The organism is Gracilibacillus sp. JCM 18966 (assembly GCF_055392695.1).
Map to the genome: position 1 here is coordinate 57,672 of NZ_AP043883.1, position 57,671 is coordinate 115,342.

Here is a 57,671-nt window from a genome sequence, read left to right on the forward strand (position 1 = left end):
GAACATCCCCTCCCGCTAATACGTGGGCCAATTTATTGGCAATTAACTGGTCATGGTCACTGATATAACCTGCCAGTTTCATTTGATAAGCACCTAGCTGCATCAATGCCTTCCCTTCACTACCGACGACACGAATATCCTCTTCTGGCTTCGTGGCATTGTCCTCTTGAACCAATCTTAGGGCAGCTTGCTTTGCTTCGAATAGAAGATGATCCTGATGGACAACAACAGTATCCTGCTCACGCAAATAGCCTAGCTTTTTCGCATCGAGAGCACTTGTTGATACCTTTGCCATACCGAGCGTTTCAAAAATTTTATTGACATATGGTTGTAAATCCACCTCTGGATTCGTAACAGTGAGGCTAAGACGAGAGATCAGCTCCTTACACCCTCCGCCTGCTGGAATTAAGCCAACACCAGCTTCGACTAATCCGTAGTAAGTTTCGGCTGAAGCAACAACCCGATCGGCAGGCAGACAAACCTCCACTCCTCCACCTAAAGTCATACGATGTGGGGCTGCAATAACCGGCTTTTCAAACCGCTTTAAGTGATACATCGTATTCTGGAACAAGCGGATAATATGCTCGACTTCGTCCCACTCTTCGTCCTGTGCTTCCATTAAGAGCATCATTAAGTTGGCACCGACACAAAAATTCCTTCCTTGATTGGCAATAACGAGCCCATCGTAATTGCTACGGACTTCCTTGATGCTTTCTTCAATCATCATTAAAATATCTGCACCGATCGCATTGTTGGGGGAATGAAATTCAAGACATGCGATTCCATCTTCCAGATCGATCAGACTTGCTCCGCTATTCGCTTTTATTACCTTGTTCTGCTCTTTTAGTGTACGTAGGGAGATCACTTTAGGGTTTGGCTCTAGCTGTTTGTAAGCATCATTTGAAACGAAATATGTCGTACCTTCCTTCCTTTTGTAAAAGGATGTATTCCCTGCCTCAATCCAATCTTTCACCCATTGCGGAACACTTGATCCTTCTTTTTCCATCCGATGGACTGATTTTTCCAATCCAATTGCATCCCATGTCTCAAATGGACCAAGCTCCCAATTAAAGCCCCATTTCATTGCTTCATCAATTTCCACGATCGAATCGGCAATTTCTCCTACCTTTTCGGCAGAATAAAGGAGGACTTCTTTTAGCGTATTCCAGGCTAGTTCCGCGTAACGATCCTCTGTACTAAAGAGCGCTCTAAGCTTCTGCTTCGCTCCTTTTGCCATTTTGGCAGCTTCCAAGGATGCCCCGGCTATTTTCTTTTGTGGTTCATATTCCATTGTTTGAACATTAAGAGAGAGAATCTTCTTCCCTTTTTCGTTCTTCACCTTTTTATAAAAGCCCTGCTCTGCCTTTTCACCAATCCAACCTTTATCAACCATCTGCTGTAAAATTTCCGGGACCTTAAACACCTTTTTCTCTGCTTCATCGCTTACTTTTTCATACATATTGTTAGCAATATGCACAAACGTATCGAGTCCTACTATGTCTAATGTTCGAAATGTCGCACTTTTCGGACGCCCGATTGCCGGTCCAGTACATGCATCGATCTCCTCAATCGTATAACCCTTTGCTAGCATTTCATTTAGGGTGACATGCATACTGTATGCTCCGATTCGGTTAGCGATAAAGTTCGGGGTATCCTTTGCGATCACGACACCTTTGCCGAGCTTATTCTCACAAAATGGACGCATCACATCAACGATTTCTGTTAGTGTCTCATCACCTGGAATAATTTCTAATAGCTTCATATAACGAGGTGGATTAAAAAAATGTGTGCCTAGAAAATGCTGTTTAAATTCCGTACTACGCCCGTCGACCATTGCATTGATGGAAATGCCCGATGTGTTGGAGCTAACAATTATCCCTTTTTCCCACACTTTTTCCACACGCTCAAACAGCTGCTTCTTGATGGAAAGATTTTCGACAATCACCTCCACCACCCAATCGACTTCCTTTATTCGTTCCAGATCATCCTCGATATTGCCAGGGGTTATAAGTGATGCCAAATCCTCATCATACAGCGGGGCTGGCTTATTTTTTTTCAGTTTTTTTATTGCATTTACCGCTAAACGATTATGGACTTCGCTACTATCTAGAGTCAGTCCCTTTTTTTTCTCCTCGTCTGTCAATTGACTAGGAACGATATCGAGCAAGAGACAAGGAATCCCCACGTTTGCTAAGTGGGCGGCAATACTCGCTCCCATAACACCCGAACCGATTACAGCTGCACGTCGAATTTGTCTTTCCATACGATTACCCTCCTGTTCTAGATCATCCTGTAAGTTTGCTAGACTCGCCAAAGACAGCTTGCGCTAAGATTTCGGCAATATCCTTTGCCTCCACCTGCTCCTCTACCTCCATTGCCTTCGTGCCATCATCAAGCATGGTTAGGCAATACGGACATGCACTACTAATCACCGTTGGATTCACGTCAAGCGCCTGCTCCGTACGAGCGATATTCACCCGCTTTCCGGCCGTTTCCTCCATCCACATCATCCCGCCTCCAGCGCCACAGCACATGCCATTCTCCCGGCTACGATCCATCTCCACTAACTCCACTCCTTTAATCGAACGGAGAATATTTCGAGGCTGTTCATACACATTGTTGTAGCGCCCGAGATAGCAGGAATCATGATACGTAATCCGTTCGTTCAATTCATACATTGGTGTTAACCGGCCCTCTTTCACTAGCTGATCGAGAAGCTCGGTATGATGAAGGATCTCCACCCCTTCTAAGCCAAACTCAGGGTATTCATTTTTCAGTGTATTAAATGTATGCGGACAGGCAGTCACGATTTTTTTCACCTGGTATTTCTGCAATGTCGCGATATTTTCCATGCACAGCTCTTGGAAAAGTAATTCATTACCCATTCTTCTTGGCGTATCTCCAGAGTTTTTCTCCTCATTTCCGAGAATCGCAAAGTTGACACCTGCTTCATGTAGCAATCTTACCAATGCTTTAGACACTTTGCGGCTACGATTATCGTAAGATCCCATCGAACCGACAAAGTAAAGCACATCAAAATCAGGGTTTTCCTTTACTGTCGGCACCGGAATCCCCTCAATATCTTCGGTCCACTTCGCCCGATCTTTTCGATTAATTCCCCATGGATTCCCTTGGCGTTCAATGTTTTGCATCGCACGCTGGCCTTCATGAGGAACCCGTCCTTCCATAAGAAGCAAATGTCTCCGCAAGTCCACGATTTTATCCACATGTTCATTGCCGACTGGACATTGATCCTCACAATTCCGACAGGTCGTACATGCCCAAATCTCCTCCTCTGTCATCACATCACCAACAAGATTTAGCTCCTCTACCTTCCTATCTGTTGTCGACCACATCTGCTCTTGGAGCGTCATCGTCGGTTGAATCGTTGTTCCTTTTCCCCACTCGGCCTGTACTCCATCCACCTCTTGGAAACTGTGTATTCCATAGGAAAGCTTTGGTACCCAAGGAGACTTTGAGGTAATGGCTGCACCCTTTTCTGTAAGGTGGTCTCGCATTTTTGCAATAAGGTGCATTGGGGAAAGAACCTTGCCCGTATTAGAAGCAGGACACGCATCCGTACAGCGCCCACATTCCACACAGGAATAGAAGTCGAGCATTTGCTGCTGGGTGAAATCTTCTATTTTTCCCACACCAAACGATTCGGCATTTTCATCCTCCAAGTCAAGGCTTCTCAATTGGCCAACTGGCTCTGTTCGCCTGAAAAAAATATTAATCGGAGCAACCATCAGATGAAAATGTTTCGACTGCGGAACATACACTAAAAACGCGAGTAAAATCAACAAATGTGCCCACCAAAACGTGTAATAGAGAATAATTGCAGTGATCTCATTCAGTGACATGAATCCTGCTGCAATCACCGAGGAAATCGGAGCATACCAAGAAAAGGCCAGATCATGAATCACCCGCTCCAACCCTAGTGTGAGTAAAATAGATAACATTAAGGAAAAAATGAAATAAATCACGATACTAGGCTTCTTTCCTCTTTTTAACCGCGATAGCTTCTCCCCATAACGGCGATAGGCAGCATAGCCAACGGCAAGAAAAATGAGAAAAACCGTCATTTCCTGAAAGAGGTTAAAGACGTGATAGCCTGGAACCGGAAGTCTATCAGCCCCTAGACCTTTCACAATGATATCCAAGGCACCAAACTGTAGAATGATAAACCCATAGAAAATAATCACATGCATGATCCCGCTTTTTTTGTCCTTTAACAATTTCGTTTGACCAAATACTTGCAAGACGAGCGTCTTTAAGCGTTCATCTAGCTTTTTTTCTATTTCCACCTGCTTTCCTAGCTTCATATAAATGTAGCGATGATAGACGACTTTTCCAAACAAATACAAGCCGTAACCAGTTACGAAAAGAAATGCTAGAAATTGCATCCATTGCCAAGCCACAATGATCGCTCCCTTCCTGATACATGGAGTTTTTGGACCATTTTTTCATTGCAAGAAACACACATGAAAATGTAAAGGCTCTCATACAAATATGGATATGAACCTGTTTAGAAGAAAATGCTAACCATTTGTGTTGGAAAGGAGAATGATGAATGGATATTTATGTGATCCTGAAACAAACCTTTGACACCGAGGAAAAAATTATCATAGAAGATGGTCAAGTTACCGAAGACGGTGTGCAATATGTCATCAATCCATATGATGAATACGCCGTGGAAGAAGCGATTCAAAAAAGAGAGGAGCTTGGAGGGAACGTTTTTGTTATTGCGGTAGGTCCTGAGCGGACATCAGAATCCCTCCGTACCGCTTTGGCAATGGGAGCCGATGAAGCCATATTAATAGCGGATGAAAGAATTTGCTCAGACGAAAATACTGTATCCAAGGTATTAGCTTCCTACTTAGGCAGCCAAAAGGTTGATTTGATTCTAGGGGGTTATTTTTCCGTTGATAATGGCGCTGGTCAAGTCGCCATTCGATTAGCACAGCTCTTAGACATCCCACATGTCGGCTCGATTACGAAGCTCGATATTCGTGATGACAAAGCGATAGCAGATCGGGATGCAGAAGGTGACCTCGAACAAGTGGAAGTAACACTTCCTGCTGTTTTCACTGCACAGCAAGGGTTAAATGAACCACGTTACCCTAGCCTCCCCGGCATTATGAAAGCGAAGAGGAAACCTTTTAAGCAATTAACTTTGGATGATCTTGATATAGACGAAACCGAGCTAGCTCCAAAAACAGAGAGAATAGCACTTTCTCTCCCTCCCCAGAAAGAAGCAGGGCAAATTCTAAAGGGCGATACGGCTGAGCAGGTGAAAGAGATTGTGGAAAAACTGCGTCATGAGACAAAACTATTATAATAAGGAGGCATTCCTATGAGTAAAACCATTCTAGTCGTTGCGGAACACCTCGATGGAGCATTGCGTCAGGTCACCTATGAAGCAATGCAGGCAGCAAGATTGTCCTCAACAAATAACGATAAGCTCCATATTGCCTTGATTGGGCATCAAGTAGAAGACTTAATAGAATCACTTTCCTATGTGGCCTGTGAAAAAATATACGTGATCGACCACCCAGATTTAGAGCAGTACAATCCAGAATCCTATTCGAATGCATTAAAACAAGTGATCGATATCTCGAATCCAGACGGTATCATTTTTGGACATACAGCGATCGGCCGTGATCTCGCTCCGAAAATTTCAGCAAAGCTTGATGCCGGACAAATTTCAGATGTAACTAGCATCGAGAACCTCGACGATCATGTGGTGTTCACCCGGCCAATCTATGCGGGAAAAGCCTTTGAGAAAAAGGTTTTCCAAAGCTCTCCTTGGGTGGTCACCATTCGACCAAATAATATTCCAGCAGCTGATTTAAGGGGAGAAAAAGCGGAAATGGAACAGATCGAATACGCTAAGCCAGCATCTTTACGAACAGTGATCAAAGACGTCGTCCGAAAAACATCTGGAAAAGTCGATTTATCAGAAGCTAAAATTGTTGTCTCAGGCGGGCGCGGAGTGAAAAGTGCGGAGGGCTTTAAGCCTTTAGATGAGCTAGCCGATGTCCTCGGTGGAGCAGTCGGTGCCTCAAGGGGGGCTTGTGATGCTGATTATTGTGACTATTCCTTGCAAATTGGGCAAACCGGCAAAGTTGTTACACCAGAGGTCTACATTGCCTGCGGGATTAGTGGTGCGATACAACACGTCGCTGGAATGAGTCAGTCGAAGATTATTGTTGCCATTAACAAAGATCCGGAAGCCCCAATCTTCCAAATTGCTGATTATGGCATTGTCGGAGACCTGTTTGAGGTCGTACCTTTACTAACGGAGGAATTTAAAAAGGTGGTAGATTAATAGAAGGTGTCTCCCTGAGACCCTTCTTTATTTTTCAAAATAGATCCAGCGATGCTCTCCTCTCTTGTCATAATACTGTTCTAATATTCGAAAAATCCGTCTCTTGGATACCAATTTACCACACCAATGATAAATAGCCGATGAAGTTATTTTTCGTTCAGGGAAGAGAAATTGATGCTCCTTACAAACTCTTATAATCGCATCACTACCTTTTTCGATATAATTACATAATCGACATTCGATGCTTTGTTTTTTTGGATGTGTATTCATTTCACCACACTGATCACAAGGAATCCCTTTCTGTAATTCTTCATATGGATAGGTTGGAAATGGGTTAAATGGAGGTTGCTCGATGTGATTTGTTAGAAGTTTTTCCGAAGCTTGTTTTTCCTGAGAGGTGATTTTAGCAGTGGCTGGAAAATGCATGATAAAGCGTTTGATTTGTGTTGGTAAGATCAATTGTTTATCTAGTGGAGCTTGAAAGATGGAACACTCGGGGTTTACAAATATGACATAGGATAGTAAGGGAAGATTTATGTTTAATGACTGAAGTAAGCGGCGGAGTATGGAATGCGCTCGATCACGCTGCGCTATCGGATTATCGATTTCCACATCGTTTACCAGCCATAATTTATCCTCATGCCAATAATATTCCCCTTGGAAGTTTTTTATCTCAAACAAGAAGATCTTTCCGTTTTTCAATAAAATAGTATCGATTTGACAATATTTACTATGGTGTAGGAATAAGTCTTTTAAGATGATATGCTCTCCCTTTAGCTTATCCAAGTATGTATCAAACATCACCTCCCCCTCAAAACCTTTCGCTAAACTTCGGTACCGTTTTTTCTCTTCTTCGGTTAGTGGCTTGCGTTTAGACAAATACTCGTAAGCGATTAATTCATTAGGTTTTTTTCTAGGTTTTGCAATCATCAGGTATACCTCCTTTTATGACATATGATAACATAAATTAGCTGAGATAAGAATAAGTGCGAAATGAAGGGCATGAGAGTTCATTTTGGCGCTTAGGGCCGGGTTTTAAGTGCCAAATGAGACTCATTATTTTTATTTTTGGTACTTAGGCGAGGTTTAAGTGCCAAATGAGACTCATTATTTTTATTTTTGGTACTTAGGCGAGGTTTAAATGCCAAGTGAGACTCATTATTTTTATTTTTGGTACTTAGGCGAGGTTTAAATGCCAAGTGAGACTCATTATTTTTATTTTTGATACTTAGGCGAGGTTTAAGTGCCAAATGAGACTCATTATTTTTATTTTCGGTACTTAGGCGAGGTTTAAGTGCCAAATGAGACTCATTATTTTTATTTTTGGTACTTAGGCGAGGTTTAAATGCCAAGTGAGACTCATTATTTTTATTTTTGATACTTAGGCGAGGTTTAAGTGCCAAATGAGACTCATTATTTTTATTTTCGGTACTTAGGCGAGGTTTAAGTGCCAAATGAGACTCATTATTTTTATTTTTGGTACTTAGGCGAGGTTTAAGTGCCAAATGAGACTCATTATTTTTATTTTCGGTACTTAGGCAAGGTTTAAGTGCCAAATGAGACTCATTATTTTTATTTTTGGTACTTAGGCGAGGTTTAAGTGCCAAGTGAGACTCATTATTTTTATTTTTGGTACTTAGGCGAGGTTTAAATGCCAAGTGAGACTCATTATTTTTATTTTTGGTACTTAGGCGAGGTTTAAATGCCAAGTGAGACTCATTATTTTTATTTTTGATACTTAGGCGAGGTTTAAGTGCCAAATGAGACTCATTATTTTTATTTTCGGTACTTAGGCGAGGTTTAAGTGCCAAATGAGACTCATTATTTTTATTTTTGGTACTTAGGCGAGGTTTAAGTGCCAAATGAGACTCATTATTTTTATTTTTGGTACTTAGGCGAGGTTTAAGTGCCAAATGAGACTCATTATTTTTATTTTTGGTACTTAGGCGGGGTTTAAGTGCCAAATGAGACTCATTATTTTTATTTTTGGTACTTAGGCGAGGTTTTAAATGCCTTTTTGAATTTTAGCTCTTAGAAGAAATTCTTAGATAATATCCGTCTGGATCGATAATTCTAAAATCATCCAGCCCCCATGGCCTACTTGTCAGTTCCGTTTCGATGGGATGCCCACTTGTGACTACTTTTTGATAAATATCTTTCACTTCTTCTACTTCTAAAACGATTTCTACGCCTAAACCAAATGGCTGTCCCCTACGAGCTTTCAGGGGATGACATCCCGGCAAATTTTCCATTTCACTTATTCCTAGCACCACATCCCCTTTCCTTACAGGTAGGTAATTTTTATTCCTATCTTCTGGCAAGCTAAAACCTAGCACATTATGATAAAATTCGATGGACTTCTCTATATTCCTCACGAATAATTCCAGTCTTAGTTTCATTTTGGGATTTCCTTTCTTAAAAACTACCAGATTTCCTTATTATGTTCTTCAACATCTCCCATATCCAGTACTCCACCTTTTTCAACCCTCAACGAATATTTCAAATAACCATGCGTCTCTGCCTTCAATCCTTCCATATCAAATCCACTTCCATTATATAATACAGATTCATATTCATAACCTTGTTCATCGAGAATATTTTTTACCTTTCTAGCTGCCGAAAGAAAATCTTCTTTTGTTTGTTCCGTTGAATCTAGTTGTACAAAAATTTCCATCGGTTTGTCTAGTGCTAGTTCCTTACTCCATTTGACATCATCTTCAAATTTTCCTTTTAATACTTCCAATTGGATTTCCACAAGATGAATTGTGTCCATTTTCTCCGAAAGCAGTGGGGAAATTTCCTGATGTGCCTGTTTACTTAAACGATTCGCCATTTCTTGGTCTAAATTTTCATAATAGATGCCATCCCAGCTGACGGTTGGATTGAAAAAGCCTCTGACCTTAAATTCATATTGCTTTACATTGCCTTTTTCGTCTGTAGAACCAACCTCAATGACGGAATATTGATATTCACTGAATTTAAAATTATAAAATCCTTCTTTAATTTGAAGCTCTTGGTCGAAATAGGTTTCTTCCAAATAGTCTTCTAAAACCTCTTTAGAGATATATTTGCTTATTGGATTTCCATTAAACGCATTGTATAAAAAAAGCACAAATCCGATTATCACCACAAGAAGCACAACGAAGAATAGCTTCTTTTTATTCATAAGATGTCCTCCTTTTTTTTCAGCTTTTTAAATAAAAGTCCAATGACACTTCCAATTAATGCGAACAAATAATGTATAGCGGATACCATAACTGACGCTTGGAGTACATCAAATCCATACATTAACATGGAAAATTCAGCATCGATTTGACCGGCCAAATAAGCGGAAATCCCTTCTATTACAGACCAAATAAAAATCGGAATAAATGAAAAAAGAAAGACCATTTTCATATCGGAATAAAAGAGATAAATCAATAGACCTAGTATAGTATACCAGAGAATGAAGCCAAAACTATCGTTTATTAATGCTGTTTTAATCGCTAATAGGAAAGAAAGTCCAACGAAAATAATTTGGTATAGGGAAAGTCTTCGATTAATCTTTTTGAACATCTTATCCCGATCAGACTCCGATGTCTCAGGGATCTCTTCTTTTTCTAAAGGATTCTGAAGTACTTTTGCAAGTTTTTGAAGCTCTTCATTTTTCTCCATTTGTTCTTCTATCCATTCCTTAGTCGCATCACTCAACAACCCTTCCTGATATAGAGGAAGGAGATCTTCTACTATATGTCCAACATGTTTATCCATTTTGATCATCCAATTCTTTTTGAATTATTAACTTAGCTCGATGGAAAATAATCCGCGTATGGTTTTCACTCTTATTGACTAATGTTGCAATTTCCTTAAAAGACAATTCACCATAAACTCGTAACATAACAATTTCTTTGGGGACATCTTCTAATTGATTAATAGCCTCATTCAACGTTTTTTGTTTTTCCTTTTCCAACAGTTGTTCCTCAGGAGAAATCGGGTTACGTTCCTCTTTGGGGAGCTTTTCTAGAAGAAGATTCTGATACCTTTTGCTTCGATAAAAATTTCTTAACCGATTTTTGGCAATCGCAAAGAGCCAAGTATCTAAGGTAGACTCATAGGAAAACGTATGAAACTTTTTAATCGCTTGATAAAAAACCTCTTGGGTCAGGTCTTCAGCTATTTGTTTATTAACTGTTTTCACATAAAAGAAGGCATAAATTCTCGGATACACCTCTTTGTAAAGTTCCTCTAGTTTCATAACGCTTCCCCTTCTCTTAGATCCTAACAGTTAAGCCTGTTTTTATCTGTTCATATGATTAGTAACACGAAAAGAGTGTTTGTTACAAAAAAAGTATTTTTTTGATTGGATATTATTACTTTGGACATTTCTATATTAGTTTCCTAAACGTAAAAAAGACAAGGCTTAATACCTTGTCCAATACTTGGATCATAATATTTAATTATTTGTGTGCTTGGATTAGATACGGTGGTCAGGGGTATAAAACACCTCGTCAATTTTATTGTTAAAAGGTTTTAAATATAATATAAGCATCCATTCCGTGAAACTACGTTCTATTTTGCTATTAAATTAATGAAGTTACCTTTCTATCTTCACCCTTTAAACCAATCAAGTTAGATCTGTAAATTTCAAATTCACAAGAAAATACTATTTCGTCCCTTACGAAACTTTCAACTTCTACCGTTGTACGACGTTTTTCCAAATCTGTGCCTTTTACTTTCGCTTTCGCAATAATCATTTCATTTTGTTTAACCTGTTTTAGAAAATGGATGTTAGCCTTCGATGTTAAAGCCAATTCATCATTTATAACTGCTATCGCTAATGAATTAGCTTGTGCAAACAGGTAATGTCCTCGAACAATCTGATTACGACTAAACACATGTTTCTTTTCTTCTATTTCTAAAATAGATACTGCAGATTTCTCCAGTTCTAAATCAATAATCTCTCCGATTACTTCTTCAATAGGTAATGATCGAATCTCTTCCTTGAGATTATGATAGGCAATATCTTTTATGCGGTCTCTTAATCCTGGAATAGATAACTCAAGTCGGTCTAATCTTATGGTTTGTATACTTACGTTAAGTTTTTTTGCTATATCCTTATCCTTTATAAACGGAGTCTCCGAAATTAGTTGTTTTAGCAATGCTTGTCGTTTCTCTTTTTTCCCCATCATGTCACACACCTTTTGCATTACTTCTGGTTGGAGAGAACTTCGATTCCTACATCTATTGTTTTCTCTCTTCCCATAAAATTTAATAATATTTTCGCTCTATTTTTACGTTTATCTATCTTCCTAATAATACCTTCCATTCCTTTTAGAGGACCAGATTTAACCAATACTTTTGAATTTTCAATATATACTTTTGAAAAGTCAATGATGTCATCTTTACTAAGTAGCTTTAATAAAGGAATAATTTCTTCCTCATCTATCTTAGTAAACGTTTCTCCCGTATTTTTCGAATAATATCCGCCCCTGTTTACAAGTCTATAAAAGTTAGGTATCTTTTTAATTTTGTGGTAGATATAAGAATTCATATTAGTTTTTACTAGAACATAACCGGGGAATAAGTATCTTTTTACATGATAGACCTTACCTGATCTCCTCTCAGGAATCTTCCTTTTAGGAATGACCGAATCCAGTATGGTGTTATCAAAATTTAATTTAAGATTTTTTTGAACCTCTTCTTCCTTTCCAGACTCTACAAAAAGCGCATACCAATCCATCATAAACTACCTCTCTTTTGTTTATATTTAAATCTCACGCTCTGGGCATTTTGAAATGCAATAAACGTGAGTAAAACATCTTTTTTGAATTGAATGATGCTTTTGTCTCTTCCCACTTGGGAGATCTTTAAATAATTATTGTGTTATTTATTAGAGAATTGAAGTTCTTAAAAACTGGAATCATGCTTAACTTTTAAATAGTGGAATCATTTATGAAGTAACTTAGAAGAGAGTTTTTTATTTACTGGAAATGCTATTCATCGATATCTTTCCCATTAATATAACTGAAAAAATCACTTGGAGTTTTTTACTTATAAGACTATTTCTACATCAATTTACGATTTCCTCCTTTTTTTGATAAATTTTACACTTTTTTATTATACAAACATCAAATTGTACTTAGATTTTTTCTTTTTTCTTACATATTCTCTTGCACCCAGCCTTGATTTTCTACATACCATTTTATTGTTTTCTTTAGACCAAATTCGAGAGTATATTGGGGTTGCCAGCCCAATTTTTTAATTTTGGTTGCATCAATTCCATACCGGCGATCATGACCTGGACGATCTTTTACAAAAGTGATTAATGATTCCGGTTTTTCTAATTCAGCCAAAATCATTTTTACGATTTGTAAATTGGTCTTTTCGTTGTTACCACCAACATTATAAACAGATCCAACTTTACCCTTTTGCATAACCAAATCGATAGCCCGACAATGATCTTCCACATATAACCAATCACGTACGTTAAGACCATCCCCATAAATCGGCAAAGGTTTATGATTCAATGCATTCATAATAACCAATGGAATTAATTTTTCTGGAAATTGATAAGGGCCGTAATTATTGGAACAACGAATAATAGTAACAGGTAAACCATAAGTTTGATAATAAGAAATTACGAGCAAATCGCTGCCTGCTTTACTTGCAGAGTATGGGCTACTTGGGGCCAATGGAGTCTCTTCCGTAAATAACCCAGTCTCTCCCAATGAACCATATACCTCATCTGTTGAAATCTGTAGAAATCGTTCTACTGCGTATTTTTTTGCCGTATCTAGTAATATTTGAGTACCTAGGATATTCGTTTTTACAAAAATATCAGGATCGAGAATACTTCGATCAACATGAGATTCCGCAGCAAAATTTACAATCCTATCAATGCCCATTTTGAATATATCTTCTAGTAGAGCTCTATCCGTTATACTACCTTTCACGAAATGAAAATTTGGATTTTTTCTAAAATTAATTAAATGCTTATGGTTTCCAGCATATGTCATTGCATCTAGAATAATAAATTTATCATCAGGATGCTCACTGGACATATAATTTAAAAAATTACTGCCAATAAAACCTGCTCCACCAGTAACTAATACTTTCACTATTTTTCCTCCATTAAAATTCTAGAATACTTTCATCTATATTAGCTTTAGCAAACGGTTCATGATATTCGGCTAACCGAATTAGATATTTTCCATACTCACTTTTTTCTAAAGGAATGGCTAATTTAAGTAGTTTGTCCCTAGATATGTATCCTTTTCGAAAAGAGATTTCTTCTATACATGCAACTTTTAAACTCTGACGTTTTTCAATCGTTTGTATAAACAATGATGCTTCTATTAATGATTCATGAGTTCCCGTATCTAACCATGCAAATCCTCGTCCTAATAGCTCGACCGTCAATTGATTGGACTCTAAATATACCTTATTCACATCTGTAATTTCTAACTCCCCTCTTTTGGATGGTTGGAGGGTTTTAGCGATATCAACGACTTGGTTATCATAAAAGTACAATCCAGTTACAGCATAGTTTGACTTAGGATAGGGTGGCTTCTCTTCAATAGACAGAACAGTACCATCATTATTAAATTCAACCACACCAAATCTATTAGGATCACTGACATAATATCCGAAAATCGTCGCTCCCATTTGTTTTAAAGAAATTCTTTCTAGTATTTTAGTAAAGCCATGTCCATAAAAAATATTATCTCCTAATATTAATGCTACATGATCATTGTTAATAAATTTTTCCCCAATTAAAAAGGCTTGTGCAATTCCATTAGGAGAATCCTGTACGGCATAAGAAAGATTAATTCCAAGATGTGAGCCGTTCCCGAAGAGTTGTTCGAATCTAGGTATGTCTTTAGGAGTAGATATGATAAGAATCTCACGAATTCCAGCTAACATCAGTACTGATAAAGGGTAATAGATCATAGGTTTATCATATACTGGAAGTAACTGCTTAGAAATGGATTTGGTTAATGGATAAAGTCTTGTCCCACTGCCACCAGCTAATATAATTCCTTTCATTTGATATACCAACCTTTTCTATCCCTAAATATTTTTTAGTGTAACCAATGAACATTGCATCTTAAATGTTGAAATATCGGTGGGCTCACGCAAATTATTTCCCGGGTAAGAATTTCTTACCCGGCTAAACTATTCCACCGGTTTTTCACCAACGGCTAGGCACAATTGGCGGACAATGGCATGATGCTTATCTTGCACCATCTTTCTCCAGCCAACGGAAACCTTTGCAAGATCTTTACTGGATAAAAAACCATCCTTCATTAACTTATATGGAATACCTACACCTTCTGATTGAAAGAACATTTCATCCCCTAATAAACTGCTATGAGCATTGACAATATCAAACTGTACATTGGAGAACCCACCATCTTTTAAAAGGATCGGCAATTCCCTTCCAATTTTAGGATTGCCTCCTTCTGCAAATCTTGCCTGACAGTAGGCATCATATAACTCCCTTAAACCCGGAACAGGAGGGTAGGTCATAATATGCATTTCAAAATCATTATCCACTACCATTAACTTTCCGCCTGGCTTCAATATACGGTATATCTCCTGAACCGCTTTTATCGGTTCGGGTAAATGTTCCAACACCAAGCGAGTAATGGCAACATCATAGCTGTTATCCTCCATTCCTGTTTGCATAATATTACCTTCATGAACTTGCCATTTTTTTTGGTTATTTTCCCTTAAATAATCTTTGGCATAATTGGCTAACAAGGGGTCAATCTCTAGTCCAGTTACATTTGCTTGTGGGATATGGTTTAATAGCTTCTCTATCAAAAAGCCTGGACCAGAACCTAACTCAATAATCGTTGTTGCGTTTGCCAATCCATGCTCTTGATAGTGCCTCCATTCATTATCCCAAAATAAATTAACCTGCGCCTTTAACCGTTTTATTTCACCTTGAACATCATTAGCTATAGAAGCAATCTGATAAGAACCCGACGAATTCATCATTTTTCTAGCAGGAAAATGGGATATTCCTGCCTTCCCCCCTTTCAAGAGATGCTAATAGATGCAAAAAAGATATATTTAATCTTACTATCATCCAGAAAGATTAGTTGCTTGAAAGTTTTGAATGTTCACTATCATTGGGAGTGGGATGTTGATGTTTGACTTGGGGATAATTCTTGATCCATCTCATTTTGTAGTCGCTTTAAGCTGAAGGCAACAAATGCCACAGAAACAACTGCTGAGCAAAAATCTGAAATCGGTCCAGAAATGAATACTCCTTGGATACCTAAAAATTGTGGTAGAATTAGTAACGCAGGGATTAGGATCACCACTTGTCGGACTAAGCTGAGAAAAATGGATTGTTTGGCCTTACCTAATGCTTGAAAATACCCCGCCCCGATAATTTGTAAACCGATGAGTGGAGTAAAGAGCAGGAAAATCACCATCGCACGACCACCGAATTCAACTAATTCTTCATTCTGGTTAAATATAGAAACTAGGCTTTCTGGCATAAAATAAATAAAAAGAGAAGCAAACACGGCAAAAACGGTGGATAATGCAAATGCCGAAACTAGCATACTTTTAACTCTTTTATAGTTCTTAGCCCCGAAATTATAGCCAATAATTGGCTGAATTCCCATGCTAATACCCCAAATCGGGAGCATAATAAAGGTTTGTACTGCATTAACGACATTCATTCCTGCAATTGCCGTACTTCCACCATACTTTAACAGGACATTATTCAACACAATCATCTGCACGCTGGTCGCCATCTGTGTAATAAAGGATCCTACTCCCAAAGCAAAGATTCGCCCGACCAAAGTTCCGCTAAGCCGAAGGTTTTTTACACGAATTTTTAATACACTTTTACCTGTAAAAAAGTGAGACATTACCCAAATGAAGGATATCAATTGAGAAATTGCTGTTGCCAGAGCTGCACCTTCCATTCCCCAATCAAAGCCAAAAATAAAGATAGGAGCTAAAATGACATTAAGTATAGAACCAATCAACAAAGTGAGCATCGATTTTTTGGGATTACCATCAGCCCTGAGAAAATTATTCATGCCCGATCCCACGATCATAAAAATACTGGCTATGAGGATTATGCGCGTATAATCTGCTGCAGGTGTCAATATTTCTTCATTTGCACCAAACGCTGTTAGAACGGGCTCCAAAAAAATCCAGCAGAGAACCGTGAATACTACGGAAACCGAAATTAAAAGAGTTAATGCATTCCCCATTACTCGCTCGGCTTCTTCATTATTTTCCTCTCCTAGGCGAATAGAAGTCAGTGCGGTTGCACCTGTACCTATAAGATTGGAGAAGGCCATAATCGTCATCATCACTGGAAAGGCTACAGCAATGCCGGCCATCCCAATGTCACCCACCCCATTACCAATAAAAATCCTATCAACGATATTATAGGAGGCACCAACAAATAAACCGATAATCACAGGTAATGAATAAGTAAAGAGTAACTTAACTGTATTTTCCTCAAGCATAGCTTTTGTTTTGTCCATATTTCTCCCCCGTTTTTTAAAAATTTTTTATTTCAATAAAATGATATTTCTTCATAATCAATATCGTAAATTAGGCGTCCTACCTCCTTCATCCGGGCCTCATCCAACTGTTGCATAAACTCCATATATTTTTCCTCCCACTCCTCACTTGCTTCTGTACCGTCAGCAACAATGTCTAGAAACTCACGATCATCCCCTCGTAATTCTTCATAAAAGACAATTTTAGCAAAAATAGCCAATTCAATATCTCCGAATGTAGCAAAAAGCGCATCATATTCGTCACCAAATAAGCTCCCCGAATTTAGTAAGTCTAAATAATCATGGAGAGAAACGAAATGATCCCGAATGATTCGAACTTTTTCTTCCAGATTGTCGCTTTCCATGATCTGATCTACCAATTCTCGCATTTTCATATCACTCATACGATCATTCTCATTTAACATTAGTACCATTGGTTTTTCGCGTTCTTCCTCTTCTCGAATAATCAGCATTTCAAAATTACCAATCTCGGTTGCGTTGTTTACCCTTTGAATTAATTCATCGCGATACAAATCGATATAATGGTTAAGTGCTTGATCCGTTTGAAGCTCCTCCTGTAATCTGCTAAATGCTTCATGAATTAACCTGATCCTTTGATCCGCATCACATGTTGTAAACATTCGGTTCAACTGTTCATATTGAAAATCAGAAATTCTAACCTCATTAGCCTTTCCTCCGGCAAGCAGTGAGAATACAGCATTGTTTATGATTAATTCAAAGATATTAAAAAGCTCAATCTGATAGTTAAAGCGGTGTTTTTTTCCGAAATTTTTCAACACATACATTAAATCTGAATGACTAAATAGATGACAAAATTTTGTCTCCATTAGCAATCGTTCTAGATACTGTTTCATATAAAAAACACCTTGAAGTCGCATATCATCAATGGCTAGAGGATAGTCAATACTTGCCATCGTATTTTGGGCTTCAAAAACAATATCATAATGGTTCATAAAAACAGGTAAGGATTCATCGATGGTCATATTATAAGCATCCACTGGGACATCTAGTTGCATCTCTACTACCTCTCGATACAGCTGTTTGGACTGTTCAAAATACTGACTAAGTAATTCTAGGCCTTTTTCATGTATTTTTTTTACACTGTCGGTATTTAAATGAGAAATAGCCTCTTCTGGTTCGTTAAAATGAAGGGTATAGGCATCCATGGCATACATCAGAGAAACCATAATCCCTTGTGCTTTATCCGATGTCACGGAAGTACTTTCCCCTTGGGTATGCTTCCGTATTAATTGCTGCAGGATCTGCATAATCTCTATCTGTATCTGGTAAACCTTCTGACCTGTAATAAGCCCCACCCGCTGTCCTTCATATAAAAGAGACATGGTATATTGATTTCGCGTTAACTGTGAACGATCAATCTTAATATTAGAAATGGAGCGTTTACCATCTTGCGAGTTATCTAATTCCATGTTTTATCATCACCTTCAAAGGAGGACTCATTACTTAACAAATCCCTTCTGAAATTTTCTGCGAGTTGCTCCATTCTACTTCTTAATAGCTCTACCGATCCAGCACAGGGTCCATTAAAATCCTCCATCATCTGATGAATAAGTTTCACATCCCCGATCTTATCTTCCGTTTCATTTCTAAGATGATAAAAAATCTCCTGAAGATCGTTTAGTGTCTCCACATAATGTTCCTGGTTCATATAAGGCGAGGCAGCAAATACTTCAATTAATTCCTTTAACACTTCGGTGCTTAATTCGACTCGTGCATAGTCATGAAGGACTTTATTTCTAGAGGTAATCAGTGTTTTGACATCATTTGGTGTAAGAACAAGGCCGTGTTCTTTAATTTTTTTATTTAAATCGAGTAATTCCGTCATTGTTTTCGACTGAGGAGATAGTTGGACGGAATTCAAAAAACGGGATAAATCCATAGCCTTTCTTCCTTTCTATAAACTTCTAAAAAATGTGTTGACTTTTACATTAAAATATGATATGATTATAGTGGAGCATTTTAATGTATTGTATTATGAATTTATCCCATTTGTTTACATATGTCAATAGGTTTATTCATCTCATTACATAAACGAACCCCCTGTTTGTGATTCTAACAGGGGGTTATTGCTGTCATAGACCTATTATGAGATATTTCTTTCCTCCTTAAAAATATTTAAAATCTCAACGGCTTTTTTATAGCCGCCCGCTTTCTCAAAAGAATGTTTGATTCTTCTCAAATTGTCACGATATTGGCTCTTTTGCACGGAGTCGAGTGCTTCTCTTAATATATCTGAGGTTAATGTTTCTTTATCTAGCGTTATGGATGCCCCCAGCCTAGCAAACCGATCAGCCATATAAGGTTGATCCCCACCAATAGGCAGCACTACAAAAGGAATTTCTTGATAGACTAAATCACTTGTGGTATTTAAACCGCCATGCGTAACAGCAACCTGTGTATATTTAAGTATCTCATCTTGGGGAACATAATTTCTCATAATCACATTATCTGGAATATCAAATGGAGAAAGATCCGTATTATAGGCAGTGATGACTACAACGGTGTCTTTTTCATGACGAAAGGCTTCAAAAAATATGTTGTAAACATCTAAATTCACTTTATTAAAGGCTGTTCCTAAGGAAATATAGATCACTTTTTTATCTTTCAGTTGATCAAAGGGAAAATCCATCTTTTCCTTTAATGTACTAACAGGTCCACCAATAAATCGAAAACTTTCATCATAATCGACGGGATTAGTAACAAAGTAATCAGAAGTGTAGGCAATATTCAGGTCGGCATAATGTGGGGACATCCCCATTAAATTTGGAACTTCTATACGATAAGCCTCATTCATCCTCTTTACCATGGTTTTGTATTCTTTAAAAGCTGGATGATCATACATTTTCTCCATTCCAGCCATATTTTTATTTGCTGGCAATAATTCTTCAGGCCTAGCGAAAACTGCATGAGAAGCGACAGTTGGAACTTTTAAAATTTGACCAATGATATGACCAATAGGATACATGGAATCATAAATGAGGTAATCAATGGATTCATCAGCAATTTCATCCAAAATATGATGAACCACCTTTTCTGTTGATAACACCATCCTTAAAGCTATATCAAAAAATTGCTCATTCTTCTTCAGATGAGAATTTTCTTTGGGTAGTTTGGCATGCTCTCCAAGACTTCTAAAAATTGCTCCCGTTTTAGCAATCTTCTTCTGATAATCATCTGTACAAAAGTAAATCACTTCGTCTCCTTGATCGACTAATTCCGTCACCAAGCCTAACGTTGGATTCACATGGCCATGTGAAGGTCCATTTAAAAATAATACCTTTGCCATTTATACCACTCCCCTGTTATATTAAAATATTAATGACGTAATCCCCGAGCCATCACTTGGTCTAATTGCTTTCTTAAATGCTCCATTCCTTGTCTTGTGGCATCTATTGCATCTAGCTCTCCTTCATATTCAAAGGAACAATATCCCTCATAACCATCTGATACCATTTTGGTAAATAGCGACGAATAATCCATTACCCCTTGGCCATGAGCCACTGATTTTAAATATCTCCCATCTACAGACTGGGTCTCCGTTTCCTCTGTTACGAACTGCCAATCTTTTAAATGGACATTCACCGTGTATTTTTTTAGCATTTCATAGGCTTTAAGAGGATCCTCTCCTGCCACTAACATATTGCCATAGTCAAAGGTTAATTTGAGTCCAGGGACTTGATCCAAAATATTTGTCACTTCAGCTACACTGCAAAAAGGGGTCTGGAGTGCAGGATAATTTTCAATTGTTAGCACAACACCTTTCGATTCGGCATAAGGTGTAATCTTTTGTAATGCAGAAATAATGCGTGGTAGCCCCTTTTGTTTATCTTCTTCACTGGCAATAAACTGTGGAATAGCCGGCACCAGCATTACCATTGGTGCGGAAAGCTCCACTGCCTTATCAATAATTTGCTGACAGAGTGCTATATTGTCTGAATGGGTATCCTCCTGCTGTACTGCTAAATCAACAAAGGCATTGATACATGAAATCTTCATCTGATGATTTTCCAACATTGTTTTAATTTCTCCGGTTGGCCGACTAAAATCAAACATCAATAACTCAATCGCATCAAATCCTTCATTTTCGGCAAATGCAATAACATCCTCCAACTTCATTTCTCCAGAACGCATCTTAGAAACTAGTGAATATGTCATTAAACTAAATTTCATTTTACCTTCATTCCTTCCCTTTATTTAAACTATTATTATTCATACAATTTCTTGCATAACGACACAATATCCGCTTGTGAAGCCGGATCGAACAGTAGTGTCATATGGCTAGTAGATTCTACATCTAACAGGTGAAAACGAGGGAAAACCCTCACCCACTCCTCCCAATAACTTGTATGATCAATACTAAAGTCATCTCTATCCGTTGTCATATAGGACATAAGCTCACCATAAAATAAACCGCTTTGATTTCGGACATAATAGCAAGTAACCTCGGAAGCATTCGGCAGGGTCGATAAAGTGTACTGCTCTATTTCAAATGCCTCCTGCATTCGTAAATGCCGCAGAAACAAATCCAATAATGCCTCCTCCGATAACGTTAAAGAAAGCCCTCGTTCTCTTCCAAGTCGGATTAGTTCTATCAAAAATGACTTCTCATCGTTATACTCAGGAATTTCTTTGTTATGAATCAGGTTTTTCAAAATGTGATCTGCTTCCTTCTTGTTACGATTTAACAATGCCATATTAACTGCTTGCAAGGCTTTGCTTTGAGGACTGAGCTGTATTTTTTCCCAACTAGAGAGATCAGGAGAATCTATCAATACCAGAGTGCTAACGGTCTCTCCTGCCTCCTGCAGTTGACGGATGACTTCATAGGCCAATACTCCTCCTAAAGAATACCCACCTAAATCATAGGGACCTTTCGCCTGCTTGCTTTGGATTATTTTGACATAATAGGCGGCTATTGCTTCCACTCCTTTTATAGGAGTATGTTCTGTCAAATGTCCTTTCGCCTGTATCCCATAAAATGGTCGTTTGCTTTTTTCTGCAAGCATTTGAAATCCTTCTACTCCTCCACCTTCCCCGTGTATCCAAAATACCGGTCTTCCACTAAAATGCTGATTCAAATGAAGAAGTTCTGGAAATTTGGATGTGGCAGAGGCTACATGAAACGCTGGCATTATTTTTTCCATCACTTCTGGTCGATTGACAAGGGTTTTCTCTTGCATCACCCATTCTTTTTCTACTACCTTCGTTAAGTCTTCCTTTAGGTTTGTCACCATATGTTGCTTTAACAGTGTCAAGGATTCCCTCGGCTTCTCGGCCAATTCTCTCGCTAACTTAATTGCATAAGGCAAGACATCCTTTCTCGGAAGAACAGGAACCAACGCCCCTCGCTCGGCCAGTTCAGCACCCTTGAAATTTTTTCCGGTAAATAAAAACTCCTGTGCCAAAGGATGACCCAAAACACGAGGCAAAATCAACGTTGCTCCATCACCAGGTGTAAAACCATAACTCATATGATTACAGGCATATTTACTTTCCCGGCTCATAATAACAAAATCACAAAACATACCTAGGCATAACCCTCCTCCCAAGCCATGCCCTTGCATTGCTGCAATAACGGGAATATCACACTCCATCGACAAACTATAGAGATGAAGATCCGTCATTTTCGCTTTGCCCTCATACAGTGCCAACAAACCTTCTTGTGTGCCACCACAGGCAAAATACGTATCATAACCTGTAAGGATAACCACTTTGCAATTTGTATTGTTTTTTAACGATTCAAAAGCTTGCATAAGACCAGAAATCAATTCTGTAGAAAAAGTATTTTTATGTTTACGATCTTGCATGGAAACCTGGACAATCCCTGGTTCAATCTCTCGACAATCGACGACTGAATCTTGTAAAGTTAAGGCTTCTTTTTCCTTCCGTTTTCCTTGATCACCCCCTTCCTCTTGAGGTGATTGATCTAGAAAAGTCGCAAGCTCATTATAAGCTTGTTGAACAGTAATTTTATCTGATTGAAGCGCACGAAATATTTCCTTTGTATCCATAAATGCCATTCCTCCCCTCATTTCCCAAATAGATTATGAATCCGTTCCCTTACTTCCTGTTGGTGAAAGGTTTTTTCATGCATGGTCACTTCTTGTTCGATAATGGAAGGTAATTCCTGACGTATCGGAGCAACTAGGTGATTTTTTAAAAGAACAAGGGAATACCTTGGTTTTTCAGCAATCTCACGTGCTAATTCAACCGCATGATTTAATACCTCTACTCGTGGCAGTACAGGAAATGGCACTCCCCTCTTTTCAAGATCAGCTCCCCTATAGTTAGCGGAAGTGATTAATAGCTCCTCAGACAAGCTGATACCTAGTTTTCTTGGCAAGATACAAGTGGCCCCCATACCCGGGGTAAAACCATACTTCATAAAGTTAGTTGTATAGACACTTTCCCTGCTTAAAATAACAAAATCGGCAAATAAGCCCATTATGAGACCACCCCCGATTCCATGACCTTGCATTGCAGCAATAACCGGAATATCGCAATTCAATGCCAAGCTATAAACATTTTTATCTGTAAACTTTTCTTTACCTTCATGAATGGCCAATAAACTTTCTCGTGTCCCTCCTGATGCAAAATAGGTATCATAACCAGTTAAAATCACCACTTTATAGGTTTGATTGGCTTGTATTGCATCAAAGGCATCAATCAATTCGTCAATTAATGCCTTTGAAAATGTATTTTTGTATACATCATCCTGCATCCTCAGCAATACAATTTCCGGTTCAATCTCTTCAATGTGCACAACAGACTTCATCTATTCCCTCCTCTCATCCCTATATCACTCCCAAGGAAATTTTCCTGTTTCAATATAACGGTAAATCCCTGCCAAATTTTGTTCGTCTGAAAACATTTCTTGATTCGCTTCCACAGCCAGTGATTTTTGTTCTTGCAACGGGCTATAAAGCTTATGTACATACTGTTTATACCGTGTAATGGCTGTTTTGGTTAACGGTTTGAGGCGAAGCAGATGTTTACGTAAAAGTGACTTGCTATTATCCTCAAAGGCATCAACTAATCCCCATGCATCTGCCTGCTGAACCGTAAAGGTCTTTGTCATGATCGTCAAATAGTTGGCTTTTGCAACACCTATTCGACGAATTAGAAAGGGAAGTACTGCTGCAGGGAAAACCCCAAATAACAACTCTGATAAACTAAATTGAGCATTACTTTCTGCCAATACAATATCACTTGCAGCCACAAATCCTATTCCTCCTGCGTTAACCCGCCCTCTGACATGGGAAATGGTAATAAAGGGTCCAGTGGCTAACCTTAACCACAAATCATATAACCGTTCTGGGTTTCGCTCACGTATTTGCCCACTTGCCATCGTGTCATGCAGTTCCTGAAAGTCTGCACCAAAACAAAAGACATCTGGTAATCCTTCTATTACCACAACGTTGATCGATTTCTCATAACAATCAAGTACATGATGACATTCCTCAATCATCTGGTCATTAATGGTATTATTTGCTTTTGGACGATAAAGCTGCAAATAACAAATAGCTTGTTCTATCTGGACATTCACCGTTTGATAGTCCATTATAACCACCGATATTTTCTATGGAATTCATGAATTTCTTCTAATACCAAAAGACCTTTATCCTCACTCAGCGATTTCGCCCCCGGAATAAGGTCAAGATCCAGCTTTACATTTCGTGTCCCAAATTTAACCTCATTGCTTCTCACTAACAGCTCTTCATACTCTTCCATCGTTAAATGGTAACGATTATTCAATTGTTCTTCGACCCTAAACTGTCTAAGTTTTTCTTGACCTTGGGGTGATACAATACCACTATAAAATTCTGAACAACAGCCAGATCCATAGGAAAAACAACCAATCCGTTTTGGTGAATCAAATCGGCCCTGGTCAATGGTGCTTAATAGGGACAAGAGAACACTTCCCCCCATAATATTCCCCACCCTTTGCCCATATTTCAAACCTGGTAAGACACGTTCTTCAAAATCCATTTCAATTTCTTGGGATTTCGCTTTAACCATTTTTCGCATCATTGTTCGATGGGCACCTTTGACCATTCCACCAAAAGGGGTATGATAGCAGAGATATTGAAAGGTTTGTTGATAATCTACCTCAGCAACTCTCCGTTGATATTCTAAAAAAGTCTGTTCACAACAATCCAGATAAGACAACAAAGACAAATCTGCATTCCCTGCTTCACTGTCTGGTATGGGCCGGCATGTATCCATTACCTCATATCCATAATAGCCATTGGCACCTACATCTACCTGAAACAAATAAGGTGTCTCACTAATCAACATCGCAACAGCTCCCGCTCCACCACTTGGTTCCGCATAGGACCAATCTTGAGACAATTCCTCACCACCTTCAGCTACTAAAAATCGTGAGATATCACTGGCAATCACAAGGGCTTTTGCCCCAGGAGAGGTTTGGGCGAGAATAAATTGAACGGCCATTTGCAAACCAGCCGTGCCTGAATAACATGCCTGCTTCAACTCAAACATACGACAATTACGATTTAGACCTAAGTAATGATGAATATAAGTGCTCATTGATTTACCAAAATCAATGCCAGATTCTGAACAGGTGATCAATAGCTCAATCCGATCCTTCTCCTCTGGGGATAGCCCATCGACAATAGGTTTAGCTGCATTTACCCCACATGTGATGGGATCTTCGAATGGCAGAGCCACAGCCTTCTCCTTCATTAGTAAATTCTCAAAGCGTGTCAAATCTAATCCCCTATGTTTTGCTAATTCCATCACATCCAAATAAGTTGTTCCTCCAAAAGCGTTCATTGCTTCAATTCCAACTATATTCATGTTCTATCCCCTCCAGTATCATCTTTCATTTTTGAGACAAACAGCGGTATTCACTCCTCCAAAACCAAAACTTAGATTAAGTGAATGGTTAATGGACACCTCGTTTTTTCCTTGGCGCACCCAATTAAAGAATTCATTTATCGGGTTTTGCAAATTGCGACTTGGATGCAATTGTCTTGCTTCCATTTGTAACAGTGTGGCAATTAATTCCACTATCCCAGCTGCACTTAAGCCATGTCCAGTAATCGATTTGGTAGTATTGATATAGGCATGTGGCAGTCCACAGTCGATTAACGCTTGAAGCTCCGTTTCATCTCCTATTAGAGATCCGGAACCATGTGGATTAATATAATCAATCGAATCAGGGAGGAGATCCGCCTGCTCCAATGCTTGTTGAATAACAAGCATTTCTCCTTCCCGTGAAGGATTAGGATTTCGGTTACCATCCATTCCCCTAGCCCAGCTCAGAATTTGAGCATAAGATGGAATGCTTCGTTTTAATGCTGTCTCTCTTCGTTCAATCACTACCGCTCCACAGTTTTCCCCATAAATAAATCCATCTCGGTTTTGATCAAAGGGGCGGGCAGCCTTTTCAGGCTGGTGGACATAGAGATCCGTTCCCATTGCCCCTAGTGACCGAAAGGCATGGCACTCGATATACGAGATATCCATTAATGCACCTAGCGCAATACAAGCATCCACCTTTCCGGATAATACTGCTTCACATGCCTGGATTACAGCCATCTGTCCACTAGCGGAAGAGCCACCAATAGTATAGGCTAGACCTTTAATATCAAATTGTTCTGTACACCAACCACAGATATCACTATCCATGAAGGACATCCCATAGGTGGGTGAAATAAAATGCGGTTTATCATGATAATGATCATAAATGTGCAGCATTTCCCTTTGTTGTACATTGGACCCACCTATAATAAGCCCAATCCTTTCAGCAGGTATGTGAGCTAACTTCGCCTCCTGCCATGCTTCCATCAATGTCAGTAAGGCCACCTGACTTGTTAAAGATGCCCTCCTCCACTGCCTTTTGGTATTCTCATCTGGAAAATTCAATTGATCTATTTCAGCTCCGATAAAATCTATCTCTTTTTTCCTACCAGGACGTTTCATTTGATTGAAGACATGCTTTCCCTCTAGTAAAGCGGAAGAAAAGTCCAATTTCCCTTGACCGATAGCAGATAAGATACCAATGCCAGTAATCACTAAATCATTTTTCATTTTTTAATATCTCCCCTTTGCAATAACTGATCAGCTTGCTCTATATCGATTTCACCAGCCTGTACACTTTTAACAAGCTGTTGCAAATGGAGTGGTGATGAATTATCTAATTCATTTTCCATCGATAATTGACTCAGTATAAAATCTGCAAACTCACGAAGATAAGGGTATTCATAGATACTATTAGCCGTAAGAGTAAGTCCATATCGTTCATTAATTGCCTGAATCCATTCCACACCAATAATGGAATCTAACCCTAATTCAACAAGCTCACTATCCAATTTAATCTCCTTCTTATCCATAGAAAGAGATTCTGCCAAGCTTTCAACCAAGTATGATATTACCTCTTCCGTGTTATTTAAAGTCGGTGAATCGTTGGGCTTATCTATCGGTTCTATTGGTAGAGTAGAATCTATTTTTGACTCGTTCTCTCCATCTATCGCATCCTCCGCAAATCCTGATGAGGATTGCGCCAAGGCTGTGGCAAATTTACGAATATTAGGAAATTCGTAAATGCTATTAGCAGTAAACGATGTTTGGTATTGGTTATTTACTGCTTGGATCCATTCTACGCCAACGATGGAATCCATCCCTATTTCAATAAATGGCATATCACGATCGACATTCTCTTGATCCAAATCTAAAACTTCCTTTAACAGCATGGCTATCGATTTTTCAATCTCCTCGATGTCACTAGTTTCCGAATGCTCATTCCCCCTTGATTTATCTTTTACTCCAGTTAATTGGATCGATTCTGGTTTCGCTATAGGGACAGATGACCATGTATCTATCTCAGGTGTTGACAAGTGTTGTAAGGCATATTGTTTGGAAGCCTCTCCATGATCCTTCTTCGGTTCATTTCTTAAGGATTTTGTCGTCGGATCCTCATTTGGCGAAGGCGAATCGATCGTTTCCCGAATAGAGTAACGCATATCTGGTTCCTTACTTTCTACCCAGTAATTATTTCTCGCAAAGGGATAAGTTGGCATATGCAAACTTTTAGCATTCGTACCAAAAAATAAAGCCTCCGAATCTATTTCATATCCCTGACAATACATCGTAGCTAACGCCATTAAGTTCTCTTGATATTGTTGAGGGTCTTTCCGTGCATCTTTGTTCTGTTCTAATAAACTAGTAATATATTTCATTAACGCTGTTTGACTCGTAAACATCGAAGGTACCACACCATGAAATAGATTAGGTGTATTTTCTTTATTGATGGCTCGCTTTAAAGCATATAGTGCGTCTTCCTTTTGATGAACGATCATTGCCCATCGATGACGAAAATGCTGGCGACCATGTAAAAGGGTATAACTGACTTGTAAAAGATCCGCCTTCTGCCCCTCCGGGCCTTCCAAATAGGCGATTAAATCGGTTACCTTTTCAGCCAACGCCTCTTCGGTCTTTGCCGACAGTGCCAACAAATAATATGGGAGCGATGTTCCCTTCTCGTCCCGTTCCTCTTTTGAATAGCTCTCTACTACCAAATGCACATTGGTTCCACTCATTCCAAAGGCGCTTACTGCTCCTCGACGAGGTTTTCCCGGGCTGTCTTTCCATTCTTGATTGGTCTTATTGACATAAAAAGGGCTATTTTCCCATTGAATATATTTATTTTCCTGTTCACAGTGCAAGCTAGCTGGAATAGTTTCATGTCTTAAAGCCTGCACCATACTAATGAGACTCACCAGTCCGGAGGCCGCAAAGGTATGTCCAAAGTTGGTTTTGGTGGACGTAATCGCACAAAACTCTTCTTTTTTCGTATAGCTTTGGAAGGCATCCCGTAGGCCATTGACTTCCACTGGGTCTCCCAACCTTGTCCCCGTGCCATGGGTGACAATATAGGATAAGGTTTCCGGATCAATACCATACCGATCATACACCGAACGGTAAAGCTGGGATTGGACCACCCCGTTCGGGGCGGTAATACCGTTGGTTTTGCCATCATAGTTCATACCACTCCCCCGGATTACCGCATAGATCGGATCTTGGTCCGCTTGCGCTTGTGAAAGGCGCTTAAGCACCACCGCTGCCACCGCTTCTCCTGGTACCATCCCATTTGCACGTTCATCAAAGGCATAACATCGCCCATCTGGGGATAACATGCCAGCTTGATCAATCGCTTCTAGCGTCTGTGGCAGGAGCACTAGATTCACCCCAGCGGCAATGGCTGTGTCACAATCCCCCATACGTAGGCTTTGACACGCCTGATGCAATCCGACTAATCCAGAGGAACAAGCGGTATTGATCGCCATATTCGGGCCACTAAAATTGAGCACATAGGAAAGCCGTGCGGCCAATATCGCATCATGATTAGAGGTAATCGGACCATCGAAGCCACTGAGATACTGGTAATCGCCATTTTCTACCCCAACAAACATGCCAATCTGTTGACGCGCTAATTGCTTTTCCCCATAGCCTGCATCCTCTAATGCTTTCCAAGCTTCCTGGAGTAATAAACGCTGGCGCGGGTCCATGTTCTGCGCTTCCCGTGGAGAAATCCCAAAAAACGTGGGATCAAATTCCCGTACGCCTGGCACCATGCCGAGGCGCCATGGTTCCCCCTCTTCCGACCAACGGGTCGTTGGTTGAACCTGCTCTTCTCCTTGGACCAGATGCTCCCACAGTTGCGCAATATTTCGTGCCCCAGGAAATCGGCCACTCATCCCTATCACGGCAATAGGTTCCGTATCTGGCTGGGTTGGTGCCGCTGGCACCTGAGGAGCGGATGGAGATTTTCGTTCCTCTAGCTTTTCTGATCTGACTGGCTGAGACGATTCCTTCGGCGCTGGCTGGTCCTCGGTTGATAAATGCAAGGATGGCTTTTCCCTTGTCGTCCCTTCCCTGTAAAAGTCGGCCATGGCTTCTTTGTGTTCCGTCATATAATAGTCCGTCAACTTCCCTAATGTAGGGTAGCCAAAAAAGAGAGCCGGGGTAATCTCCACCTGATAATGATCGGTCAATTGTTCGGCAAAGGTGGCTAAGGTAATCGAATCAAAGCCAAAGTCCGCCAGGTTACTCTCTACCTGCAATTGGTGCCGCGGGATTTGTAATAGCTGGGACGCGATTTCCTTTAAATCCCACTCTACACATTGGGGGACACTTAACCCCTTCATTTCTTCGCGCCTTCCTTGCCCGGCTGGCACATCCAAGACATCAGGTTGCTTCGGTAATGGCTCCACTGTCTCCGGCTGGTCTATCCCTAGAAATCGGTAGACTCGCTCCGGTTGACCAGCCAGAACCAAATGCTGAGTGGAGGACTGACCGAGTAAGTGCTCAAAAAGAGCGAATCCTTCCTCTGTTTCCAAGGCTCGTTGGCCACTAGAAGCGAGATAGAGATGGGTCTGTTCCTCGTCTCCTAGCCCCATTCCCCCTTCTTTCCATAGAGGCCAATGGATCACGAGCGTCTTCCCAGGGTATATTGCTTGCCTTTGATCAGCATAGGCCAGGAGGAAACGGTTAGCGATCGCATAATCTCCTGCCCCCATATCTCCCAAAATTGCCGAGGAGGAGGAAAAATAACAGACAAAATCAAGGGATTCCGAGGCGAAAACCTCATCCAAGACCTGGACCCCTTGCACCTTCGGAGCTAACACATGTGCAAAATCAGCCGCAGACTTTGCCAAAAGAGGTGCTGTACTCGCTACCCCCGCCGTATGAATGACCCCGTCGATTCCTCCGAATCGAGTCTTAGCCTCTGCAAGGACCGCTTCCATTGCCGCTCGATCACAAACATCCGCCTGGCAGTACACCACTTGGCTGCCTGTTTCTTCCCATTGCTTGATCTCCGCCGCTAAGGAATCGGATAACGGGGACCGTCCTGTTAACACCAAATTGACAGATCGCGAGCGAGTGAGGTTAGCCGCCAATGAACGGCCTAAACCCCCTCCACCGCCGGTGATAAGATACGTACCACCTTCTTGAATCTGCCCTTCCCCTTCCGTGATATCCGTCGACTTTATTCGGCAAACATGCCGTTTTCCTCCGTCATAGAGCACACTCTCTAGATCAGGGGTTCCGAGCTCGTCCGCGAGCCTATCCAGCCACTTCGTTATGTCCAGCGCTTCGGAGGTGGCTTTTTGTAGGATTCCTGCGACCTCCATCTGAGGGAACAGGAAACCCAGGGATCGCTCCCAGCCCATCCAAGATTCGAGATAGCTGCGTTCCAGGGGACTCGTCCACTCCCCTGCCCAGACGAAACGGGCTGGCTTCGCTTCCTGCGTTGCCTGGAATAGGTGGAAAAGGGGCCTATAATCGCTTAGGAAGTGCGGTTCCTCCAATGGCCACAGATAGAGTAAAGCAAAGCCCGTCCCCCAGTCAGCCGCTATGCGCTGAAGGGTTTGGCGGTAAGCCGCTCCATCCTCTCGAGGGAGCTGGTAAGAATGGGCATTTTCCCGAGAAGCTGTCGATCCTTGCGCAATAAAAATGACCTCTGTCCCAGGATAATGGGTTTGAAGGCCTGTACGCCATAATGATTGATAGCTAGGATCAGATAGAAAGCAGACCCACACCTTCGGTGGGGCCCATCGCTCATCCGGTAGCTCTTGTTGTTGCCAGTTTTCCGCAAATGTCATTAACCGGGTTTCCTCCGCCGATTTTCCTATCGCTTCCGCTACTGGAGTCTGGGAGGAATCGGACACAAAAGAGGCTTCCTTCGTAGGAGCCTTAGCCGTCTCTGGTTGCGGTACCCAATACCGATCGAGCGAAAACGGATACGTAGGCAGGGGCACCCGACCATATTGACCTTCCGTAAACAGAGCAGGATAATCTAATTCATATCCCTGAACATATAAATCGGCCACGGTGGATAGATTGTCCTTATAGCCTGTATCCGACGTTTGACATTGGTGAATACATTGATTACCGAGCTGTTTAAAGGCTGGTTTCTCTCGTTGCTCTTGATTTTCACTTACATAGACATCCTCTGCGTGATCTTCATGAAGCCAGGCTAATAATGCTTGTCGGGCAGTTACTAAATCGGAAGCCACACAGGCAAGACGGTATTTAAAGTGTTGACGACCAAATAAAAGGGTAAAGCTAATATTACCACAATCTCCAGATTCCTCACGCTCACAATAAGTAATAAATTGCTCCACCTGTTTTTGTAGCCCTTCCTCGTTACGGGCAGATAAGACAAAAAGGTAAGCTGGTTTCTCCTGATGCTCCAAAGTCCTTTCTGGTGCCTCTTCAATCACCATATGAGCATTCGTCCCAGTAGCTCCAAAGGAACTAAGGGCAGCCCGTCGTTTAATACCTGGTTTGACTTTCCACTCTTTTAGCTCAGTATTGACCAAAAAAGGACTGTCCTCTAATCGAATATTAGCGTTCTCCTTTTCAAAATTCAGTGATGGAGGTATTTGCTTATGGGATAGAGACAATAGAATTTTAATAAGACCAGATATACCCGCGGCTAACTGTGTATGACCAATATTGGTTTTAATAGAACCTAGGCTACAGTAGCCCTTTTGATCTGTAAAGGAACGGAAAGATCTGCTTAAGCCTTGAAATTCAATAGGATCGCCTAATTTAGTTCCTGTACCATGTGCCTCTACCATTTGAATTTCTTCTGGGTTAATATCGAACGTTTCGTAAACGGACTCTTCTAATTGCTGCTGTGATCGCAGACTAGGTGCCGTAATTCCATTAGTCGTTCCATCCTGATTCATACCCGACCCTCGAATAACACCATAAATGTGATCTCCATCCCGGAGTGCATCATCTAGGCGCTTGAGTACGACCGCTCCCACTGCCTCACCTGGTACCATTCCATCGGCCCGGTCATCAAAAGTAAAGCAGCCCCCCTGTTGCGAAAGCATCCCTGCTTTATCCGCTAATAGATGATACTGAGGAGTATTATTAATATAAACACCACCAGCTAACGCCATTTCCGTTTCCCCTGACCATAAGCTTTGGCAGGACATATGAATGGCCACCAAAGAACTAGAACAGGCTGTATCAATCGCAACCGCTGGTCCCTTCAAGTTTAATAGATAGGCAATTCGGGCAGGTATCGCTGAATTCAATGCTCCCCACAACGCTTGGGGTGGAGGTGAGTCCATAAATAAGGAGGTATAATCCCCACCACCACAGCCAACATATATGCCACATTTGCGACCTTTCACACTTTCACCAACATAACCGGCGTTTTCCATTGCCTTCCAGGACTCTTCTAAGAATAATCGTTGTTGCGGATCCATATATGTTGCTTCCATTCCCGATATATTAAAAAAGAGGGGGTCAAATTGGTCGATATCTTCCAAATAGGCACCATAGTCACAAAATTTAGCATTCTCCTCATAATATTGAGATAAATCCCAACGAGTGACCTTTTTCACCAGATTTTCGCCTTTCATAAGATGTTCCCACAAGTCATCTACCGTTGGAGACTGAGGAAAACGGCCACTCATTCCAATAATAGCAATGGGTGCTTTTTCTTTGTCCTTAGATGATGAATCTAACTCGGTAGTCGGAATTGTCGATCGTTTAGTGTAACCGTTTGTCCTAACTTTAGAAGGGCTCGGATGGATCACTTGCTCTGGTTTCTCCTCCTTTCCCTGTGGTTCGGCTACCTCAACTCTAGTAGCGATCTCTTCCTTGAAGTTTGAGGTAATATAATCTGTTAATAATTTAACAGACGTATAATCAAACAAATCCGTTGTCTCTAATTCTATCTCCAAGGCTTCATTTATTGCTTGTATGAGTCGAACCCCAATAATGGAATCAACACCATATTCTGCAAAAGACAGCTCTTTGTCTATCTTACCCGGGTTCATCTTAAGAGCATCAGCTACCTGCTCTAAGACCATATCCGCAATATACACTTCCACTTCAGTAGTAGATGTAGATGGTTCACTTGAAAACTTAACTAGTTCTTTATCCTGCGGTTTCTTCTTCTGTAAAGTCTCGCTAGGCGTTTTTACCAAACGGATCACACCATCACTTTCTGTTGCAATGATTTGTTGACCCAAATCGTGCGATGCCTCAGCCGGAAATAAAACAGAACGAAACCCTTCCTCTTCCAATACTTTTTTCCATGTCTCAGGATATAAACCAGGACAGCCAGGAATGCGTAAGTCATCATCATACAACCACCAACCATCAGTTAGACCAAAGGTTAAATGGGTAAAAAGAGATAATTGACTTATTTCATTGATTAATAATAATCCATTTTTACGTAATAGAGTTTTTGTATTGATTAGAGTTCTCTTTATATCTCGAGTGGCATGGAGTACATTTGCTGCAATGACTACATCATAATATCCTTGTCGAAATCCTTGTTGCTCAGTAGATTTCTCTATATTAAGCGTGTGATAGGTTGTATATGGATAGTTTTTATGAAAGGTACTCTTTGCCATTTGCAAAAAAGCCTTTGAAATATCCGTATAACAATACTCTCCAATCGAGTCCTGAATTGGGGCCAGCTTTTTAAAAATACCTACACTGGTACCACCAGTTCCAGCTCCAATCTCTAATATGTTGATCTTGACAGTTGGATGCTGCTGGCGTAATAAATTACAATAGTTTATTAACATGGTGGATAATACATCATTAAAATAATCAACTACCACATTATTTTTATAGATTCCCTCTACCAACTCAAAGGAAGATTTGGGAAACATAATATCCGTAGCCAGTTTCTTACCTGTGAGAATATCTGGCAGGGAGCGCATCATTGTCTCGACTAAAACCACCTGAGCACGAGTGTTGTCTTCCGTTATCCATGGCTGTTTTTGTTCATCCCATTCCTTCCAAACTATATCCGCTTGTCTTGGATCAGGATCTTTCACAACACCTGTTTCACCATTCCACGTTAGATAGTTCTTCTCTTCTAAAAAGCGGATGCTTACTTCTAGCCAATTTTTATACCTTTCATGCAGCCCATATTGTTCCACTAATTCTAATAGATTAAATTGCTTGTTTGTAAACAACCCTATTGACTGTAATTGTCGTAAGAGGAGCTCACAATACATCCGTTCCAACTCTACCATATCCAAACCTCCTGACTCATGAAAAGATCACTTTCATCATTGACTATCATCGAACTCTCTTCCTATACTCATCCTTGACATCATCCATAAATGAATAGTTTGGTCAATTAGTTACCCTGTACCTACCTCTTGCTCATCATTTACTGCGGCTCCTTAGCCTTTTATCTTAGGCAACGGTATATCTGGTAATAGACGTTGTAAATTATCCATTTGTGATTCATAGGACGAAGACACCATCACCATCTCATCATCCGACAATACCTCCTGTCCCTTTACCTGATCTCCACGCTTATTTACCCAATGAATGTTAGTCATATAAACACAGACACTACCATCTGACGCACAAAGCCTTACATCCCATCTCCCCAATTGATCATTTGGTGTGATGACTGCCCATTTAGGGTTTTCAGTATTAAAATATTCAATGGTCTCACTTTGTAAGAAAAATGACTGATCCTGAAAATCATCCTCTACTAATAGAACTCTAGCAATTTGCAAAGAAACATTTAACAAGATAGGATGTGTTATCATTTGTTCTTGTATTTGTTCAGTAGCTTGAGACAGATGACATTTTAATACCAACTGGTTAGATCCCTGATATATCTTTTCGATTACTTGATATCCCGAGCCAAATGATACCCCCACTGAGCTTAATAGATTCTCTAGATTATGTTCGGTTTCCTTACTATTGTCGATTAGAGTTTGAATATCCACTGTTGGTGGAGCTAACGGGGAGCGTAAGTATGCTTCCCCTTGACAGATAGTTTCATCCGGTCTAGTGTCGCTTGCTATCACAAATTCAATGACATCTTTTTCGTTCATAAATAATCGCAGATAAACCTCGATTGCAGACGAATCTATTAACAGAGATTCAAGGCAGTCTATCTTATTTAACACAATCTGTGGTATTTCTGGGGTTTCCTCTTCCCAAGCTTTTAGGATGGCATTATGAACCATTTCAAAAAAAGTGGTCACAGATAAAGCAGGCTGTCCCTTTACCCTATACTCACTTAGCAAAGACTCCTTACCCGTAAAATTAGAAGTAAATCGCACCCCAGAAAAATCTGACGTATTTTGATGCAATAATGGATGGAGGTGTGTAGGTTTCTTGGTAGCACTTGGAACATTCGGAATCCAAAAACGCTCCTGCTTAAATGGATAGGTTGGTAGACTGATGCGCTTTGGCTGACCTTTGGGATAAAAGCAATGCCAGTCCACATCCATACCAATCACCCATAACCGAGCAATGTAATGCGATTTGCCCTTTTGCTGCCATTTTTGTAGTATCTCTTGTCCATCTTCATCCTCTGTCAACAAATCCAATAACTCATCCTGTTGTCGGATATGTCCGCGGTAAATTCCATTCGTTTTATCTTCGCCTGCCAAAAAGCTTTTCAGCTTCTGCTTAAAGTCATTACGGTCCTTAACCATGAAAGCAACCCGTTCCTCCAATGCTATTCGACCAACTTGAAGCGTATAGGCAAGATCTGTCATATTTAGACTATCATCCTCCTCTAGTTGATTAAGATAGTTTAGAAGCTTCTGCCCATAAGCGAGAAGACGTTCCCCGCTCTTAGCAGAGATAGGCACTAGGATCTTTTGGGATGATTTCGAAAATTTCTCTTGAGGTACAATGGAAGGATTCTCCTCCATAATAATATGCACATTTGTACCTGTTGCACCAAAAGAGCTAAGGCCAGCCCTACGTGGCAAAACGACTGTTTCATCTTCTTTTGTGATAGTTGGATTATTCCAGCTTTCTTTTTCTTGTTGCACAAAAAAGGGAGAGTCCTCAAAGTGTATATAGGGATTTAACTCTTCTGAATGTAGGGAAGGCACTAAAGTTTTATGATAAAGTTGTAGTGCGTTCTTAATTAATCCACTAATCCCAGCCGCCGATTCCGCATGACCGATGTTCGATTTAACTGATCCAATAGAACAATACTGCTTATCAGAAGTGTATTGTCGATAAGCCCTGATTAGCCCTTGAATTTCAATTGGATCACCAAGAGATGTACCCGTACCATGTGCTTCAACATAACTAATAGTACGTGGATCAATTCCAGATTTCGCAAGACATGAAGCAATCAAATCCCCCTGTGCCACTGGATTAGGCACAGTAATGCCATTAGCTCTCCCACCATGATTAATGGCACTTTCTTTAATGACAGCATAGATATTGTCCTTGTCTTTTCTCGCCTTGGATAAAGGCTTTAACAACACCACACCAACCCCATCACTTGACACATATCCATCCCCACCTTTCCCAAAGGAATGACAGTAACCATCTGAGGCATGCATATTTGCCATACCATAGGTTAAGTATTTGTTGGGATGAAGAGATAAGTTCACTCCTCCAGCTAAAGCAACATCACTTTCCCCTTTTCGTATACTGTCGATGGCTAAATGGACGGAAACCAATGAAGAGGAACATACGGTATCAATAGCCATGCTGGGGCCGTTAAAGTTACAAAAATAAGAAACTCGATTGGCAATAGGTGCATAATTAAGCGATAGAGGTAACGGCATTCCCTCCGCTACTGCTTCGGCCCCAATAAGGGTGTAATCTTTATGCATTACACCTGCAAAGACCCCTACAGAGCTTGAATGATTCCCTCCCGAATAGGCTGCCAATGTTTGTGGGGTATAGCCTGCATCCTCTATACACTCCCAACATACTTCCAAAAACAAACGTTCTTGAGGATCAAGGATTTCTGCTTCTCGTGGGGCAATACTAAAGAAATGAGGATCAAAACAATCAGCATTATCAATGAAACCACCCCATCTAGAAATTGGTTTTCCCGATGGAGAGGTAAGATTGTCAAATTTCTTCCAGTCCCAGCGGGAAGGTGGTACCTCTGTAACGCAATCTTTTCCAGCTACTAAATTAGCCCAAAACTCTGAGATGTTAGCAGCACCTGGAAAACGTCCCGCCATACCAATTATCGCAATGTCTTCATCCTGCTCCTGCACATCTGGTGCTTCTTTTGCTAGAAGAACCGGATCACTAACTTCTTCATCCTCTACTTCTACTTCTTCCTCTTGCCCTTCCTCCCACTCGGGTGGCAAGGCGACATGTTCGGCAAAATAACGAGACAATTCCTGGATCGTGCCATACTCAAAGAACAAGGTAGGGCTAACAACGATCCCTAGCTTAGATTCTACTTCTTGGCTAATTTCCAAAAGTTGAGAAGACTGCAACCCAAGCTCAAAATACCCCTGATTTGTTCGAACCTTAGACGACGATGTATTCATATGATGAGCAAAAATATCTCGTAGCATATGTTCATATATCGCTTCCTTCGCACCCTTCTTTCCTTGTTGTTTAGGTATTTTTGTTATTGCTTTCTCTTTTTCCACAACTGATGATGGAACCCGTCCTTGTAACGAAGCAGTAATCTGTTCTTTTGCTCGAATTTTTTTACTAGTGATCCCGAGAAGTTGCCCTATCTGTTTACCTTCCTCGTTATAGAAAAACATATCCAGTGAACAAATATCATTCCCTTTCTTTACAGAGGTAGCCAATGCTCTTACATATACTTCTGTCTGCAAAGGGGCTGTACAATAAAAGGAAGCATAATGTAAAGGCAAATAGAGATCCTCCCCTTGACCTGGTATTTCCCACAGCGCACCTGCTGCCATGGCAGAGCCGTCTATTAATGCTGGATGAAACAAATATCGTTCAGCTTCCTGCTGATGTGTTTCATCCACCTTAATGGCAATAAGGAGCCCCTCTTCATCCTGATAGACATCACCTTTCGCTTTAATGGCCCCGCCATGAACAAGCCCCTGCTCACGTGCTTGTTCATATACCTTATCTAAGTCAAAATGATGACTTGATTCTTTTTGAAGCTTATCTAAATGAATAGACTCATTAAAGGTAACTGTCTCTGGATGTAATTCCGCAGTGATACACACGAAATTCTTTTCATTGTCTTGGAATTCACTTTTCACCTGTATATGCCATTGACCATTTTTTTCTTCAAAGGTAAAAGCTAGCGGTACAGGTTGATCAGCACTGACTGTTAATGGATGTAAGATAGATAAACGTTTTAACATATAATCTTGATGACCTAATCCCACCCGTTCCGCCAATTGATACAAAAGATCGATATAGGCGAGACCTGGCAGCAATGGTTGATCATATACCTTATGATGTTGGATGATAGGGTGATCTACTGTTAACGTCAGACGAAACACATTGGTCATTGAATCTCCCCCCAAACATTTCCTGCAAATTTTATATTATCCTGCTTAACATTTTCTTTCACAAAGGCTTTTCCACTGATCAGTTTATTCTGTAAAACCGGAGGCACCTTCGGGTAAAGAAGGCGATTTTTGTTGGATGCAAAGGATTCAATGATGACATGATAGTTCGTCCCCCCATCTGGAAATGAACTTAAAGCAGCATTCCGTGGTAGATTAGCCGATGTTTTCCATTTTACGGATTCCCGGTTAAACTGAATTCTCGATTGAGCAAAGTCATAATGTTCAAAAGGTTCTCTCGCAGATAAGAATGGAGGTATTTCCCCATAATAAACACTTAATACGCATCGAATAAAGCTAGCCATTCCTGATGCTAAAAGCAAATGACCAATATTAGGTTTTATAGCTCCTAAATAGACTTGGTCTAATTTCTGATTAGTAAGATCATAAGCTTCGGATAGTGCCTTGATTTCCATGGTATCCATGATGGGTGTGCCACCTCCATTCAATTCGATATAGCCAATGTCCTTTGGCTTCTTACCGCTTAGCTCTAATGCTTTTTTAATCACCTGCTTTTGAGCATGAAGACTAGGAGACCCCGGACCAAGCGTACGACCATCATTATTGACTGCGATGCCTTTCACCACTCCATAGATGTGATTTCCATCTCGAATAGCATCTGATAATCGCTTAACCATTACTACACCAATTCCTTCTCCAAGAACTTCCCCCGTCGACTGTTTGTCCATAATCTCAAACCGACCATTTTGACTTAATATATTCCGAGCTGCAAAGACATCATGGGCCGTTGGGCTTAACAATAAGCTAACGGCGCCGACCAACGCCATATCGATTCTTCCAGCTTGCAGGGCATCTGTGGCCATTAGTAATCCAGACATGCCTGAAGAACAGGCCGTATCAACTACTAAACTAGGTCCTTTAAAGTCAAAAAACTTAGATATATTGGTAGCAAGATAGTTTTGGCCCATCCCTAAAATGGGGTTAGTAGATTGTAAAACTTGATCTAATGGAGCCATCGGCTGTGAACGACCACCAATATAAACCCCTACCGATTTTCCTTGTAAATCACTTTGTTCATAACCTGCATCATAAATCGTTTTAAGGCTTTCTTCCAAAAGCAAGCGTGCCTGTGGATCCATAATCGCAGCATCCGCCTGATTAATATGGAAAAAGTCAGGATCAAATCGGTCAATACCCGTAATCCACCCCCCTTTGTCCACCCGACCATTTTTAGCCATCCAGCGTGTTTTCGGTACAGAACGCAAGGCACTTTTTCCTTGTTTCAATAATTGCCAGTAGGCTTCTTTAGTAGGTGCATCTGGGAAGCGTGAGGCAATGCCAACGATTGCTATATCTTCTTTCTGTTGCATTTGCCCATCTCGAACAGTCACCTTTGGTGAAATTTTTACCTTCTTATCTCTTTTTGTTGCAGATGCCTTTTGAAAAGCAGTACCATGGTGTTCCATTAGATAATTAGCTAAAGCAGCAATGTTATCATGTTCCAAAAGCAACGAAGGGGATATCGTCTGGTCGATTTTCTGCTGAATGACTTGTACAATTTGAGCAATAATAATGGAGTCCACCCCATATTCTGTAAAGGAAATATGCTCATCTGGGGCTTTTATTAGCTTTAATTCTTTTTGAAAAATCTCTTTTAACCATTTTACCGCTTGCGCGCGTTCTCCTAAGACCGTCTCTTCCTTGCTGTGCCCATCTATTTCCTTGATTGTTGGATTCCAGGTTATTGGCTCTTTCCGATATAGGAGTTCATCCAGTTGAAAGCGTCCTGGATCTATAACAGCGGGCATACAGACCGGCTCATCAAGTTGCCTTACCATCTCTATAAGTTGTAATCCATCCGCCGTATTGAGAGATTGTAACCCGGACATCTCATATGCTGGGGTATCTATACCACCTGCCACCATACCTGTTTCCTTCCATGCCGGCCATTGGATCGATTGAATACCAACCTGTCCTTGACCAGCTTGATAATTGGCATAAAAGTCCATATAGGCATTAGCCATTGCATAGTCACTTTGACCCGCTCCCAAATAAGGAATACCATTAGCAACCGAAGAGAATAGTAAGAAAAACTTCAATGGTTCATCTGATAACGCTTGATGCAAATTAGTTAATCCAATCATTTTTGGCTCACAAACCGCCTGTATTTCCTGAATCGTCTTTTTCAGAAAGGAAGGGTTCTCTCCTTTTATACCTGCACAGTGGAATACACCAGTAATTGGTCCCATCTGTTGATGGATTTTGTTTACCATCAGATTTAGGCCCTCACTGTCTGTTAATGCAGTATGATCATAATACACTTGCACTCCTTGATCGTTTAAGGCTTTTAAGTGACGAATCTTCTCAGCACGTTGACTTTCCTCCTCACGTGTAAGAGCTTCAGCCCATAGAGACTGGTCTGGCAATGGCTCTCGCCCCATAATGACAAGTCGTTTGACACCCTGACTGACAACCCGTTTCGCAATTTGTTCCCCAATCCCTCGGGTTCCCCCAGTGATTAGAATCACATCATCTTCCTTAAAAGCTGTCCTACCTTGTTCTTTTGGTTTTGATATTTCTTTCATTTCAGGGACAAAGCGTTGATCCTGACGGTAACAAAACTCCGTCATCTTCTTTTGTTGATCAAACATATCCTTCACTTGTCCCCACAGTCGATTTGGTTCATCAGTGGGACAATCACTATCCATCGTGATAAATGACGTTTGCTTATATTCTGCCCCTAGCATTCGATATAATCCCGCTAGACGGGCACCTTGTAAGGTTGGTTGCTCTATCTTCCAGGACTGTAGACAATGAGTGACTTGTATCACTTTCCAACCATCAGCTTGTCGATGATTGGATAGTAAGTGTTGGAAAAAAGTGATTTTACCCCATTCGATTCTGGATTCTTGCTCATATATGGCATCATAAGCTGTTAAATCAATCATTCCTTTGAAGTCCTTGTCTGCAATTGTCCCTTTGAGCTGTTGATATAATGTTTCGCCTGCTCCTTCGTTGTAAAAATCCGTTGAAACGCCTTGTCCCACCGATTCACCATGGACAACCGGAATAATTTGAACATCTTGGTCTTCCAACATAGGATGGATCAAATGAAACGCTCGACAAGTTGTAAAAACAATCAGTTTCCCTACTAATAACTTGCTGTCCTCCTGAACAGGGTCTGGGCTCCATGTTTTATGAAGGATTTTTTTCTCCTTAGAGAATGGTACTGTCTCCACCTCTTTATTCCTTTCCCTCTTAACCCAGTACCTTTCCTGGGCAAAAGGATAGGTAGGGAGACTGATACGTTTTGGACGATTTGTGGCATATAGCTCCTCCCAGTCAATAGGCATTCCATACACCCACATACTGACTAGCTTATGACATTTGCCTTTTTGCCACCATTGCGATAATATCTTTTGAAAATCATCATCCGTTTTTAGAGCGTCCATTGGTCCTTTTTGCTTAGTGAATTGACCTCTGTACAATCCGGATATTCTTTGTTTCCCATCCAAAAACTCCTTTAATTTTTCTCTGAGTTCTGGAATAGACGTTACTAATAGCCCCAAACGTTCTTCCATGGCATCACGTCCTACTTGTAATGTATAGGCCAGATCCGCCAGTGCCCCATCATCAGGCTTCCAATTGCGAATAGTCCACCATAAGTTTTGTGCCTGCTCTTTCAACCGGCTCTTATCTTTGGCAGATAAGAGAATGATCGCAGGGGAATGAGGGAGAGTGCTTCTATCAATTAATACAGCTTTTGATGTTACATACTCTTCAATTACCACATGTGCATTAACTCCACCAAAACCAAAGGAACTAACACCAGCACGTCTTGGAAGCTCCTTACCCTCTTGATCCTGAAGGGCTGTCCATTCTCGATTGTTTTGAACAATATAGAAGGGACTATTTTCTAATTGAATATAAGGATTGATGACGTCCGTATGCAAGGTTTTAACTAACTTTTTATGCTTTAGTTGCAATAATAGTTTAATCACACCAGCAATTCCTGCTGCCAACTCCAAATGCCCAATATTCGATTTGATTGAGCCTAAGCCACATTGGGCCTCCTTCACGGTTGATTCTCCTGTTGTCTCGTAGAGCTCGGAAAAGGCAGTCTTTAAGCCATTGACCTCAATAGGATCACCCAATTCCGTTCCAGTACCATGGGCTTCAATATAGGTGACTGTTCTGGGATCAATACCTGCTTTTTGATAGGCATCAATCAGCACCTCACTCTGTGCCTTAGGATTAGGAGCTGTCAAAGAATTAGCGTGTCCGCCATGATTCACAGATGACCCCTTAATCACACCATATATATGATCCCCTGCACGCTCAGCATCTTCTAATTTCTTCATGTAAATCATACCGATTCCTTCTCCACGCGCGTAACCATTCGCCTTATCGGAAAAGGTTTTACAACGTCCATCCTCTGACAGCATATTTGCTTTGCTAAAGCTAATATGCAATTCTGGTGTCAAAATTAGATTAACTCCTCCGACAATGGCTCCTTCACAGTATCCGTTTTGAATAGCATTAACAGCACGGTCAATGGCCACCAAGGAACTGGAACAAGCAGTATCTATCGGTTCACTCGGCCCGTGAATATTCAGAAAATAGCTCATACGATTGGGGCCTAAAGCGGAAGCCATGCCAGTTGCTGAATAGCCTTCCAGTTTAGAGCCAGCGTTTTTAATTACATTGCCATACCCACTGTATCCCATCCCCACAAAGATGCCTGTTTTTGTACCAGTTAAACTTTGTGGAGCGTACCCTGCGTCCTCAATTGCCTTCCAAGCATACATCATCAGCAAGCGTTGCTGTGGATCCATTAACTCAGCCTGGCGTGGTGAAATACCAAAAAACAGTGGATCAAACTGATCAATCCCCTCTATAAAAGCACCCCATTTTACATTCGTTTTATTCGTTTCAGTAGGGTCACCGTAATATTCCCGCCAGTCCCAACGTTCTTTTGGTATTTCTGTAATACAATCCTTACCTAACACAAGATTTTCCCAAAAGTCATCTAAATCTTGCCCCCCTGGGAAGAGGCCACTCATACCGACTATGGCAATATGATCATTTGCTTTCTGTTGTTTGGCGGAGGACTTGTCTGCCACTCTTTCGTTAGACTTTGCTTCAGAATAGCGATGTTGATTACCTTGCTCTTGTTTATTTTCGATAGGTAAGGGCTGTGATCCAACCGTACCTATTGGCTGAAAATGAGCTTGTAACACGTTATAGTAAGTACGAATCAAATAATCTGCTAAATCATTCAAGGTATTGTGCTCAAAGAAAATCGTAGGCATTAATTCCAACTGATAACACTGATTTAACTCATCTGCTAGCTCTGAAAACGTAATAGAATCAAATCCATATTCGTCAAGTCCTGTATACTTATCTAGCTCATCTATCTCAACATGAATCAACTGAGAAACGACATCAAAAAGGGCTGTCTGTAGACGCTCCTTCAAATCAACAGAAGCCTGGGTTTGGTTTTCGGTTTTGTTCTTTTTCGCTTGAATCACCTCTTGTTCTATTTGAGGAGTTAGTAATCGTTGTCTTATCCTCTTCGTATCTCCTACGGTTACAAGTACTTGTTCATTGTCTAATGCAAATGCTCGGTAAAATGCTTTCATGCCTACTTCATTCAATAATGGCGTCATCCCAAGCTGTCCACCCATCATCTGTTCCTTTGATGAGCTGATTGTCATCCCACCATTTTTCCAATAAGGCCAATTAATAGAAAGAGTTCGACCACTACGCTGTTTGTCTTCTACTAAACGATTACGCCAGTACATAAAGTGGTCCATAAAAGCATTAGCAGCTGCATAGTCGGCCTGTCCAATACTTCCCCACACCGCTGATCCTGATGAAAAGCAGATGAAAAAATCCAGCGGAACGTCTTGGGTGGCTTGATCCAGATGAATTAAGCCGTCAACTTTGGCTGCCATTACGGCTTCAAGCTCTGCTTTCGTCTTATGACGGATTAGACTGTCCTGAACGACACCTGCACTATGAATAATTCCTTTGGGGACGCCATATTTTTGTTTTATTTCCCTTAATAAGGTTTTAAGAGCATGGCCATCCGTTACATCAGCACGTTCATATACAACTCGGATATTAGAAGGAATCTCCATATTTTTCAGGACATGGCCTGAAGGAGAACGACCTACAAGAATTACTGTCGCTTGTTCAACCTGTTTGGCAATCTCTTTAGCAAACAACTGGCCTAAACCACCAGCGCCTCCCGTAATCAAATAGGTACCACCATCCCTAAAAGGTACAATATTATTAGTAGTATCGGCAGTAATCTCATCCAATCTCCTAACCGATCTTGACCCTTGTCTATAGCGGATATGCTGATCCTGGCATTGCCTATTTTCCTCAAGAATATTATTTATATCCGTTAGCTCATCTACTTCAATCAACTGACCAAAGACATGCGGATGTTCTAATTGACCAGTTTTTAAGATAGCAGCCAGACCCTTGAGGGAGTGTTGATCATCGACTGCCGGAATCACTAATTGCAGACACTGTGGTTGCTTGTCGTGTACATCGATCATGGATTGCCATTCCTTGAGAATCTGATTAGCATAATCCATATAGCGTTCAGCAACCCCTACTTTTTCAGATTGTAACCAACGAAAATCTCCCTCTATTGGATTATCAAATCCACAAAACAATACAAGACTTTTTTCATATGGTACTTTTTCTTTCTTTTGATTAACGGGTTGTTCAAACCAAAGTGGAGCTAGTAACAAGGTGTCTGTCTTCTCAGTCTCCTGTCCTTGAGTCAGTTTTCTAAGGGAAAGGCCTTTAAGTTTTGTACATACACGACCCTGATCATCACAAAGATGTATATCTAGTTTAATCACGTCATCCTCTGCTTTGCTTCCTTCACTATACTGGATAAATGACCACATACGTGGCGAACACGGTCTACGAATCACGGCCTCCTCCAAAGCAAAGGGAATACGAGGGGTTATGTCATTCTCCGTACTATTCATCAATCCTATTGCTGCCTGTAATGCAGAATCCATCAAACCAGGGTGCAATTCAAAATCGGATAATGTCGTTACTGCTTTTTGTGGGAGTTCCAGTCTTGCTAGAATTTGCTCATTCCCCATATATATTTTTTCAATACCCTGATGGCTTGGTCCATACGTTAATCCAACCTCTTGAAAAGCCTTATATGTCTCATCTCGTGATAATACTTTCTGACTACAATCTTCCTTAAGAGTAGGTATATCCAGTGTGACAGTTTCTTCCGTCTTACAAATATCTGCACGACCTCGATGATAAATGACATCATCTGACAAATCATCCCGCATTTCATATACTATCTCGTCATCCTTTATAGCTGATAAAGTCATATGCATCTTTTGAGGCCCGTCTTCAACCAAGAATGGCTTTAACCAAACCATTTTATATAAATGGATGCTTAAGGGCACTGGTTGAACGACCTGTTCGATTGCCACTCTTGCCATTTCTAAATAAGCCATCCCTGGCATCATTCGTTTCTCATGCACTAGATGGTCTTTAAGAAAACATTCACCACCAGAAAACGTGGAACTAAACTGTAAACCTTGAAGATCCGAATTATTATCCTGTAGAAGGGGGTGAATATTGGTCTGGTGTAATACTTTTTTCTCCGCCTTTTTCTTCTCATCACTTCGTTCATAATACTTCTTAGCAAACGGATATGATGGGAGGTGGATACGCTTCGGCTTTTCTAGCCCATATAATGCGTCCCAATCGATTTCTGTGCCTTCTACCCACGCCTTGGCAATCTTGTTCAGCTCACCATCTGACACCCATTGACTCACCACTTCTTTTGGAACTTCTTCCTTGTCTTGTTCAAGTAATCCATCGTTTGCCTCTTTACTCTTTTGCCCTTGCAAGGTATTAGCAGAAAGCTTTCCTGCAGCAAAATCCCTTAAGGCGCTAATAAGCTCACTCATACTATCTACCTGAAATATGACTCGTTCTACCATTGCCTCTCTACCAGTTTGCAGCGTATAGGCTAATGATGATATTGAAAGCTGTTGTAACTGTCCTTGTTGCTCCTTCTGGTTAAGAAAAGACAGCAACTTCTCAGCATATGCAAGTAAACGATCCTTTTTTCGTGCAGATAACGGAATTAACATAGAGCTCCCCCCTTAATCCTTTACTTCACTTGGTTTATGTTCCTGTACCACTAGATGCGCATTGGTTCCACTATGGCCAAACGAGTTAATCGCAGCGAGCAATGGTTTCCCTTGCTTGGAAACCCATGTCTCTGTTTCTGTGTTAATGTAAAAAGGAGAACGATGTAAGTCAATTAGCGGATTTAAGGTTTTAAAATTAATTAGCCTAGGAATTTGACGTTGAGTAATGGATAACAGTACTCGTATTAAACCGATGACACCCGCTGCCGCACCAGTATGACCGATAGAAGACTTGGTACTGCCTATGGCGCAATAATGCTCTTTCGTCGTATATCTTTTAAAGGCACGGATAAGTGCATTTACCTCAATTGGATCACCCAATTTTGTTCCTGTCCCATGTGCTTCGACATAGGAAATATCATTTGGATCAATTTCGTACTTTTTATATATATCCATTAACAATCGTTCTTGCGCTAAACCATTTGGGGCAGTAATCCCATTGCTAGCACCATCCTGATTTATTCCCGATCCAACAATGACACCATAAATAGGGTCACCGTCTATTTCGGCCTGGTGAAGCGGTTTTAATACAACAATACCTACCCCCTCTGATAAAACAGTACCATCTGCTTTTTCATCAAAAGTAAAACATTTCCCTGTCGGAGATATCATATCTATCCCTGACAATGCTACAAGCGAAGAGGTGTCCAAGTTAGCATAAACGCCACCAGCAATTGCCAGATCAGTCTCCCCCTTACGTAAGCTTTCACAGGCGAGATGAATAGCTGTGGCTGAAGAGGAACAGCCAGTATTCACGACCATTGCCGGTCCCATTAGGTTTAAGTAATAGGATAGACGGGAGGCAACAATTGCATCTGACGAACCTGTAAAGGATTCATGATAATAATTTGCTGGCTCTGCCCCAATAAATACCCCAACAGGTGCTTCTGACAATTTTTTAGGATTATATCCTGCATCCTCCAATGCCTTCCAGCTTTCTTGTAGTATAAGCTTTTGGTGAGGACTCATCGATGCTGCCTCCCGGGGTGTAATATTAAAAAAGAGTGGATCAAATGCATTCTTTTCCGTTAAAATCCCACCCCATTTACTGTAAGTTTTCCCTGACTGTTTTACCTTATCGAAATACTGTCCTTGATCGAGATAATTAGGGGGGAGTTCATGTACACCATCATGTCCATTTTTGAGATTTTCCCAAAAGGTAACCAAATCTGGTGCATCAGGAAACTGGCCAGTCATTCCTACTACAGCGATAGCCTGCGCGTTATCTTTTACCATTTTTGGTTCAATTTTTTGACTATTTTGAAGAGGAATCGATGGATTCCTCTGTGACAATTCTTGCCTAGAGTCATCCTCAGATGAATGTCCTTGATCATTATCCAGTTGACTTAATATATGATCATGATATAAATCCGCAATATAGTCTGTTAGACGTTGAACCGATGTATAGTCAAATAAAATCGCACTGTTTAAATCAATTTTGAAAAACTCATTTAACTGGTTAATAAAGGCTACGCCTAGGATGGAGTCCACCCCATATTCAGAAAAGGCAACTTCCGGTGAAATTCGATCACGGTTCACCTTAAGAGCGATGGCTAGCTGCTCTATCATGATACCTTTTACATAGTCTGTGATCTTTTTATCGGAAGGATTCACCTTGGTATCCGCTTTGGGGACGACTGAGTAGTCTTCCGTGACCACATGCTCTACTTCCCTTTTTACTTCTTGTGGTGCAGGTAGTCTAATCCAACCATCACTTTCTGCTACAATAATCCGCTGACCATTTTTAGGGCCATGCTCTCCTAAGAAAGTTACTTGTTTAAATCCTTCCTCCTCCATTACCCTTTGCCAGGTTGGGGGATCAATCAATGGAGACCCGTCTATTCGCAAATCGTCATCTTTGAAAAGCCACCAGCCATCCAATAGACCAAAGGTCACCGTGGCAAATAGATTCTTTTGGGTCATTTCATTTAAAAGGATCAATCCATTTGGTTTTAGAACCGATTTCACCTGTTTAAGGGTTTCTTTGATTGATTGAGTGGCATGAAGTACATTGCTTGCAATTACGATATCATAAGAACCTGTTTCAATCCCTTGCGTAGACAACGGTTGCTCCACATTCCAGGTTTGAAAAGTCAAATTGGAATAAGCTTCGCCATACTGCTCTTCTGCAAATAAAAGAAATGACTTAGAAATATCCGTATAGACATAATCTATATGATTGGAGTAAGGCTTGATTCGCTTTAAGACAGTAGCACTCGTTCCTCCAGTTCCTGCTCCTGCTTCAATAATTCGAATGCGCTTCTGGGGATGCTTAGCGACCCTTTCCTTAATATACATCTCCATAACATCTGCCAATATAGAATTAAAATAATCAGAAATGGCATTTTCTTTATAGATGCCCTCCACGTTTTGAATGGAAGAATTCGCAAAAAGCACATCTGTAGCTAAAATCCGACCTTCTAAGATGTCAGGTAGCTTTCTAAGACAGGAATCCAACAGTTTTATCTGAACCTTCCAATCTTGATCTTCACTATATTCAGAAACCGTTTTCTGCCAATCCTGCCATATTATATCCTCTGACTTTATATCTGCTACTGTTGACACTTGATCTTCCTTGTAATGAATATAACCATGACCCTCTAAGATACGTAAACACTCGGACAGCCAGCTATGATATTTTGTCTTGATATTACTTTTGTTGTATATATCCTTAATGTTAACGGTTGTTCCTCTTGGTGGAAGACCAAGAGGACAGAGCTGTACAAATAGTAAGGCTGCCACTCTCGCTTCCATCTGAGTTACCAGCCCTTCTTCAATCGCGCCTTGATAAACTCTATCTGGCCATTGTAAAAATGAATGAAGCATAGGTTCCGTCGTCGGACGATAAATCGCCACTTTACCTGATTTTACCTTCATCATTTCCTTTACAGCAGAGGTAGGTCTTAGACATAGATTTTGCTCTAACAGACCTTTGGTAAGAAGGTTTACACTTTGGACAAAACAGTCAAACCCTTCTCGGTCTTCCAATGAACTAGTGTGATTTTCCAAAGACGTGCCTGCAACTGACGAATTCCAAAAACCCCAATTAATTGTACCGACCGGAAACCTTGATCGATGTTTTAGGCTACGCACCCAGGTATCTGCAAATGTCACTCCTGTCGCATAAGCAGAAAACTGTGAAGCACCCGAGAACGAATAGGCCTGTCCTGAAGAAAAATAAAGCATAAAATCAAGCTCTTCATCCACGAAAGCCGAATAAAAGGATAATCCCCCTATCGTTTTCACATTAAGAATATTCATAAACTCCGCTTCTGTTGTCTGACGAATTGTATTTTCGAAGGAAAATACTACCCCGGAGAAGATTGCACCATGTATAACGTGAAATTGCTCTTTAATCCTGTTTACTGCCATCTTCATTTGCTCTTCATCCGTCACATCTGCTTGAATATAAGACAGTGAATCTTGAAAAGGCTCCATTTTCTGCTGGATTACTTGATCCTTCTCTGGCGTTCTTCCAATCCAAATGACGTGAGCTTCATAGTCAGCAATTAAATAGCGGGTAATAATCCGACCGATGGTACCACTTCCACCAACTATTACATAAATCCCTTTGTTCCTAATTCCGTTCGTTTCAAGGTGTCTCCTATCATCCATTTCATAAAAGACTTGATGATAACGCCTTCCATCGTCTAACTTAATTACTTCACCACGATGTGAAGGTGGTTCACTGACAACCTTTTTGATGACATCTTCTTTTACCTCTTGAATATCTTTAGTAGAAAGGTCTAGGTTACGTATCCTTAGCCGATGATCACCCTGTGCCGCGGAATAAACAAGCCCAGTAATGCCTCCACCATAAGGACTAACTGGGTGTTTGCTTAACGTATAGTTATCCGTAGTCACTATATAAAAGTCGATCGGCTTATTCATCGGTTGACTGTCATTTAACTCTTTCAACAGACGTAATAGCTGTACCTCATTACGGACCTGGCTTTGTTTTATTTTTTGGGGTTCAAGTCGACCCTCTTTATCGGCATGTTCCGCAAGAAAAAAAAGACGATCTATCGACCCACAATCAGCGAGACAGTGATGGAAAGCTGATTCATCATAAATGTCGCATTCCCATTGATCTGAGGCGTGTTGCCGAGTGATGTCGCCCAGACAGATTTGTACAATATGTGGCCTAGTAATCCCCATATGGTAATAGTCAATTATTGCCTCTTTTAAAGTAGCTGCTGATTTCTCATAAACAATGACAACCTGTTGATCAGGTGGTCTTTCACTAGGGACTACTTGCGCCTCTTCCCAAACCGGCAAATACATACATCCATTCAAAGAAGATGATGGTTGCTTCTGATTAGAAGTTTGCTTTGAATTTAGAGTGACATCAGGTTGTTCTACTTCCTTTCCAACATCTGAAAACCAACATTTTTGCCGATTAAAAGGATATGTAGGTAAGCTGATACGACGAGGAGTACCATCGCGATAAAGCATATTCCAATCAATCTCGAGGCCTTTCACCCACAATTCCAACAATTTCTCATATTTTCCTTTTGTTAACCAATTACCTATAATGACCTTCATCTCATCATCCGATGATATCGTCGATAACACTGCTTTTCCCGCCTGGGCTGTTCCATGAAATACTTCATTGTTTTCTTCTCCAGCCAGAAATGCCGTTAATTTCTTCTTAAGTTTTTCTATGGAATCAGCAGTTAAAGCTAGTCTCTCTTCCATTACCTCTCTACCAATCTGTAGTGTATAAGCCACATCCATTAAATGGCGTTCATCAAAAGACTCCATCGTTTCCACCAGGCGTTCAACCCTCTGCCTGAGTGCTGAGGGATCTTTAGCAGAGAGAACAATAATGGCAGGGTGAGCATGCTCATGATGCTCCATTATTTTGTCTGGATTAAATTCCTCTACCACTACATGCGCATTGGAACCACCAGCCCCAAAAGCGGAAATGCCCGCACGTCTTGGATACTTTTTTTCCTCCCCTTCCACATTAATTACTGGTCTTTCCCAATTTTCTAAGGTTTGTTGTACTTTAAAAGGTGTATGATCAAAATCAATGTGCGGATTTAAGACTTCGGTATGTAAGGAAGGGACCCGCTTCTTATATTTCATTTGTAGTAACACTTTGGTTAATCCAGCAATCCCTGCTGCCCCTTCGCAATGACCGATATTCGATTTTACCGAGCCAATCGAGCAAAACTGTCGATCACTGGTATAGTTATCGAAAGCTTTTTTTAGACCAGTAATTTCAATCGGATCACCTAGGACTGTTCCCGTGCCATGGGCTTCGAGATAAGTGATGGTTCGTGGATCAATATTCCCTTGCCTTAAAGCTCGTTCTATTACTTTTGTCTGGGCATTTGGATTAGGAACAGTATAGCCATTAGTCTTACCACCGTGGTTAACTGCTGTTCCTTTGATCACACCATAAATATTATCTTTATCGCGAATCGCCTCGGCCAAGGGTTTTAATAAGACTGCCCCTACACCCTCACCGGGAACATAGCCATCTCCATCCTTTCCAAAACTCTGGCACCGACCATTACTTGATGCAAAATTTCCTTGGCCAAGCAATAGATACTTATTGGGGTGAATGGAGAGATTAACTCCTCCAGCAATTGCCAGTTCACATTCCCCACTTTTGATGCTCTGACAGGCAAGGTGCAATGATGTTAAGGACGATGAACACATGGTATTAACTACCAAACTTGGCCCTGTAAGGTTGAAAAAATAGGAGACCCGATTAGCGATCGCTGATAGATTACTCCCTAGAGCAAGGGCATTTCCCTTAGCTTGCTCCTCGGAACCATACAACGGATATTCCTCATACATTGCGCCTACAAATACCCCAACCGCATCAGCAGTATGTAAGCCTTCTTTGGAATAGCCAGCGTCTTCCAATGTTTCATAAACACATTCTAGGAATAGGCGTTCCTGTGGATCAAGTACTTCTGCCTCTCTTGGGGAAATATTAAAAAAGAGCGGATCAAATTGATCTACTCCCTCGATAAATCCACCCCATTTACTGTTGACTTTACCCGGTTTATGCTTGTCCTCATCAAAATACAATTGATGATCCCATCGATTTGGGCTGATCTCGGTGATACTGTCTATTCCTTCTTCAAGATTCTCCCAAAATTGCGCAATGTTATTCGCACCTGGATATCGACCGGCTAACCCAATGATGGCAATCCCATCCTTTTGTTCCGAAGAGACCGTTTCTGGCTTATCGTTTTTCGGTTCCTTCCGTTTCTTTGAAGAAAGTGACGGCTGCAAGTCATCTTGTCTTACAGCCGAAGTCTCCTCGATTCCGTAAAGCTTGGCCAATATTTGCGAATGGGAGTTTACTAGATAGTTAGCCAATTCACGAATCGTTTGATATTCAAAAAATAGTGTCTTAGATAACGGTCCAAAATGTTCCTCTAGTTTTCTAGTTAGTTTCATAATCATAACGGAATCAATGCCATAATTCTCTATGGGCGCATTGGAATCTAATCGATCCACAGGTATTTCTAATACAGCAGATAAGCGCTTTTTAAGATAGTCAAGCGCAATCAACTCAAGCTGATCCGTTTTTGATTTTAAATTAGGACTGCTTTGTATCTTATCCACATGCTGTGATATATACTCTGCCAGCTCTTTTAGAGTGCCCTTTGCCATAATTTGAGCAGGTGTTAGCTCTATACGGTATTGCTGAAAGAGGCGTTCGGTTAATTGCTTAAGCAATACCTGATCTAATCCCAGCTCTAACCATTCTGCATCTTCACTAATAAGGGTTGTCTCTAGACTGAGTAGATCTACCAGGATTTGCTGCAATTCTTGCAGTATTTCAACCTTGGGACTAGATGAAAAGATTTTAGACATTCTTTTAACGGCCTCTTCCTTGTTAATGGTATTATTTTTAATTTGCTGGTATAAAGACTTAACCGTATCATTCATATGCTTCACCTCTTACCAAATAGTTTATGCCTAACGGTGGAATTGGAGCAGTTCAATAAACTGGTTCTCTGTCAGTTCGTTACTAGTAATCTGCTCTATCAAATTCAGATAGAACTTATCATCATTCTTCGTTTCTTCCCACTCCCCTACAAAATGACACAACTTATCACGATCACCTGCAAGCACCATCACTTGTTGATAAGGAGTGGACAATGCTTGATAAAAGGCACGAATGCCCGAATTTGGCGTTAATGCGACCATACCCGTTTCTTTCCACTGTCTCTTCTGTTCGGATGTAACTTTCATACCACCATCTTCCCATAGTGGCCAGTTAATCGAGATGGTACGTCCTTTTCTTCTATCGTTTTCGACAAGGGAGTGACGATAGTATGCATATTGATCCACAAAAGCATTGGCGGTGGCATAATCAGCTTGTCCGATGTTCCCCATCACACTTGCAATGGATGAAAAGATCACAAAGAAATCCAGGTGGCAATCCTTGCTAGCTTCATCCAGATTCACGGTACCCAATACTTTAGGGGCCAACACTTTGGAAACCTGTGCTTCTGATTTTTGGATGAAGAATTGATCATCAGTTACACCAGCACCATGAATAATTCCACTAAGATCTCCATATTTCGCTTTTATATCCACAATACAACGCTCAACAGCTTGCAAATCTGTCACATCAAGCATACAATAGCTTAGCTCTAACTCGCTATCTTGGAATTCATTTAGCCATTGTTGCATATCCATAGTAGGCTGGGAACGCCCTACAAGAATAATAGCACCCTGACGAACATGTTGTGCTATCTCTTGGACCATGGTTTTGGCAATTCCTCCATTTCCACCGGTAATCAGATATACTCCCCTTTCTTGCCATGGCAGTGATGCTTTCCTTTCCGAGGATGGTACCTCTTTCCAAGTCAATACGTGCCGTTTATCGCTCTCTTGATAGGCAACCTGTGGTGTCGTCATTAACTGTCGATTAGCATGAAGAATACTTCGTATATGTTCACTTTTCATCTCATCATTTAAAACCACGCACTGTCCCACAATATTTGGATTTTCTAAATGTGCGGTTTGCAACAACGCTCCAAGTGCCTTACCAAAGGATTTTTCCGACTGGTTAAATAGAAGAATTTGAACAGGCACAATATTGGTCGGTTTTTTCTTCAGGACTCCTTGTATAATATGAAACGCCTGTAAGGCATCTTGGACAAATTGTTTTGCCAGATCAGATTTGTCACGATCATAAGGAATTACATGACACTCTTCATCTAATAATTGGTCGTTTATTTCCTTTGCTTTTTTTGGGTCTGCCCCATAAATAATCACATGACCGTTCTCCTCTTTAAAGGAGTGCTTTGTGGATAGGTCTTCGTTTTCCTCCCAATCCGGATAAAAGAGTATCATATCTTGTACTGGCTCTTTTTTTAATGTTAAACCTTTAATGAGTAGAACACAGTCACCCCTATGATCACAAACATCTATATCCACTTTGATTATGCCCTTACCACTATTCCTTTGGCGAACAAAAGCCCATTGTGATTCTAGACAGTCTCCAATGAGTAACAATTCATCCATAGCAAATGGTAATGACAAACCCTGTCCCGCCTCTGATAAGGTCAATCCAACGGCAGATTGTATAGCTACATCCAGTAAACAAGGATGTAAAGTGTACGCATCCTGTTTATTTTCCATGCATGCAGGCAAATGGATTTTGGCCAACGCTTGCCTCTCTCCCATATAGATCTTTTCAACACCTTGAAAATGAGGACCATATACAATTCCCATCGATTGAAAAGCCTGATAGCAATCCTCACCTGTCCATATCCGCTGTTGGCATTGTTCCTGTAGCTCGTATAAGTCCAAACGATGTGTCTCCTGACTAAAAGAATTTAGCTCTATTTTCCCATCACAATAAATGTTATCTTCCCCATCCATCTGCTGATAGATAGAATAGGTCATCGATTGATCATCTTGTGGAGAAATGCCAATAGTTAATGGAGATTGTACGTCTTGTTTTCTAATAGGTTTAGCCCACATGACATCTTTTAGACACACCTCGCCATTACCTTGCACATTCTTCATAGACTTAGCTACAAAGCTGGCCATCTCTAAGAAAACAACACCTGGTAATACACCAATGCCATCAATGATATGATCTTGAAAATAAAATTCCTTTTCCTGTAGCATCACGCTATACTTAAGGCCCTTAACATCAGAGATATTTTGATAAACGAATGGATCCATTCTATTATTCTGATAGGTATCCCGTTTTTCTTCTATCCAGTAACGCTCTCTTGCAAAAGGATAAGTCGGCAAACTAATACGTGACGGTTTTTCATGCTGATAGAGGAAGTTCCAATTAATCGTTGATCCGTTAACCCATGCCTCCATTAAAGAACGATATTCCCCAATTTCTATCCATTGAGTAATTGATTCTTCTGGGGTAATAGAGGAACCACCATGAGCCGCACAACTTCCAGCTATCCAATCATGTTCCTCTTCCTGATGTATAAAAGAATCAAGTTGTTTACGCAAATCCTCAATAGAACTAACTGCAAATGCCAGCCTCTCTTCCATTTCCTCACGTCCTGTTTGCAACGTAAAAGCGATATTGCCCAAATGACCATCTGTATATGCATGCTGCTCGATAGCATTGACTAACCGCCTTGCTTGTTCCGTTAACTGTTCTTCTGTTTTGGCAGACAAGACAATAATTACCGGATGATTTGGTGTTATAGACATGTTGTCATTCTGGGCGTTGCGCGGAATATATTCCTCAATTAACAGGTGGGCATTCGCTCCTCCAGCACCAAAGGAGGAAATACCAGCTCGTCTAGGGGATTCTTGCATTTTTCCATCCTTATAAATGACTGGTTTCTCCCAATTCGCTAGTTTCTGTTGAACCATAAAAGGCGATCTTTTAAAGTCAATATCAGTATTAAGATCCTCAGCATGAAGGGAAGGAACTAATTGACGGTGCTTCATTTGTAATAGCACTTTCGTTAAACCTGCAATCCCAGCCGCACTCTCACTATGCCCAATATTAGACTTAACGGAACCAATCGCACAAAACTGACGATCATCTGTGTACTTTTCGAAGGCAGTGGTTAAGCCATGAATTTCAATGGGATCTCCAAGGGCTGTTCCCGTACCATGTGCTTCGATATAGCTGATAGTACGCGGATCCAAGTTAGCTCTTTTTAATGCCTCCATGACCAGCTGTGCTTGAGATTTTGGATTAGGTACGGTATATCCATTGGTTTTCCCTCCTGCATTAATCATACTGCCCTTAATGACTCCATAGATATGATCACCATCCGCTTCAGCTTGATCCAATGGTTTTAAAACAACTGCACCTATTCCTTCA

General features: G+C 40.7%; 30 protein-coding genes and 5 pseudogenes (2 of these 35 cut by a window edge). 2 read left to right on the forward strand and 33 right to left on the reverse strand.

The features are described 5' to 3' along the window. Positions 1–2,263, reverse strand: the 5' portion of a protein-coding gene (locus ACZ5N5_RS00355; protein WP_464373049.1) for a 3-hydroxyacyl-CoA dehydrogenase/enoyl-CoA hydratase family protein. 134 nt of this gene lie to the left of the window's left edge; the window shows 2,263 of its 2,397 coding nt (coding positions 1–2,263); the start codon lies at positions 2,261–2,263; its stop codon lies beyond the left edge, outside the window. Between the two features lie 22 nt (positions 2,264–2,285). After that, the gene (locus tag ACZ5N5_RS00360) at positions 2,286–4,406 is read right to left on the reverse strand and encodes a (Fe-S)-binding protein (RefSeq protein WP_464373805.1); all 2,121 of its coding nucleotides are present in this window, start codon (positions 4,404–4,406) and stop codon (positions 2,286–2,288) included. 167 nt (positions 4,407–4,573) lie between these two features. On the opposite strand from ACZ5N5_RS00360, the gene ACZ5N5_RS00365 reads away from it, so the two are divergent. Together ACZ5N5_RS00365 and ACZ5N5_RS00370 are read left to right on the forward strand one after the other, a co-directional pair. Further along, the gene (locus ACZ5N5_RS00365; RefSeq protein ID WP_109983836.1) at positions 4,574–5,341 is read left to right on the forward strand and encodes an electron transfer flavoprotein subunit beta/FixA family protein; all 768 of its coding nucleotides are present in this window, start codon (positions 4,574–4,576) and stop codon (positions 5,339–5,341) included. A gap of 15 nt (positions 5,342–5,356) precedes the next feature. Then, a complete protein-coding gene (locus ACZ5N5_RS00370) occupies positions 5,357–6,331 on the forward strand; it encodes an electron transfer flavoprotein subunit alpha/FixB family protein (protein ID WP_054789124.1) in 975 nt (324 codons plus the stop codon). 27 nt (positions 6,332–6,358) lie between these two features. On the opposite strand, the gene ACZ5N5_RS00375 is transcribed toward ACZ5N5_RS00370, so the two are convergent. The 31 genes and pseudogenes from ACZ5N5_RS00375 to ACZ5N5_RS00525 all read right to left on the reverse strand — a co-directional run. Next, a complete protein-coding gene (locus tag ACZ5N5_RS00375) occupies positions 6,359–7,261 on the reverse strand; it encodes a nuclease-related domain-containing protein (RefSeq protein WP_464373050.1) in 903 nt (300 codons plus the stop codon). A gap of 92 nt (positions 7,262–7,353) precedes the next feature. Beyond that, positions 7,354–8,295, reverse strand: a complete 942-nt coding sequence (locus ACZ5N5_RS00380) for a hypothetical protein (protein ID WP_464373051.1) — start codon at positions 8,293–8,295, stop codon at positions 7,354–7,356. Between the two features lie 60 nt (positions 8,296–8,355). Next, complete coding sequence (locus ACZ5N5_RS00385; RefSeq protein WP_277679345.1) at positions 8,356–8,730, reverse strand: VOC family protein; 375 nt, start codon at positions 8,728–8,730, stop codon at positions 8,356–8,358. A 23-nt stretch (positions 8,731–8,753) separates the two neighbouring features. Then, positions 8,754–9,497 carry a YfjL-like protein gene (locus ACZ5N5_RS00390; protein ID WP_464367773.1) on the reverse strand — a complete coding sequence of 248 codons (744 nt, stop codon included), beginning with the start codon at positions 9,495–9,497 and terminating at the stop codon, positions 8,754–8,756. Continuing rightward, the gene (locus tag ACZ5N5_RS00395) at positions 9,494–10,081 is read right to left on the reverse strand and encodes a hypothetical protein (RefSeq protein WP_464373052.1); all 588 of its coding nucleotides are present in this window, start codon (positions 10,079–10,081) and stop codon (positions 9,494–9,496) included. Before ACZ5N5_RS00395 ends, ACZ5N5_RS00390 begins: the two co-directional genes overlap by 4 nt. Continuing rightward, positions 10,074–10,565 (reverse strand): RNA polymerase sigma factor, encoded by a 492-nt coding sequence (locus ACZ5N5_RS00400; protein WP_109985207.1) that lies wholly within the window; start codon positions 10,563–10,565, stop codon positions 10,074–10,076. Before ACZ5N5_RS00400 ends, ACZ5N5_RS00395 begins: the two co-directional genes overlap by 8 nt. Before the next feature lie 325 nt (positions 10,566–10,890). Further along, a complete protein-coding gene (gene fapR / locus ACZ5N5_RS00405) occupies positions 10,891–11,499 on the reverse strand; it encodes a transcription factor FapR (RefSeq protein ID WP_464373806.1) in 609 nt (202 codons plus the stop codon). Between the two features lie 17 nt (positions 11,500–11,516). Next, positions 11,517–12,050 (reverse strand): antiterminator LoaP, encoded by a 534-nt coding sequence (gene loaP / locus ACZ5N5_RS00410; RefSeq protein WP_109985212.1) that lies wholly within the window; start codon positions 12,048–12,050, stop codon positions 11,517–11,519. Positions 12,051–12,468: 418 nt separating this feature from the next. After that, the gene (gene rfbB / locus ACZ5N5_RS00415; protein WP_464373053.1) at positions 12,469–13,428 is read right to left on the reverse strand and encodes a dTDP-glucose 4,6-dehydratase; all 960 of its coding nucleotides are present in this window, start codon (positions 13,426–13,428) and stop codon (positions 12,469–12,471) included. A gap of 13 nt (positions 13,429–13,441) precedes the next feature. Continuing rightward, on the reverse strand, positions 13,442–14,356 hold the full coding sequence (gene rfbA / locus ACZ5N5_RS00420) for a glucose-1-phosphate thymidylyltransferase RfbA (RefSeq protein ID WP_109985204.1): 915 nt from the start codon (positions 14,354–14,356) through the stop codon (positions 13,442–13,444). 129 nt (positions 14,357–14,485) lie between these two features. After that, positions 14,486–15,313 carry a class I SAM-dependent methyltransferase gene (locus tag ACZ5N5_RS00425; protein WP_464373054.1) on the reverse strand — a complete coding sequence of 276 codons (828 nt, stop codon included), beginning with the start codon at positions 15,311–15,313 and terminating at the stop codon, positions 14,486–14,488. Between the two features lie 131 nt (positions 15,314–15,444). Continuing rightward, the gene (locus ACZ5N5_RS00430) at positions 15,445–16,830 is read right to left on the reverse strand and encodes an MATE family efflux transporter (protein ID WP_109985203.1); all 1,386 of its coding nucleotides are present in this window, start codon (positions 16,828–16,830) and stop codon (positions 15,445–15,447) included. Between the two features lie 32 nt (positions 16,831–16,862). Further along, positions 16,863–18,299, reverse strand: a complete 1,437-nt coding sequence (locus ACZ5N5_RS00435) for a DUF6179 domain-containing protein (protein ID WP_109985202.1) — start codon at positions 18,297–18,299, stop codon at positions 16,863–16,865. Further along, a complete protein-coding gene (locus ACZ5N5_RS00440; RefSeq protein WP_054860959.1) occupies positions 18,290–18,769 on the reverse strand; it encodes a DUF6323 family protein in 480 nt (159 codons plus the stop codon). Before ACZ5N5_RS00440 ends, ACZ5N5_RS00435 begins: the two co-directional genes overlap by 10 nt. A 204-nt stretch (positions 18,770–18,973) precedes the next feature. Beyond that, positions 18,974–20,176, reverse strand: coding sequence for a macrolide family glycosyltransferase (locus tag ACZ5N5_RS00445; RefSeq protein WP_109985201.1), 1,203 nt, complete (start codon positions 20,174–20,176; stop codon positions 18,974–18,976). Between the two features lie 29 nt (positions 20,177–20,205). Beyond that, positions 20,206–21,060, reverse strand: a complete 855-nt coding sequence (locus ACZ5N5_RS00450) for a sugar phosphate isomerase/epimerase family protein (protein ID WP_109985200.1) — start codon at positions 21,058–21,060, stop codon at positions 20,206–20,208. A 35-nt stretch (positions 21,061–21,095) separates the two neighbouring features. Continuing rightward, on the reverse strand, positions 21,096–22,034 hold the full coding sequence (locus ACZ5N5_RS00455) for a thioesterase domain-containing protein (RefSeq protein ID WP_464373807.1): 939 nt from the start codon (positions 22,032–22,034) through the stop codon (positions 21,096–21,098). Beyond that, positions 22,023–22,697: pseudogene (locus ACZ5N5_RS00460) on the reverse strand (polyketide synthase); the annotation flags it as partial. The pseudogene ACZ5N5_RS00460 and the gene ACZ5N5_RS00455, both read right to left, overlap by 12 nt. A gap of 221 nt (positions 22,698–22,918) precedes the next feature. Continuing rightward, positions 22,919–23,665 (reverse strand): polyketide synthase, encoded by a 747-nt coding sequence (locus ACZ5N5_RS00465; RefSeq protein WP_109985199.1) that lies wholly within the window; start codon positions 23,663–23,665, stop codon positions 22,919–22,921. 24 nt (positions 23,666–23,689) lie between these two features. Next, positions 23,690–24,451, reverse strand: coding sequence for an enoyl-CoA hydratase/isomerase (locus ACZ5N5_RS00470; RefSeq protein WP_054789200.1), 762 nt, complete (start codon positions 24,449–24,451; stop codon positions 23,690–23,692). Then, a complete protein-coding gene (locus tag ACZ5N5_RS00475) occupies positions 24,451–25,710 on the reverse strand; it encodes a hydroxymethylglutaryl-CoA synthase family protein (RefSeq protein WP_464373055.1) in 1,260 nt (419 codons plus the stop codon). The genes ACZ5N5_RS00470 and ACZ5N5_RS00475 overlap by 1 nt, the downstream gene beginning before the upstream one ends. 18 nt (positions 25,711–25,728) lie before the next feature. Next, the gene (locus ACZ5N5_RS00480; RefSeq protein ID WP_464367768.1) at positions 25,729–26,946 is read right to left on the reverse strand and encodes a beta-ketoacyl synthase N-terminal-like domain-containing protein; all 1,218 of its coding nucleotides are present in this window, start codon (positions 26,944–26,946) and stop codon (positions 25,729–25,731) included. Next, positions 26,943–34,934, reverse strand: coding sequence for an SDR family NAD(P)-dependent oxidoreductase (locus ACZ5N5_RS00485; protein ID WP_464373056.1), 7,992 nt, complete (start codon positions 34,932–34,934; stop codon positions 26,943–26,945). Before ACZ5N5_RS00485 ends, ACZ5N5_RS00480 begins: the two co-directional genes overlap by 4 nt. A gap of 153 nt (positions 34,935–35,087) precedes the next feature. Next, positions 35,088–35,756, reverse strand: coding sequence for a polyketide synthase dehydratase domain-containing protein (locus ACZ5N5_RS00490; RefSeq protein WP_464373808.1), 669 nt, complete (start codon positions 35,754–35,756; stop codon positions 35,088–35,090). A gap of 21 nt (positions 35,757–35,777) precedes the next feature. Further along, positions 35,778–38,414, reverse strand: a pseudogene (locus ACZ5N5_RS00495) (type I polyketide synthase); the annotation flags it as partial. Continuing rightward, positions 38,397–39,143 (reverse strand): annotated as a pseudogene (locus ACZ5N5_RS00500) (polyketide synthase dehydratase domain-containing protein); the annotation flags it as partial. The pseudogenes ACZ5N5_RS00495 and ACZ5N5_RS00500, both read right to left, overlap by 18 nt. Next, positions 39,140–47,314 carry an SDR family NAD(P)-dependent oxidoreductase gene (locus ACZ5N5_RS00505; protein ID WP_464373057.1) on the reverse strand — a complete coding sequence of 2,725 codons (8,175 nt, stop codon included), beginning with the start codon at positions 47,312–47,314 and terminating at the stop codon, positions 39,140–39,142. The gene ACZ5N5_RS00505 and the pseudogene ACZ5N5_RS00500, both read right to left, overlap by 4 nt. 12 nt (positions 47,315–47,326) lie before the next feature. Beyond that, a complete protein-coding gene (locus tag ACZ5N5_RS00510) occupies positions 47,327–51,658 on the reverse strand; it encodes an SDR family NAD(P)-dependent oxidoreductase (RefSeq protein ID WP_464373809.1) in 4,332 nt (1,443 codons plus the stop codon). Between the two features lie 99 nt (positions 51,659–51,757). Then, positions 51,758–53,905: pseudogene (locus ACZ5N5_RS00515) on the reverse strand (beta-ketoacyl synthase N-terminal-like domain-containing protein); the annotation flags it as partial. Between the two features lie 129 nt (positions 53,906–54,034). Continuing rightward, a pseudogene (locus tag ACZ5N5_RS00520) lies at positions 54,035–54,292 on the reverse strand (hypothetical protein); the annotation flags it as partial. A 30-nt stretch (positions 54,293–54,322) separates the two neighbouring features. Continuing rightward, on the reverse strand, positions 54,323–57,671 hold the 3' portion of the coding sequence (locus ACZ5N5_RS00525) for an SDR family NAD(P)-dependent oxidoreductase (RefSeq protein ID WP_464373058.1). 11,360 nt of this gene lie beyond the right edge of the window; the window shows 3,349 of its 14,709 coding nt (coding positions 11,361–14,709); its start codon lies beyond the right edge, outside the window — the gene reads right to left on this strand; the stop codon is at positions 54,323–54,325.

What these genes read in the sequence shown, in the direction of transcription:
- ACZ5N5_RS00475 (WP_464373055.1), bottom strand. Translation starts at nt 25,710, where the DNA reads ATGAATATAGTTGGAATTGAAGCAATGAACGCTTTTGGAGGAACAACT.
- ACZ5N5_RS00490 (WP_464373808.1), bottom strand. Translation starts at nt 35,756, where the DNA reads ATGAACGAAAAAGATGTCATTGAATTTGTGATAGCAAGCGACACTAGA.
- ACZ5N5_RS00375 (WP_464373050.1), bottom strand. Translation starts at nt 7,261, where the DNA reads ATGATTGCAAAACCTAGAAAAAAACCTAATGAATTAATCGCTTACGAG.
- ACZ5N5_RS00360 (WP_464373805.1), bottom strand. Translation starts at nt 4,406, where the DNA reads ATGCAATTTCTAGCATTTCTTTTCGTAACTGGTTACGGCTTGTATTTG.
- fapR (WP_464373806.1), bottom strand. Translation starts at nt 11,499, where the DNA reads ATGATGGGGAAAAAAGAGAAACGACAAGCATTGCTAAAACAACTAATT.
- ACZ5N5_RS00365 (WP_109983836.1), top strand. Translation starts at nt 4,574, where the DNA reads ATGGATATTTATGTGATCCTGAAACAAACCTTTGACACCGAGGAAAAA.
- ACZ5N5_RS00485 (WP_464373056.1), bottom strand. Translation starts at nt 34,934, where the DNA reads ATGGTAGAGTTGGAACGGATGTATTGTGAGCTCCTCTTACGACAATTA.
- ACZ5N5_RS00390 (WP_464367773.1), bottom strand. Translation starts at nt 9,497, where the DNA reads ATGAATAAAAAGAAGCTATTCTTCGTTGTGCTTCTTGTGGTGATAATC.
- ACZ5N5_RS00370 (WP_054789124.1), top strand. Translation starts at nt 5,357, where the DNA reads ATGAGTAAAACCATTCTAGTCGTTGCGGAACACCTCGATGGAGCATTG.
- ACZ5N5_RS00400 (WP_109985207.1), bottom strand. Translation starts at nt 10,565, where the DNA reads ATGAAACTAGAGGAACTTTACAAAGAGGTGTATCCGAGAATTTATGCC.
- ACZ5N5_RS00505 (WP_464373057.1), bottom strand. Translation starts at nt 47,314, where the DNA reads ATGTTAATTCCGTTATCTGCACGAAAAAAGGATCGTTTACTTGCATAT.
- ACZ5N5_RS00395 (WP_464373052.1), bottom strand. Translation starts at nt 10,081, where the DNA reads ATGGATAAACATGTTGGACATATAGTAGAAGATCTCCTTCCTCTATAT.
- ACZ5N5_RS00425 (WP_464373054.1), bottom strand. Translation starts at nt 15,313, where the DNA reads ATGATGAATTCGTCGGGTTCTTATCAGATTGCTTCTATAGCTAATGAT.
- ACZ5N5_RS00470 (WP_054789200.1), bottom strand. Translation starts at nt 24,451, where the DNA reads ATGGACTATCAAACGGTGAATGTCCAGATAGAACAAGCTATTTGTTAT.
- rfbA (WP_109985204.1), bottom strand. Translation starts at nt 14,356, where the DNA reads ATGAAAGGAATTATATTAGCTGGTGGCAGTGGGACAAGACTTTATCCA.
- ACZ5N5_RS00480 (WP_464367768.1), bottom strand. Translation starts at nt 26,946, where the DNA reads ATGAAAAATGATTTAGTGATTACTGGCATTGGTATCTTATCTGCTATC.
- ACZ5N5_RS00430 (WP_109985203.1), bottom strand. Translation starts at nt 16,830, where the DNA reads ATGGACAAAACAAAAGCTATGCTTGAGGAAAATACAGTTAAGTTACTC.
- ACZ5N5_RS00440 (WP_054860959.1), bottom strand. Translation starts at nt 18,769, where the DNA reads ATGGATTTATCCCGTTTTTTGAATTCCGTCCAACTATCTCCTCAGTCG.
- loaP (WP_109985212.1), bottom strand. Translation starts at nt 12,050, where the DNA reads ATGGATTGGTATGCGCTTTTTGTAGAGTCTGGAAAGGAAGAAGAGGTT.
- ACZ5N5_RS00445 (WP_109985201.1), bottom strand. Translation starts at nt 20,176, where the DNA reads ATGGCAAAGGTATTATTTTTAAATGGACCTTCACATGGCCATGTGAAT.
- ACZ5N5_RS00465 (WP_109985199.1), bottom strand. Translation starts at nt 23,665, where the DNA reads ATGAAGTCTGTTGTGCACATTGAAGAGATTGAACCGGAAATTGTATTG.
- ACZ5N5_RS00455 (WP_464373807.1), bottom strand. Translation starts at nt 22,034, where the DNA reads ATGGAAAAAATAATGCCAGCGTTTCATGTAGCCTCTGCCACATCCAAA.
- ACZ5N5_RS00510 (WP_464373809.1), bottom strand. Translation starts at nt 51,658, where the DNA reads ATGTATTTGCCGGTTTGGGAAGAGGCGCAAGTAGTCCCTAGTGAAAGA.
- ACZ5N5_RS00450 (WP_109985200.1), bottom strand. Translation starts at nt 21,060, where the DNA reads ATGAAATTTAGTTTAATGACATATTCACTAGTTTCTAAGATGCGTTCT.
- ACZ5N5_RS00385 (WP_277679345.1), bottom strand. Translation starts at nt 8,730, where the DNA reads ATGAAACTAAGACTGGAATTATTCGTGAGGAATATAGAGAAGTCCATC.
- ACZ5N5_RS00435 (WP_109985202.1), bottom strand. Translation starts at nt 18,299, where the DNA reads ATGGAATTAGATAACTCGCAAGATGGTAAACGCTCCATTTCTAATATT.